This window comes from Deinococcus sp. Arct2-2 (assembly GCF_004801315.1).
Lineage (GTDB): Bacteria > Deinococcota > Deinococci > Deinococcales > Deinococcaceae > Deinococcus.
This window is the reverse complement of record NZ_SSNW01000019.1, coordinates 1-57,671: the sequence shown is the minus strand read 5'-3', so window position 1 is coordinate 57,671 and position 57,671 is coordinate 1. Positions and strand designations below refer to the sequence as shown.

49 protein-coding genes (1 of these 49 running past the window's edge) are annotated in these 57,671 nt (G+C 61.7%); 27 read left to right on the top strand and 22 right to left on the bottom strand.

Going from position 1 to position 57,671, the window contains the following annotated elements:
* The 6 genes from E7T06_RS10190 to E7T06_RS10165 all read left to right on the top strand — a co-directional run.
* Positions 1 to 190, top strand: partial view of a UDP-glucose/GDP-mannose dehydrogenase family protein gene (locus E7T06_RS10190; protein WP_136365691.1) — the end only. The gene continues 1,199 nt to the left of window position 1, outside the view; the window shows 190 of its 1,389 coding nt (coding positions 1,200-1,389); the start codon falls outside the window, past its left edge; the stop codon is at positions 188 to 190.
* Positions 187 to 1,152, top strand: a complete 966-nt coding sequence (locus E7T06_RS10185; RefSeq protein ID WP_136365690.1) for a UDP-glucuronic acid decarboxylase family protein — start codon at positions 187 to 189, stop codon at positions 1,150 to 1,152. Before E7T06_RS10190 ends, E7T06_RS10185 begins: the two co-directional genes overlap by 4 nt.
* A gap of 346 nt (positions 1,153 to 1,498) precedes the next feature.
* Positions 1,499 to 2,356, top strand: coding sequence for a glycosyltransferase (locus E7T06_RS10180; RefSeq protein ID WP_136365689.1), 858 nt, complete (start codon positions 1,499 to 1,501; stop codon positions 2,354 to 2,356).
* 78 nt (positions 2,357 to 2,434) lie between these two features.
* A complete protein-coding gene (locus tag E7T06_RS10175; protein ID WP_136365688.1) occupies positions 2,435 to 4,213 on the top strand; it encodes a WecB/TagA/CpsF family glycosyltransferase in 1,779 nt (592 codons plus the stop codon).
* A complete protein-coding gene (gene gmd / locus E7T06_RS10170; protein ID WP_136365687.1) occupies positions 4,210 to 5,256 on the top strand; it encodes a GDP-mannose 4,6-dehydratase in 1,047 nt (348 codons plus the stop codon). The genes E7T06_RS10175 and gmd overlap by 4 nt, the downstream gene beginning before the upstream one ends.
* Complete coding sequence (locus tag E7T06_RS10165) at positions 5,256 to 6,203, top strand: GDP-L-fucose synthase (RefSeq protein ID WP_136365686.1); 948 nt, start codon at positions 5,256 to 5,258, stop codon at positions 6,201 to 6,203. Before gmd ends, E7T06_RS10165 begins: the two co-directional genes overlap by 1 nt.
* Positions 6,204 to 6,280: 77 nt before the next feature.
* Here the strand turns inward: E7T06_RS10165 and E7T06_RS10160 are convergent, their stop codons facing one another.
* Together E7T06_RS10160 and E7T06_RS10155 are read right to left on the bottom strand one after the other, a co-directional pair.
* Positions 6,281 to 6,742 (bottom strand): carbohydrate-binding domain-containing protein, encoded by a 462-nt coding sequence (locus E7T06_RS10160; protein WP_136365685.1) that lies wholly within the window; start codon positions 6,740 to 6,742, stop codon positions 6,281 to 6,283.
* 10 nt (positions 6,743 to 6,752) lie between these two features.
* Positions 6,753 to 8,312: an O-antigen ligase family protein gene (locus E7T06_RS10155; RefSeq protein WP_168733468.1), complete on the bottom strand. Its 1,560-nt coding sequence runs from the start codon at positions 8,310 to 8,312 to the stop codon at positions 6,753 to 6,755.
* Positions 8,313 to 8,366: 54 nt separating this feature from the next.
* Between E7T06_RS10155 and E7T06_RS10150 the strand changes: the two genes are divergently transcribed.
* The 3 genes from E7T06_RS10150 (at position 8,367) to E7T06_RS10135 (ending at position 12,491) form a co-directional block, all read left to right on the top strand.
* A complete protein-coding gene (locus E7T06_RS10150; RefSeq protein WP_240740957.1) occupies positions 8,367 to 9,812 on the top strand; it encodes an exopolysaccharide biosynthesis polyprenyl glycosylphosphotransferase in 1,446 nt (481 codons plus the stop codon).
* 79 nt (positions 9,813 to 9,891) lie between these two features.
* Positions 9,892 to 11,517, top strand: a complete 1,626-nt coding sequence (locus E7T06_RS10145; protein WP_168733467.1) for a polysaccharide biosynthesis tyrosine autokinase — start codon at positions 9,892 to 9,894, stop codon at positions 11,515 to 11,517.
* Between the two features lie 755 nt (positions 11,518 to 12,272).
* Positions 12,273 to 12,491 carry a helix-turn-helix transcriptional regulator gene (locus E7T06_RS10135; protein WP_240740956.1) on the top strand — a complete coding sequence of 73 codons (219 nt, stop codon included), beginning with the start codon at positions 12,273 to 12,275 and terminating at the stop codon, positions 12,489 to 12,491.
* 402 nt (positions 12,492 to 12,893) lie between these two features.
* Here the strand turns inward: E7T06_RS10135 and E7T06_RS10130 are convergent, their stop codons facing one another.
* Positions 12,894 to 14,270: a replication initiator protein A gene (locus E7T06_RS10130; protein WP_136365680.1), complete on the bottom strand. Its 1,377-nt coding sequence runs from the start codon at positions 14,268 to 14,270 to the stop codon at positions 12,894 to 12,896.
* A gap of 971 nt (positions 14,271 to 15,241) precedes the next feature.
* Here E7T06_RS10130 and E7T06_RS10125 point away from each other — a divergent pair.
* Positions 15,242 to 16,240 (top strand): acetylxylan esterase, encoded by a 999-nt coding sequence (locus tag E7T06_RS10125; RefSeq protein ID WP_136365679.1) that lies wholly within the window; start codon positions 15,242 to 15,244, stop codon positions 16,238 to 16,240.
* A 95-nt stretch (positions 16,241 to 16,335) separates the two neighbouring features.
* On the opposite strand, the gene E7T06_RS10120 is transcribed toward E7T06_RS10125, so the two are convergent.
* The gene (locus E7T06_RS10120; protein ID WP_136365678.1) at positions 16,336 to 17,010 is read right to left on the bottom strand and encodes a helix-turn-helix domain-containing protein; all 675 of its coding nucleotides are present in this window, start codon (positions 17,008 to 17,010) and stop codon (positions 16,336 to 16,338) included.
* A 358-nt stretch (positions 17,011 to 17,368) separates the two neighbouring features.
* Between E7T06_RS10120 and E7T06_RS10115 the strand changes: the two genes are divergently transcribed.
* The 4 genes from E7T06_RS10115 (at position 17,369) to E7T06_RS10100 (ending at position 22,137) form a co-directional block, all read left to right on the top strand.
* Entirely contained in the window at positions 17,369 to 17,740 is a 372-nt protein-coding gene (locus E7T06_RS10115) for a VOC family protein (RefSeq protein WP_136365677.1), read from the top strand.
* Between the two features lie 27 nt (positions 17,741 to 17,767).
* Positions 17,768 to 19,219, top strand: a complete 1,452-nt coding sequence (locus tag E7T06_RS10110) for an MDR family MFS transporter (RefSeq protein WP_136365676.1) — start codon at positions 17,768 to 17,770, stop codon at positions 19,217 to 19,219.
* Positions 19,220 to 19,512: 293 nt separating this feature from the next.
* A complete protein-coding gene (locus tag E7T06_RS10105) occupies positions 19,513 to 21,012 on the top strand; it encodes a protein adenylyltransferase SelO (RefSeq protein ID WP_136365675.1) in 1,500 nt (499 codons plus the stop codon).
* A 606-nt stretch (positions 21,013 to 21,618) separates the two neighbouring features.
* The gene (locus E7T06_RS10100; protein WP_136365674.1) at positions 21,619 to 22,137 is read left to right on the top strand and encodes a hypothetical protein; all 519 of its coding nucleotides are present in this window, start codon (positions 21,619 to 21,621) and stop codon (positions 22,135 to 22,137) included.
* Positions 22,138 to 22,459: 322 nt separating this feature from the next.
* On the opposite strand, the gene E7T06_RS10095 is transcribed toward E7T06_RS10100, so the two are convergent.
* The 7 genes from E7T06_RS10095 to E7T06_RS10065 form a co-directional block, all read right to left on the bottom strand.
* Positions 22,460 to 23,137, bottom strand: a complete 678-nt coding sequence (locus E7T06_RS10095; protein ID WP_168733466.1) for a single-stranded DNA-binding protein — start codon at positions 23,135 to 23,137, stop codon at positions 22,460 to 22,462.
* Positions 23,138 to 23,226: 89 nt separating this feature from the next.
* Positions 23,227 to 24,135: a UvrD-helicase domain-containing protein gene (locus tag E7T06_RS10090; protein WP_136365672.1), complete on the bottom strand. Its 909-nt coding sequence runs from the start codon at positions 24,133 to 24,135 to the stop codon at positions 23,227 to 23,229.
* A 23-nt stretch (positions 24,136 to 24,158) separates the two neighbouring features.
* Complete coding sequence (locus E7T06_RS10085; RefSeq protein ID WP_136365671.1) at positions 24,159 to 24,800, bottom strand: AAA family ATPase; 642 nt, start codon at positions 24,798 to 24,800, stop codon at positions 24,159 to 24,161.
* An 82-nt stretch (positions 24,801 to 24,882) separates the two neighbouring features.
* Positions 24,883 to 25,131, bottom strand: coding sequence for a hypothetical protein (locus tag E7T06_RS10080; RefSeq protein WP_136365670.1), 249 nt, complete (start codon positions 25,129 to 25,131; stop codon positions 24,883 to 24,885).
* Between the two features lie 1,052 nt (positions 25,132 to 26,183).
* The gene (locus tag E7T06_RS10075) at positions 26,184 to 27,467 is read right to left on the bottom strand and encodes a hypothetical protein (RefSeq protein ID WP_136365669.1); all 1,284 of its coding nucleotides are present in this window, start codon (positions 27,465 to 27,467) and stop codon (positions 26,184 to 26,186) included.
* Positions 27,468 to 27,545: 78 nt separating this feature from the next.
* Positions 27,546 to 28,259: a hypothetical protein gene (locus E7T06_RS10070; RefSeq protein WP_136365668.1), complete on the bottom strand. Its 714-nt coding sequence runs from the start codon at positions 28,257 to 28,259 to the stop codon at positions 27,546 to 27,548.
* A gap of 597 nt (positions 28,260 to 28,856) precedes the next feature.
* Positions 28,857 to 29,096: a helix-turn-helix transcriptional regulator gene (locus tag E7T06_RS10065; protein WP_136365667.1), complete on the bottom strand. Its 240-nt coding sequence runs from the start codon at positions 29,094 to 29,096 to the stop codon at positions 28,857 to 28,859.
* Here E7T06_RS10065 and E7T06_RS10060 point away from each other — a divergent pair.
* The 8 genes from E7T06_RS10060 (at position 29,071) to E7T06_RS10025 (ending at position 39,612) form a co-directional block, all read left to right on the top strand.
* Positions 29,071 to 30,738 carry a hypothetical protein gene (locus tag E7T06_RS10060; RefSeq protein WP_136365666.1) on the top strand — a complete coding sequence of 556 codons (1,668 nt, stop codon included), beginning with the start codon at positions 29,071 to 29,073 and terminating at the stop codon, positions 30,736 to 30,738. The two genes, E7T06_RS10065 and E7T06_RS10060, sit on opposite strands and share 26 nt — an antisense overlap.
* Before the next feature lie 1,576 nt (positions 30,739 to 32,314).
* Complete coding sequence (locus E7T06_RS10055; RefSeq protein ID WP_136365665.1) at positions 32,315 to 33,607, top strand: replication initiator protein A; 1,293 nt, start codon at positions 32,315 to 32,317, stop codon at positions 33,605 to 33,607.
* Between the two features lie 467 nt (positions 33,608 to 34,074).
* On the top strand, positions 34,075 to 34,734 hold the full coding sequence (locus tag E7T06_RS10050) for a GntR family transcriptional regulator (RefSeq protein WP_136365664.1): 660 nt from the start codon (positions 34,075 to 34,077) through the stop codon (positions 34,732 to 34,734).
* Between the two features lie 36 nt (positions 34,735 to 34,770).
* Complete coding sequence (locus E7T06_RS10045; protein WP_136365663.1) at positions 34,771 to 35,940, top strand: ABC transporter substrate-binding protein; 1,170 nt, start codon at positions 34,771 to 34,773, stop codon at positions 35,938 to 35,940.
* A 143-nt stretch (positions 35,941 to 36,083) separates the two neighbouring features.
* On the top strand, positions 36,084 to 36,971 hold the full coding sequence (locus E7T06_RS10040) for a branched-chain amino acid ABC transporter permease (RefSeq protein ID WP_136365662.1): 888 nt from the start codon (positions 36,084 to 36,086) through the stop codon (positions 36,969 to 36,971).
* A 130-nt stretch (positions 36,972 to 37,101) separates the two neighbouring features.
* Positions 37,102 to 38,103: a branched-chain amino acid ABC transporter permease gene (locus E7T06_RS10035; protein WP_136365661.1), complete on the top strand. Its 1,002-nt coding sequence runs from the start codon at positions 37,102 to 37,104 to the stop codon at positions 38,101 to 38,103.
* Entirely contained in the window at positions 38,100 to 38,864 is a 765-nt protein-coding gene (locus E7T06_RS10030) for an ABC transporter ATP-binding protein (RefSeq protein WP_240740955.1), read from the top strand. Before E7T06_RS10035 ends, E7T06_RS10030 begins: the two co-directional genes overlap by 4 nt.
* Positions 38,857 to 39,612 carry an ABC transporter ATP-binding protein gene (locus tag E7T06_RS10025; protein ID WP_136365660.1) on the top strand — a complete coding sequence of 252 codons (756 nt, stop codon included), beginning with the start codon at positions 38,857 to 38,859 and terminating at the stop codon, positions 39,610 to 39,612. The genes E7T06_RS10030 and E7T06_RS10025 overlap by 8 nt, the downstream gene beginning before the upstream one ends.
* A gap of 421 nt (positions 39,613 to 40,033) precedes the next feature.
* On the opposite strand, the gene E7T06_RS21205 is transcribed toward E7T06_RS10025, so the two are convergent.
* From E7T06_RS21205 to E7T06_RS09980, 11 genes are all read right to left on the bottom strand, one after another.
* The gene (locus tag E7T06_RS21205; RefSeq protein ID WP_168733465.1) at positions 40,034 to 40,189 is read right to left on the bottom strand and encodes a helix-turn-helix domain-containing protein; all 156 of its coding nucleotides are present in this window, start codon (positions 40,187 to 40,189) and stop codon (positions 40,034 to 40,036) included.
* A 77-nt stretch (positions 40,190 to 40,266) separates the two neighbouring features.
* Complete coding sequence (locus tag E7T06_RS10020) at positions 40,267 to 40,638, bottom strand: DUF4397 domain-containing protein (protein ID WP_136365659.1); 372 nt, start codon at positions 40,636 to 40,638, stop codon at positions 40,267 to 40,269.
* Positions 40,639 to 40,777: 139 nt separating this feature from the next.
* Positions 40,778 to 40,936, bottom strand: a complete 159-nt coding sequence (locus E7T06_RS21200) for a hypothetical protein (protein ID WP_168733464.1) — start codon at positions 40,934 to 40,936, stop codon at positions 40,778 to 40,780.
* Positions 40,937 to 41,025: 89 nt separating this feature from the next.
* Positions 41,026 to 42,579: a glycerol-3-phosphate dehydrogenase/oxidase gene (locus E7T06_RS10015; RefSeq protein ID WP_136365658.1), complete on the bottom strand. Its 1,554-nt coding sequence runs from the start codon at positions 42,577 to 42,579 to the stop codon at positions 41,026 to 41,028.
* A gap of 461 nt (positions 42,580 to 43,040) precedes the next feature.
* The gene (locus E7T06_RS10010; RefSeq protein ID WP_205750877.1) at positions 43,041 to 44,807 is read right to left on the bottom strand and encodes an ABC transporter substrate-binding protein; all 1,767 of its coding nucleotides are present in this window, start codon (positions 44,805 to 44,807) and stop codon (positions 43,041 to 43,043) included.
* Between the two features lie 160 nt (positions 44,808 to 44,967).
* Positions 44,968 to 45,240: a DUF2160 family membrane protein gene (locus E7T06_RS10005; protein ID WP_136365657.1), complete on the bottom strand. Its 273-nt coding sequence runs from the start codon at positions 45,238 to 45,240 to the stop codon at positions 44,968 to 44,970.
* A 39-nt stretch (positions 45,241 to 45,279) separates the two neighbouring features.
* Positions 45,280 to 46,077, bottom strand: a complete 798-nt coding sequence (locus E7T06_RS10000) for a carbohydrate ABC transporter permease (protein ID WP_136365696.1) — start codon at positions 46,075 to 46,077, stop codon at positions 45,280 to 45,282.
* A gap of 53 nt (positions 46,078 to 46,130) precedes the next feature.
* Complete coding sequence (locus E7T06_RS09995; protein WP_136365656.1) at positions 46,131 to 47,015, bottom strand: sugar ABC transporter permease; 885 nt, start codon at positions 47,013 to 47,015, stop codon at positions 46,131 to 46,133.
* Between the two features lie 37 nt (positions 47,016 to 47,052).
* Entirely contained in the window at positions 47,053 to 48,159 is a 1,107-nt protein-coding gene (locus tag E7T06_RS09990) for an ABC transporter ATP-binding protein (protein WP_136365655.1), read from the bottom strand.
* Complete coding sequence (locus E7T06_RS09985) at positions 48,159 to 49,310, bottom strand: ABC transporter ATP-binding protein (RefSeq protein ID WP_136365654.1); 1,152 nt, start codon at positions 49,308 to 49,310, stop codon at positions 48,159 to 48,161. Before E7T06_RS09985 ends, E7T06_RS09990 begins: the two co-directional genes overlap by 1 nt.
* 624 nt (positions 49,311 to 49,934) lie before the next feature.
* Entirely contained in the window at positions 49,935 to 50,921 is a 987-nt protein-coding gene (locus tag E7T06_RS09980) for a sugar-binding domain-containing protein (protein WP_240740953.1), read from the bottom strand.
* Positions 50,922 to 51,343: 422 nt separating this feature from the next.
* On the opposite strand from E7T06_RS09980, the gene E7T06_RS09975 reads away from it, so the two are divergent.
* The 5 genes from E7T06_RS09975 (at position 51,344) to E7T06_RS09955 (ending at position 57,331) form a co-directional block, all read left to right on the top strand.
* Positions 51,344 to 53,020 carry a DNA repair helicase XPB gene (locus E7T06_RS09975; protein ID WP_136365652.1) on the top strand — a complete coding sequence of 559 codons (1,677 nt, stop codon included), beginning with the start codon at positions 51,344 to 51,346 and terminating at the stop codon, positions 53,018 to 53,020.
* A gap of 98 nt (positions 53,021 to 53,118) precedes the next feature.
* Positions 53,119 to 53,418 carry a hypothetical protein gene (locus E7T06_RS09970; RefSeq protein ID WP_136365651.1) on the top strand — a complete coding sequence of 100 codons (300 nt, stop codon included), beginning with the start codon at positions 53,119 to 53,121 and terminating at the stop codon, positions 53,416 to 53,418.
* A complete protein-coding gene (locus E7T06_RS09965) occupies positions 53,415 to 55,838 on the top strand; it encodes a helicase-associated domain-containing protein (protein WP_136365650.1) in 2,424 nt (807 codons plus the stop codon). The genes E7T06_RS09970 and E7T06_RS09965 overlap by 4 nt, the downstream gene beginning before the upstream one ends.
* A gap of 577 nt (positions 55,839 to 56,415) precedes the next feature.
* The gene (locus E7T06_RS09960; protein WP_136365649.1) at positions 56,416 to 56,748 is read left to right on the top strand and encodes a helix-turn-helix domain-containing protein; all 333 of its coding nucleotides are present in this window, start codon (positions 56,416 to 56,418) and stop codon (positions 56,746 to 56,748) included.
* Between the two features lie 4 nt (positions 56,749 to 56,752).
* Positions 56,753 to 57,331 carry an IS630 family transposase gene (locus E7T06_RS09955; protein WP_136365648.1) on the top strand — a complete coding sequence of 193 codons (579 nt, stop codon included), beginning with the start codon at positions 56,753 to 56,755 and terminating at the stop codon, positions 57,329 to 57,331.
* The last annotated feature ends 340 nt before the right edge of the window (positions 57,332 to 57,671 follow it).

Below are 57,671 nucleotides of genomic sequence, written 5' to 3'. Positions count from 1 at the left end.
CGCCGACGCCGTGATCATCGCCACCGAGTGGGACGAGTATGTGCAGCTGAACTGGGCCGAACTGGTGGGCACCATGCGCCGCCCACTGATCATCGATGCCCGCAATATTCTGCGCGAGGCCCTGCCCGCACAAGTGGAGCAGATGGGCCGTGAAGCCGCCCAGTACATACCAGAACAGGTTACTGAGTGAAGATTCTGATCACGGGGAGTGCGGGGTTTGTGGGGTCGCATCTGGTGGAGCGTTTCCTAAAGGAAGGCCACACGGTCATCGGCGTGGACAACTACATCAGCGGCCAGCACCAGAACACCGCCCTGTTCCGCGCCCATCCCCGCTTTCAGTTCCTCGAAGCCGATGTCAGTCTCGGTATCCCCTACCATGATGACGCCCTGGACTGGGTGCTCCACTTCGCTTCCCCGGCCAGCCCGCCCCACTATCAGGAATTTCCCATCGAAACCCTGATGGTGGGTGCCCAGGGCACCCAGCACGGTCTGGAGTTGGCCCTGAAACACGGCGCGAAATTCTTTCTCGCCAGCACCAGCGAAGTGTACGGCGATCCCCATGTTCACCCGCAGTCTGAGTCGTACTGGGGCCATGTCAATCCCAACGGGCTGAGAAGCTGTTATGACGAGGCTAAACGGTATGCCGAGGCGATCACGATGGCGTACCACCGGGCCAGGGGAGTGGATACCCGGATCATCCGGATTTTCAATACCTACGGCCCGCGCATGCGGGCCGACGATGGACGGGTGATCACCAATTTCGTGCATCAGGCGCTGCGGGGCGAGGCATTGACGATCTACGGCGACGGCCTGCAGACGCGCAGCTTTCAATATGTGGATGATCTGGTCGAGGGCATCGTACGCCTGATAGGCGTGACCTATCATGAGCCGGTAAATCTAGGCAATCCCACTGAATTTACGATGCTGGAGCTGGCGGCGGTGGTGCGGGAGGTCATTGATCCAGAGCTGACCCTAGTGTATCAGCCGGCACCCAGTGATGATCCCCAGCAGCGCAAACCCGACATCGCCCGCGCTCAGGGCCTGCTCGGCTGGACGCCACAGGTGAGTTTGAGAAACGGTCTTCAAAATTTGCTTAACTCAGTAAGTGAAAGTGAGACCACCTCTGATTTGAAGAGCTTTTTAACTGTTTAATTTCCTAGCTCTGACAAATAGGGCGAATCCATTATAACTGAGGCAGTATCCCATATTTTACCTGATTATTTTGATGTTACAATACAAGAAATTGAATTTTTGCTTAGCAAGGACTTCTACATAAATCACCACACACTCTAAACTCCCGAAGTCCTGTGACCGTCACTGCAAACACTCGTCTACTCTGTTGCGTCTTTGAAGACACAGGATCGTAAATGCCATACTCAGAAAACACAATCGTACTAGTCAAAAGGTGGAGTGATCCGTTGAAAACTGACGTTTCTGACCTTCCCTACTGGCTCGAAAAGCAAGCATTTTTACACTGTGTACTGCATAATTTAAGACCATGATTGATATCCAAGTTCTTCTGACAGTGTTTAACAGGCGTGAGAAAACGCTTGAAGCATTGCACCATCTATATAAGAATCAGAACCCAAACGTCAGACTGTTAGTTACGTTATTTGACGATGGCAGCCAGGACGGGACGGCCGCTGCGATTGCTGCCCAGTTCCCTGAAGTGCAGGTACTGACTGGAGACGGCTCAAATTATTGGAATGGTGGTATGCGGCGAGCCTGGGAAGTCGCAAAGCGCAGCCAGCCAGAGTTTTATCTTTGGCTCAATGACGACACTCTGTTGGATTCCTCTGCTATACGCAACTTGTTGGATACATCAGCTTTTTTTGCTGATCAGGCCATCATCGTTGGCTCGACAAGGGATCCTGAGACAGGAGCGTTAACCTACGGCGGGGTAGTCCGGAAAAGCCGCTGGAAACCCGTTCGTTTTCATATTGTATCTCCAGGTTCGACGCCCATAAGAGCGGATACCATGAATGGCAATTGCGTTTTAGTGCCTAGAGGAGTCGAACAAAAGTTAGGTATCCTCAGCCCCGCATATACCCATAGCATGGGAGATTTCGACTATGGCCTTCGGGCCAAAAAGCTCAACATAGAGATGTGGATTGCTCCTGAGTTTGTTGGTACCTGTGGACGCAACCAAATTTTTGGTACATGGCAGGACACCGCTCTGACTAAAAAAGCTCGGTGGTTCAAATTGATTGGTGTCAAGGGTCTACCGCCTAAGGAGTGGGCAGCATTTACCTATCGCCATGGTGGGGTTCTCTGGCCTATAACATGGTTAAGCCCATATATAAAGTGTTTGCTCGCTCCAACTGCATCAAGGGCTCAGACCGATTCTGGGAACTAACATTATGTATTCAAAACAATTCAACTACACCGTTGAGAGTTGACCTGTGCTTAGAGCATCTGGCATTAGAGGAATTATATGACAAGATTTAGTGTGATTTGTACAGTATACAACCATAGAGAATATATTGAAAAATGTATTGTTTCTGTTATAGATCAATCATTTGATGATTTTGAATGTATTATCGTTGATGACGGTTCAAATGATGGTAGCGGAGATATAATACAAAAGGTTATACAAAACACTAACCAGCCTAGCCGATTCTCTTTGATAAGAATTGAAAACAGTGGCCAGTCGGGAGCTTTTGAAGCAGGGCTAAAGCTTGCTACTGGAGACTATATTTCGATGATAGATTCCGACGATATTTGGCTGCCAAATAAACTCAAGGTGGTTGATGAATATATTCAAAAATTCCCACAGTATGGGATGTTCACTCATAAGGTTTTTATTATAGATGAGAAGGGCGCCCGAACATCAGTTATCCGACCACAGGGCGCTAAGTTGAGTCATGGTGATCGGCGTCAAGAGGTTTTGAATACGGCCAGAATCGTTTCACCTGCAACAAGTGCGCTTACTTTCAAGAGAGAAATATGCGAAGCCTTGATGCCAAGTCCGTTAGGGGCTTTTTCGGGATCATTAGATGCTTATTTGAGTCTGGGCGCGGCGAAGCTTGCTCCCATTTGTGGCATCGAAGAAATTCTGGCTGAGTACAGAATTCATAGAGATGGCCAGTATATCAAAAGGCTATCCAGTATTGAAGGGCTCTCGAAACAAATATCAATTCAAAGCTCCATCGTGAAGGGGTTAGATTTATCAGAAAAGGCAAAAAATCGCAACAGCTTTTTTGTGCGCAACGAGCTAGGGTACAAGAAGCTATCAGGTGAATCTACTCTTTCAACATATATTCTACTTATTAAAGCGTATGCTCTAGATAAAGATTTCAAAATGTCTAATAAGCTAGCTCTATCAATGTTTTGGCTCCTATTTATTTTTTCCCCTAAAGACTTAGCTAAATTTATGTGGATTTATTTCCAAGAACGCCAAACAGGTTTGTACAAAAAGAACAAGATTATTTCCAAAGAAGGTAGTAGCGCTATTCTAGATTCAAAGCTTAACGCTTTGAACTACACTCAAGCTACTTCCAAAATTTTAGATTGGAGCCGTCAAAAGGTTGTCCGTCGTGTCCATGCCGCTAATGTGCACATGGTCATGGAAGGCATTGACGATCCTGCATTCCGCGAAGTAGTTAATACTGCCGATCTAGTAACACCAGATGGAGTGCCGTTAGTGTGGGGGCTAAAGTTATTGGGTGTGCCCAATGCCGAGCGAGTGTATGGGCCAACGCTGACGCTAAATGTCTGTGAGGCTGCCGCAGCGCAGGGGGTTCCAGTTGGGTTGTATGGGGGCACACCTGAGAGCTTGGAAGAGTTCAAGGCATTCTTGCACCACGAATTCCCCGGCATTCGGATTGTCTGTGCCATTGCACCGCCCTTCCGTCTACCGACGCATGAGGAGGATGCTGCGGACACCCAGCAAATTTTGGATTCTGGGGCGCGGATATTGTTTGTGGGGATTGGCTGTCCCAAGCAGGAATGGTGGATGTACCGTCACCGTGACCGCTTGCCTTTGGTGATGCTAGGCGTGGGAGCAGCCTTTGACTTCCATTCCGGACGGGTAAAACAAGCTCCAGCAGCCCTGCAGGGTGTCGGGTTAGAGTGGTTATTTCGGCTGGTCATGGAGCCGAAGCGGCTCTGGAAGCGGTACGCTCGGCAAAATCCACGGTTTGTTTGGATGTTTGGGCAGCAACTCCTACGGGAGCGGGTGCTTAACAGGCCAAGCAGAGGAGTTCAAGAATGAAAAAGGCACTAGTAACCGGTATTACGGGTCAGGACGGGTCTTACTTGACGGAACTGCTCCTTTCTAAAGGCTACGAGGTACATGGCATGATTCGTCGCGCCAGCACCTTCAACACGGATCGGATCGATCATCTGTATCATGACCCCCACGAATCAGGCGCCAAAATGTTCCTACATTATGGTGACCTCGCCGATGCCTCAGGCCTGCGGATGTTGCTGGAAAAGGTACAGCCACAAGAGGTCTACAACCTCGGCGCACAGAGCCATGTCAAGGTCAGTTTCGATCAGGCCGAATACACCGCCGACGTGACCGGGCTGGGTACTCTACGGTTGCTGGAAGCCATCCGCGACTATCAAGACCGAACTGGACTGCAAGTGAAGTTTTATCAGGCCAGCAGTTCCGAGATGTTTGGCGCGGCCCCGCCACCGCAAGGGCTGCACACGCCGTTTCATCCGCGCAGCCCCTACGCGGTTGCCAAGGTGTACTCGTACTGGCAAACGGTCAATCACCGCGAGGCCTATGACCTGTATGCCTGCAACGGCATCCTGTTTAACCACGAGTCGCCCCGGCGCGGGGAAACCTTTGTGACGCGCAAAATTACGCGGGCGGTGGGCCGCATCAAGATGGGCCTGCAAGCCAAGCTGTATCTAGGCAACCTGGATGCCAAGCGCGACTGGGGCCATGCCCGTGATTACGTCGAAGCCATGTGGCTGATGCTTCAGCAAGACGTGCCGCGTGACTACTGCATTGCCACGGGCGAGGCCTACAGTGTGCGCGAATTCGCGGAGCGGGCCTTTGCCCAGGTGGGCCTGAACCACGAGGACTACGTGGAAATCGACCCCCGCTACTTCCGCCCCGCAGAGGTGGATTACCTGTTGGGCGACGCTGCCGAAACCCGCCGCGCCCTGGGCTGGGTGCCCAAGACCAGCTTTGAAGAACTGGTGCGCGAGATGGTGGAAGCCGATCTGGAATTGGCAAGCCAGGAAAAAACCCTGATCGCGGCTGGGCATCAGGTGGCCCTGAAGGGTGTAGGCAACACCTGATGCACACAGACGCCCGAATCTACGTGGCCGGACACAGGGGACTGGTGGGCAGCGCCCTCATGCGCCGCCTCGAAGCAGAGGGGTTCGGCAACCTGATCACCCGCACGAGCGCCGAGCTGGACCTGCGCGATCAGGCGGCAGTCCGGGCCTTTTTTGGGCAGGCGCAGCCCGAATACGTGTTTCTGGCAGCGGCGAAGGTGGGCGGCATTCTGGCGAACAGCACCTATCCGGCGCAGTTTTTGTACGACAACCTGATGATTGCGGCCAACGTGATTCACACGGCGCACGAAACAGGCGTCAAGAAGTTGCTGAATCTGGGATCGAGCTGCATCTACCCGCGCCTTGCCCCCCAACCCCTTCAGGAAGAGGCGCTGCTGACCGGGCCGCTGGAAGAAACCAACCGGGCTTATGCGGTGGCGAAGATCGCGGCCATCGAGCTGTGCGACCATTACCGCACCCAGTACGGCGCGGACTTCATCAGTGGCATGCCCACCAACCTCTACGGCCCCGGCGACAACTTCGACCTGAAAGGCTCTCATGTGCTGCCTGCGCTGATGCGGAAGATGGTTGAGGCTACTGAGAGCGGCGCGGCGCAGGTGGAAATCTGGGGATCGGGAACGCCGCTCCGGGAATTCCTGTATTCCGACGATCTGGCCGACGCCTGCCTGTTTCTGATGAAGCACGTCTCTGCTCCCGGCCCCATCAACATCGGCACCGGCCAGGATTTGAGCATCCGTGCCCTGGCCGAACTGATTGCAGGAGTGGTGGGCTTTGAGGGCGCCCTAGTGTTCGATGCGTCCAAGCCCGACGGCACGCCGCGCAAACTGATGGACGTGTCCAAGCTGCGTGACTTGGGCTGGCAGGCCAGGACTGGCCTCCGCGAAGGCGTAGAGCGCACGCTGGCCTGGTATCTGGCCCAGCGCGAAGCTGGACTTGTTCGCGGCTGACCAGGGCAAAACAGCTGCGGTAAGGGGCACGGAGAGAAATCTCGGTGCCCCACTTTTACATAATCAGGGCAGACTGGTCAGGGCATCGCCACGAACCGCACCGCACTTACGAACAAGTTGCGGTCCTGCGGCGGGACGGTATCGGGCAGGTAGGCATCGTCGTGGAAGGTGATGGTCAGCAGAGCTGCCTTAGGCACCTGCACCCGGTAGAGCCGTTCAGCGCTCACACGGGCCGTCAGAAGTCTTTGATCGTCCGCACTGACGCTCATCAGGGGTAGGAGCTTTTCAGCAGCCGTGCCCCGCGCCACAAAGGTCAACACGCCGGGCCGACAGACCTGCAAGACCACCATGCCGTTGGTCGCCAGCACGGCCTGGCCCTCCACCAGTGGCCCCGCCCGGTCGTTCATCCACTGGGCAGGCTCCTGGGGTACACACGAGGACAGCGGGGCGGCGGCCCAATCCGGCACCTGGGGCGTCGAAAGTGCCAGCACCCCCCACAACGAGGCAGGCAGCAACAACCACAGCAACCCCCGCAGCAACAGCCGGAGCCTACTCAACGTCGATCATTCGAACCAGTTCGGCCACGGGCCGCTCCACACTCAACCGCGCCCGCTGGTCGGACAGTTGCAGGCTCAGGCGGTAGCGCCCTGCGGGCAACCCTTTCAGGGTCAGGCGAGTCCAGCCTGAGGGCGAAGCCTTCAAGGCAGTTTGAACGACATTCTGGCAGGGGCCATTGATTGGGCAGGCCAGACCGCGTACCCTGAATTTACCCTGGGGGAGATCTGCTTTCAAGAACAGGGTTACGTTCTCGCCCGCCGTGAGCCGGGTCGGCAGGGTCAGTGCCCGCAGGATCGGCACCCCCGCCCTCACACTGGGCCGCACCCGCTCCAACCACAGCGGCAGCGTGAAATAAGTCAGCAGCGCCAGAGCCAGCAGCGGCGCAGCGGGAGACAGGCGGGGAGCCGGTTGGTCGGCCAGCAGATTCTTCTGCGCCAAGGCCACCCCCACGCCGCCCAGCAGCCAATACAGTTCGGCGTGGCCCACATTGGGCAAAAAGGTGGGTGTATCTACCAGACCCATCGCCAGGATCGCCCACGTCACGCCGTTGACCAACGGATCACGACACCTCCAGGCCGCGAGGGCCAGAGCTCCCATCAGGGCCAGCCAGCCTGACAGCCCGATAATCCCCGTCTCGCCCAACAAATGAAAGGCGGTGTTGTGGGCGATCAGCCACGCGCCGCGCAGGGCGTCCAGCGCAGGCGGACAGCCCCCCTCTAGGCCATAGGTCTGGACAGGCAACCACAGCTTGCAACTGGCGTCGCTGTACTGGGTACTGAAGGCTGGGCCGAGTTGATACGGCCCCGTGCCCCCCCAGGGATGCAGGCGGCCAGCACTCAGGGCGTCGGCCCAGAAGATGCCGCGTCCGTTCAAGGTGTTTTCCAAGAAGCGGCTGGTGACGCCACCCGGCACCGCAGTCTGAAGGCCCAAAACCAGCACGGCGGTTCCGGCGAGAGCCAGCAGGGACGCCTTCCACTGGCTGCGCAGGCCCACCACCAACGCCGCCGCCAAACCTGCCACCAGCGCGATCAATGGCCCCCGGCTGCCACTCCACAGGAACATGCCGAGGCTCAGGCCGCCGCCCACCACCCGCCACACCCACGGCCCGCCGCGCCACGTGACGGCCAGCAACAGCCCCAGCGTGCCGGCCAGCCCCAGGCTGACGCTGGTGTAGTACGGATGCACGAGGCGCGTGGTGAACACCGCAGCGGGATGCAGGACTACCGTGGTGGCAAAGGCCGTGAGGGCCACTACACTGTAGCCCAGCAGCACCGGACGCACAGCGCGGGTGTGGCCCAGCATATAGCCCGCCACGATCAGCGCCACCACCAGACCCCCCCTGATCAGGGCTAAAGGCAGCGACAGCAGAGGCTGCGGCGACAGCAAGGCCGCCAGCAGTTGTAGGGCCAGAAACGCCGCTAACAACGCCCTCCAACCTACGGGAAGCCTCCGAAAGCGGGGCAGGGCCAACAGGCTGAGCAGGCCCGCACCGGGGATCAGGGGCAAGACACCTAGCCACAGGGGGGGAATCGGTAACAGACGGAACTTCATTAGACGCTTATATTGCGTCACGTGGATGCCCATGTCTCTCCCCTACCCTCCCCCGTGACGGCGGAGGGCACGCCGGTAGAGGGAGCCCTCCGCGATCAGGTGCGGGCGCAGCGGGCCCACGCGTACCTCAAACGGCGCCTAGGCAACGGCGCCGTGCTGCTGGGAAGCGAACTGCTGGGCTGGGTGGGCGCGGCGGCCCTGACCAACGTGCTGCTGACCCACTGGGGCGCGCGCCCGGTGCCCTGGGCCTGGCTGCACCTGCTGCTGATCACCTACGCCGTCGTTGCGTCGCTGCGGGTGCAGCCGGGCTGGGGACTCGGGGCCGTGACCGAACTGGAGCGGATGGTCACGACGACCGCGCTGCTGGTGCTGGTGCTGACGCTGGGCCTAGCCCTGACCGAGCAAGGCTGGATCGCTGCCCAGTCAGGGGCGCTGCTGCTGGGCCTGGGCCTCCCCGCCGTGCTGCTGGCCCGCAACCTCGCCAAACGGGGGCTGACCAAAACAGGACACTGGGGCGTGCCGGTGGTGGTCTACGGCGCGGCCCTGACCGGGCAACGGGTCGTGGCGGCGCTGCAAGCCGAGGCGGGGCTGGGCTACCACCCCGTGGCGATCTTCGACGACAATCCCGCGCTGCACGGCACGTCCATTAGCGGCGTGCCGGTGCTGGGCCACACCGACCTCTGGACACAGGCCGCGCCGATTGCCATCGTGGCGATGCCCGGTGTGCCGCGCCCGCGCCTCGTGGAACTGCTGGACGGCCCACTCAGCGTGTACCGCAGCGTCATCCTGATTCCCGATCTGTTCGATATGCAGTCGCTGTGGGTGCAGGCGCGGGATTTGGGCGGACTGCTGGGCCTCGAGATCACGCACAACCTGGCCGATCCGTTGGCCCGCCACCTCAAGCGCGGCCTCGACCTGGTGGCCGTGACGCTGAGCCTCCCCTTCTGGCTGCCGCTGTGTATCGTCATCGCCCTGCTGATCTGGCTCGAAGACCGCGCCAAGCCGCTGTTCTTGCAGTCCCGCACCGGGCTGGGCGGCCAGACCTTCGACACCTGGAAATTCCGAACCATGCTGCCCGATGCCGAAGCAGTGCTGAAGCGCCGCTTGGCCGAAGACCCAGCCCTGAACGCCGAGTGGCAGGCGCACTTCAAGCTCAGAAACGATCCCCGCATCACCCGGATCGGCCGCCTGCTGCGCAAAACCAGCCTCGACGAGTTGCCGCAACTGGTCAACGTCTTGCGGGGCGAGATGGCCTTGGTGGGGCCGCGCCCGCTGCCGCTGTACCACCTCGAAGAACTGCCTTTGCCCGTGCAGCACCTGCGCCGGGAAGTGCGGCCGGGCATGACCGGACTGTGGCAGGTGTCGGGCCGCTCGGACGCGGGCAACGAAGGCATGATCCGGCTCGATCCCTACTATGTGAGGAATTGGTCAGTCTGGCTTGATATCGTGATCTTGCTGAGGACAGTGAAGGCCGTGCTGAGAAGCGCCGGAGCCTACTGAACTCTTTGCCGCGCTCCGCTTGTCGCCTCCCCCTGGCTGGTGGTCCTTCACTTCACCGGCCCATAAAGGACACCCCGCTTTGACCCAGTTCCCCTCACCGCCTGATTCCCGCTCCAAGTCCACCGACGACATCGATCTGGCCCAGGTGTTCGCGGTCCTGCGCCGTCAGGCCCTGCCGCTGCTGCTGGCCCCGGTGCTGGTGGGCGGGGCCACTTACGCCCTGTTCCAGCGTCAAGCGCCCACCTATGAAGCGGTGACCAGCGTGATGGCCGCCCAAAACGACAACAGCAACAGCGTGCTGAACAGCGCCTCGGTCACGGCGCCGCAGTTGCCGCAGGGCGCGGTGGAAGAAGTTGTCCACAGCCGCCAAAGCGTCGAGCGGATGATTGCCCTGCTCAAGACCGCCAAGATTCCAGACCAGGTCAAGGCCGCCATCAGTCAGCAGCTGAACAACGAACTGGCCTCCGACAAGTTCAGCCGCGTGACCGTGAAGGCCCGCTTGGACACCCAGCAGCGCGGCGTGTACGAGCTGCGGGCCAGCGCCGAATCGCCCGAAGCGGCGCGGGTGCTGGCCACGGCCGCCACGCAGGCCCTGCTGGACTGGGACATGGGCCGGGCCCGCACCGGCGTGGGCCGCGCGCGCAAAAACTTGCAGGAGCAACTCAAGAATATTTCCACCCGCCTGGCGGCGGTGCCCGCCGGAAGCGTGGAGGCCCAGAGCCTGATCGCGGCGCGGGGCCAGTTGATTCTCAATCTGTCGCAGGCCACCGTGTTCGAGGAAGGCGCGGTGGGCAACCTGACCCTCCTGGCCGAGGCCAACGCGCCGCGCTCGCCGGTGGCGCCCAAGCCGGCCCGCAACGCGGTCTTGGCCGCCCTGCTGACGCTGTTCGCGGGCGCGGGCCTGGCCCTGCTGCTCGATTCGCTGCGCCGCCGGGTACGCTCTACGGCCGACATCATTGCGCTGGACGTGCCCGCGATTGGTGAGTTGCCCCGCATGGCCAGGGGCCGACGCGCCGAAACTGCCACCGCCGCCACTGCTGGCGTGCTGTACGAACCCACCGGCTTCATCCGGGTCAACCTCAGTACGGCCGTGCCGCAGACGCCGGCCCTGTTCGCCGTGTCGAGCGCCCGCCCCGGCGAAGGCAAAAGCACGGTGGTTGCCGCTGTGGCCGAGTCGTATGCGCTGGCCGGCAAGCGGGTCTTGGTCATCGATCTGGACGTGCACCGCCCCACCCAGCAAGAATTCTGGACTGTGGGCGGACGCCCCTGGGTGCCGCTGCCCGGCGCCGAAGCGGGTCACCAGACCACGGTGGTTCAGGCCATCGAGCATCCGACGCTGGCCAGCGCCATCGATGTGGGGCGCGGCATCCATCTTTTGTTGGCCGGAGAGGTAGGCCGCCGCGCGGCCAGCCTGCTGAACACCCCCGGCCTACCAGAACTGCTGCGCCAGTGGGCCACCGGGTACGACGTGGTGCTCATTGATACCCCGCCCCTGCTGTCGGTGGCCGACGCCTTCGTGATCGCGCCCCATACCGACGGCCTAGTACTGGTGGTGGAAAGCAACGAAACCTCGGTGCCGGAAGTGCAGCGGGTCTTGCAGGGCGCCCGCACCTCGCAGGTCAAGCTGCTGGGCATCGTGGTCAACAAGGTACGCCGCGGCCAGCAGGGCTACGGGTACTCGTACAGCTACGCACAGGGGAACTGAGCCGGGCATTATTGGCAAGAGGACGGCTTGCGGGCTGAATACACGTTATGGCACCAATTCCAACTTCATCTCGAGCAGTTGGAGTTCACCTCAACAGGTCACCTCTTGGGTCATGGACTCCCTCGCCGACGGTTGAACAATCTATAGGCCGCTTGCCCTGAGGCCAAAAGAACAGGTGACATCCATCCGTTGGCCCTCCTCCCAACGGTAAGCCCGTCCCAGCAACTGTCCCTCCTGCATTCCGAGCACCAGGAGGGCGTGCCGCTCATCGAAAAGACCCTGACTCGCTCCCAACGCCAGCCAGCTCAGATCCGCACGCGCATCCGGCAGACGGCCGTCTGGGGCGGCGAGCCAATTGCCGTACCAATCCACAGCTTCGTCAGATCCCCTGGCGACACAGTCGCTCCACCCCAGCAAGTAAGGCAGGTGAGGAAACAAGGGATGGGTCGCCCCAGTGGGAGGGCCCAAGGGAGTGACAAGCTGAACAGTGAAGTGACCCGCAACCACTTCGCCAAAAAGTGTTCCACCTTGCCACCGGCCGAGCACATTCACTTGCCGCATCAAGTCCAAGTGGGCTGCATCCAAGAGACAAAGAGAGCTGATCGGCAAAGACTCATCATCGGAAGGGGACTGACGCGGAGCCGGAAGACCTAGAAACCGTTGTTGAGCACGCTTCATAATTCATATTACACCATATTTGGTGGAACTATATTTAGTCTGGCTTCAAAGCGTCGAGCTGCCACATCATGACGCTCATGACCAACGAGTTCCCATCTGTTCGCTTGCGGCTGGCCGACAACATGCGGCGACTGCGGCACGAGCGCGCATGGTCACAAGAAGATTTAGCAGCGAAGGCACACCTGCACCGCAACCAAATTGGCGCTATGGAACGTGGAAAAAATAGTGTCGGAATCGATATTATTGACAAAATTGCCCTGACTTTCGGCGTATCTATAGGCGAGTTGCTGGATTAGCTTTGAACGAAATTACTCCCCAGTCCTAGACAGGTTTTAGATTTACCCTGTAAACCGGCTGGCGGGAACCAATGAGGTCGAGGTCTCCGGGCTTGATCAGGGAGGCACTTCCACTCTTGGCCGCAGATTTAGGAGCTTGAGGCACGGTACGCGAAGTGCGCCGGAGACCAGCGCATGGGCCGTTGTGCTAGTACGGACTGGCCACAACTCGTCTGCTCCATCTTCGTACCGCTCGAGCGTCTCCGGAGCAAACCAGCAGTATCAACCGTCAAACAGAGCCGGCACTTTGGGCTCGCCCCAAGCTTCAGTGAGAGGCAAAAACCTGCCAGAAGTGCAGGGCAGACCTTGAAGTGGTCAGCCCTGAGCACGAGTTTGGTCACCTCTCTCTTCTGAGGGGTCAAATCATCTTGACTGCACTCCTGCGAGCAGCACCAATAGTTCACGGGCTGCCGTGTCTCGGTGCCCTCCAGCTAATGCCTGCGCGGCCGCCACCCGCAGACTGCTGGCATCTAGGGCTTCAACCTCCAGACTCTCCCGTAATGTCTCGTATTGCGCGCTGCTCAGACGGACGCCGTAGGCCACCTTCAGGGCACGGACGGTATCTTTGGCCCGCTCAATCACCGTCATAGCTTCCAGACGGCGCTGAATGACCTGATTGGGGTCTTCTTCAACCGGAGGCTCCAGCAGCCGAACGTGCTGCACCCGGGCCTGAGCAGCCGGGCTAAAACGGTGACGGTAACCTTCCGGAGTCCGAATAAAGCTCACGAAAAAGCCAGCGCCCGGCATTTTTTTGCCAGCAACCAGCCGCTCAGCCTCATCCAGCCGGTCACGCACCGTGTCCCGGCCAAAGGTGGAGAGCAGGTTGCGGGCCACCTTGGGAGCCATCCCGCGCACTGCCAAACGATCCAAAAGCGCCGGATCAACCTGTTCCAGTTCGTGGGCGAAAGTGTAGGTGATCGTTTGTGCCTGACCCCGGCCCTGGTACGCCACGCCGCTGAGGTACCGCACCCGGATCAGTTCGTCATGGGCCGCATCTAGCACGCGGCGGATCTTGTCTGGCCGCAGGTCCAGGATCCGGGCCTTGCGGCCCCAAGCCACCAGATTGACCTCCAGTTCCCCCAGACGAACCGAGGGATCGTGCAAATCATGGCGCTGACCATCCAGGAGGCGGTAGAGCGCCCGGGCAGGGGGTTGACGCAGCTCCCCCAACATCTGGCTGTTGAGCGGCTTGATAAAACCACGCCTCAAGCTTTCAGCAATCGCAGGCGGAAGAACGATGGTGATCTGGCTGTCCTGATCCACCGCGCCGCCCGACTCAGCGGTGTCAAAGACGATCTCATGGACGTGCCGGAAGATCACGGTGCGGAAACGGCCCCCGTCGTGCCAGCCACGTTCCACATGAAAATTGGTGTGCGAGAGCCGCATCAGTGACTCGTGCAAATTCTTGTGATACCGCCCCGAGGTGTCGAGGCCCGCCGCTCTGAGCAGTCGATTGGCGGTGCAGGTCACGGCATTATTTTCCGGATACCCCGCTGCAGCAAACAGGTACAGAATTCCGATGATCAGATCGTTGTCGATGCCGTGGGGCACCAGATACTGGGAGGTGCCGATGCATTTGACCGACACCGCTTGGCCATTGTCCTCAAAGTGGTCTTCCCAAGACGTGCTGGTGGGGCCCACCCGACTCTGCATTGAGATCAGGCTCAAGCGGGCCAGGTTGAGCTCATCGACATGCCGGGACAGTGGGCGCTTCGGTGCTGTCCGGTGCGGCAAGGTCATGCTTGATGTTATGTTTTTTTTGTTTAAAAAGAAAATGAAGGTTGTCAACAACAAGACATAGACAGAAAGAGCGTCCTAGACAGGGTTTTTAAACACTTTCCCCCAAACTGTCCGCAAGAAAGGCTCCCCAATCCCCCCAAGTGTCCGCGAGGAAATGAGCTTCTCCCCCCAAACTGTCCGCTCGCTGTATGAAATTCACACCCAAGTGTCCGTAAGGTAAATGCGCTCGCCCTCCAAACTGTCCGCTCCTGCCGTTTTAAGAGCGGTAACGACGGTATTGTCCACCTATTGCGGCAAAACGGCGCGTTGGCTCCCGAATCACCCAAAGTGTCCGCAAACCACTTCCCCCAAAGTGTCCGTGGCTTACAGGACTCAATCCCCCCAAGTGTCCGTGAGGAGCACCCCACCAAAAACAGTCTCCCACACAGATTTTTTCTCAATCCCCCCAAGTGTCCGTACCATGTCTGCCCCAAACTGTCCGGAGCTAGAGTCGACACTTTCTCCCGCTCAACGCCCCAGACTGTCCGTGCCCAAGAGGAGTCGAGCCGTCCGCCCACTTGACCCCCTGAAAAGTGAAGGTGGTGGCCCTGATCAAACTGACCTCAATCCAGACGCCCGCCGACTCTCAAGTAGCCCGCACACCTCCTCAACTGACATATGTTTTGGGCCAGGGACACCAACCGGACTGAGCCTTTTGAACAGATTTTCCGTCAGTGTTGACACCGGAGCATTGGGCCGACGCGCGGTCATGCTGCTTCAACAGCTGCATAAAATGCCGTATTTCACCCGTTGGTGGTGAATTCTGAAGCTCAACCACTTCCCTTCTGAAACACAGGCCCATCATCGGCTCTCCCGGTTAACCTAAGTGGTTGAGCAGCCGGCCAGCGAAGTCCAGAACCTAAACTTCGGACTCCCTCTCATCACAACTTCTCCCCCTCAGTTTGGCCCGGCCCGCTGTCCCTGGAGGTTTCATGCAGTTTGATCTGTCCTTGTCCGAGCTGGAACGCTATCACCCCGCCGAAGCCGCCCCCGCTGATTTTGACCCCTTTTGGGCGGACACGCTGGCCACCACCCGCACCTTTGACCTCAACCCCCGTTTTGAACCGGTGTTTCCGCTGCTGCGCCAAGTCGACGCCTATGACGTCACCTTCGCCGGATTTGGCGGCGCGCCGATCAAAGGCTGGTTGCTGATGCCCGCGGGGGCCAGCGAGCCCCTGCCCTGCGTGGTGGAATACATCGGCTACGGCGGAGGGCGCGGCTATCCCACCGATTGGCTTCTCTGGGCGTCTTTGGGCTACGCCCACCTGGTCATGGATACGCGCGGACAGGGCAGCGCGTGGCGTCAGGGCGAGACGCCGGATCCTCAGGCCGGCGGCGAACCGCATGTGCCGGGCTTCATGACCCAGGGCATTTTGAACCGCGACACGTACTACTACCGCCGCTTGTACACCGACGCGGTTCGTGCCGTTGAGGCGGCGCGGGCCCATCCGCTGGTCGATCCCACCCGGATGGCGGTCATGGGCGGCAGTCAGGGTGGAGGGCTGGCGTTGGCCGCGGCCGGACTGCTCCCCGATCTGAAGGTGTGCTTGACGGATGTGCCGTTCCTGTGCCACTTCAGCCGCGCGGTGACCCTGACCGATGACGCGCCGTTCAGCGAAATCGCGCGCTATCTGCGGACGCACCGCACCCGGACGGCGGCGGTGATGGAGACCCTGGGGTACTTTGATGGCCTGCATTTCGCGGCCCGCGCTCAGGCGCAGGCCCTGTTTTCAGTCGGTCTGATGGACACCGTCTGCCCACCGAGTACGGTCTACGCCGCGTACAACCATTACGCGGGGTCCAAAGAGATTCGCGTGTATCCCTTCAACGGCCATGAGGGGGGCGAGAACCTGCAGACGCTGGAGAAAATGGAGATCCTGACCCGCTGGTTGCCTTTGTCTCGTTCCAGCCCAGCGGGGGTCCGTTCTTAAGCGCCCGGGGAGACGTGAGGAAACACCTGCGATTGACAACAGATCGCTAACGGCTGGTCGGCCGCAGCTCAGGGGCACAGCGCCTCGCCTGGAGGTCAGACCCGGTTCACGACTTCAGGCATCTGAAAGAGGGTGAGGAAACGCTGCGCCTCCGCGCGGTCGCCTTCGACGACCAGTCCGCCCGCTTCGGCGTCCGCCAGAAGCAGACCACCAAAGCACAGGCCGCCCAGCAGCTGCACGTCGCCGGTCAGGCTCACGTCCGGGGACTCGGGAACGCCGCGCTGCACGTCCAAGCTCCCCTGATGCACCCGGACGAAGAAGCGGTCGCGGCCCATCTGCAGCGCCACGGTACTGCTCACCCCCTGCGCGGCAGGCGGGTGGAACATGGTCTTCATGGCGGTGACCAACGTGGCGAGGCTGATGGGGGCCTGCGGTTTGCTGGGCGACCGTGCCCCCCAGCGCCCCAGCTGCTGCAGGACAGGTTCCAGTTCGCGGCCCCACTCGCTCAGGACATACACCCAGCTCGCGGCCGGTGGCGGCAGCTGGTCGCGGCCGATCACGCCGATGTCTTCCAAATCTCTCAACCGCTGCGACAACACATTGGGACTGATGCCCGGCAGATCAGCACGCAGGTCGCTGAACCGTTTCGGCCCGAGCAGCAGTTCTCGCACGACCAGCAAGGCCCAGCGCTCACCCACCAGATCGAGGGCGTGCGCCGCCGCACAGCCATCGTCATAGCGGCGGGCAGGGGCAGAGCGCTGGACAGCCATTCTTTTCAGTCTAGGCCGATCCGGTACTTTAAACTAAGTCCAAAGTTGCAATTTCGTACTATTCTGTTATAGACTAAATAGGAAGGAAAATTATGAACAAGTCGACGCATCTTGCGGGACTGGAACGCGCTCCCTCTGGCCCGCCGTACCCCACAGGAGGACGTCATGCACAGACGGTATCCCAGGCAAGTTCGCTCATGAGCCGCTGCTCGCACTGGCCCGCCCGCTCAAGAGGCCTGTCGCCGGGCCAGACGAACGGAACAGCGAGATACCGCACGAGTGGATGCCTCAGCCCACCGAGGACGACCTGAGCCCCTTCCTCCTAGAACGCCTCGCCCCTGCACCGTCAAGGAGACCTATGTTCAAGCATTCCCCCGCCTTCAGTGGTTTCGCCGTGAACGACCTCACGGCGGCCAGAGCCTTTTACGCCGACGTGCTGGGCCTCCAAGTCAGCGAGCAACACGGCATGTTGCGCCTGCACATTACGGGCAGCCGACCCGTCTTGGTGTATCCCAAACCAGACCACGTGCCCGCTGCCTACACCATCCTGAACTTTCCGGTGGATGATGTGGACGCCGCCGTGGACGCCCTGGCCGCGAGCGGCGTGAACCTGCTGCGCTACGCGGGCATGAACCTGGACGAGAGAGGCGTCATGCGCGGTCAGGGGCCAACCATCGCGTGGTTCGCAGACCCGGCAGGCAACATCTTGTCGGTGCTCGAAAACACCTGAACGCCGCCTGAACCTGGAGGTTTACCGATGAGTCTGCCGACTGAATCCCTCTCTGCGCAGGGCCGCGCCGTGATCCTGATCCTGCTGATCGCCACCTTCGTCGTGATCCTCAACGAAACGATCATGAACGTCGCCCTCCCGCGCCTGATGGTCGACCTGAAGGTCACGGCCAGCACCGCCCAGTGGCTCTCGACCGCCTTCATGCTGACGATGGCGGTGGTCATTCCCGTCACCGGCTTCTTGCTCCAGCGCCTGAGCACCCGGACGGTGTTCCTGACGGCCATGACGCTGTTCTGCGTGGGCACCGGGCTCGCGGCGATCTCGCCCGGCTTCGTGCCGCTGCTGCTGGCGCGCATCGTGCAGGCCAGCGGCACGGCCATCATGCTGCCCCTGCTGATCACGACCGTCCTGACGGTGGTGTCTGAACGCGGGCGCGGCGCGGTGATGGGTAACATCAGCATCGTGATCTCGGTGGCCCCCGCCATCGGCCCGACCATTTCGGGGCTGATCTTGCAAACCTTCTCGTGGCGGGCGATGTTCCTGTTCGTGCTGCCGATTGCGCTGGGGATGCTGGCCTACGGCGCACGGACGCTGCAAAACGTGGGCACGCCGCGCCGCCTGAGCCTGGACGTGCTCTCGGTGCCGCTCTCGGCGCTTGGCTTCGGGGGCCTAGTCTACGCGCTGAGCCGCTTCGGTGAGGGTGGCCTCAGTGACCCGAGCGTAAGCGTGCCGCTGCTGGTCGGTGCGGCGGCCCTGACGGCCTTCCTGTGGCGGCAGACCCATCTGAGCCGGACGGGCGAACCGCTGCTCGACCTGCGCGCCTTCCGCTTCCCCGTGTTCACCTTGGGCGTCGGCCTGATGGTCATTGCCATGATGGCGCTGTTCGGCGGCCTGATCCTGCTGCCGCTGTACCTGCAAAACCTGCGTGGGCTGAGCACCTTGCAGACGGGCCTGTTGCTGCTGCCGGGCGGCCTGGTTATGGGCCTGTGTGCTCCCGCCGTCGGGCGGCTGTACGACCGCGTGGGACCGCGCCCTCTGGTGGTTCCAGGCAGCCTGCTGATGACCACGGTGCTGTTCGGTCTGGGCCGCATCGACGCGGGCACGCCGATCTGGGCCCTGCTGGCCCTGCACCTGACCCTGAGTGGGGGGCTGGCCCTGCTGTTCACGCCGGTCTTCACGTCGGCGCTCTCGCCGCTGCCGCCGCAGCTGTACTCACACGGCAGCGCCATCTTGAGCACGCTGCAACAGGTGGCGGGGGCGGCGGGCGTGGCCCTGCTGGTGACGCTGATGGCGGGCCGGGCCGCCCAGCTGAGCGCTCAGGGCAGCGCCCCGCTGGCGGCCCAGGTCGGTGGCCTGCAACTGGCTTTCACCGTATCGGGTGCCATTGGCGCGCTGGCTGTGGTCCTGGCCCTGTTCCTGAAGCGGACGGCTCAGCAGCAGGGTTCGTCCAGTGACCCTCTGCCGCAGCATGGTGACTGATCGCCACCCTCGACTTCACGGGGGTGCAGGATTCTGCGCCCTCCAGACTGTTGCGCCTGATCTTGAGGGCCCAGAGCCAGCCAAACTGTGTAGGACGGTCTTGAAAGATCACCCTTGCCAACAGGCTTTTCGGCTTGAGGGAGAGTGACAAACCAAGCGGTCCACGGCTTGGTTTAACAGATATTTCCGCCACAACCCTGCACCGTGCAGGACTAGGCAGCAACGATTTCTCAGAAAGCTGAGACTGTGACCTGACTCCGGCAAGATGTGGGGCAGCCGTCAGACTGTTGGCCATGGCCGCCTCCCCTTTCCAGTTCGACAACACCTATGCGCGTGACCTGCCGGGCTTCTACGCCCCCTGGAAACCAGCGTCCGTTCCTTCACCGAGTTTACTGTTCTTCAATCTCGAACTGGCACTCGAGCTGGGATTGGATCCTGACGTGCTGAACGGGCCTGAAGGCGCCGCCATCTTTGCGGGCAACCTGGTTCCTGAGGGGGCCGAACCGCTCGCCCAGGCCTACGCCGGCCACCAGTTCGGCGCGTTCTCGCCTCAACTGGGCGACGGGCGCGCCTTGCTGTTGGGTGAGGTCATCGACAGGCTCGGACGCCGCCGCGACATCATGCTCAAGGGCTCGGGCCGCACCCCCTTCTCGAGGGGGGGCGACGGCAAGGCGGCCCTTGGCCCCATGTTGCGTGAGGTGCTCATCGCCGAAGCCATGCATGCACTCGGGATCCCGACCACACGAGCCCTGGCCGTGGCGGGCACGGGCGAGCCGGTCTACCGCCAGCGTCCTCTGCCCGGTGCCGTGCTGACCCGCGTGGCAGCGAGCCATTTGCGCGTGGGCACCTTCGAATTCTTCAGCGCCCGCAGCGAAACGCAACGGGTTCGGCAGCTCGCCGACTACGCCCTGGCCCGGCATGACCCAGAGCTCGTGGGTACACCTGACCGGTATCTCGCCTTACTCCAGCGGGTGGCGCAGCGGCAAGCGGCCCTCATGGCCCAGTGGATGAACGTCGGCTTCATTCACGGCGTGATGAACACCGACAACGTGACGATTTCCGGCGAGACCATCGACTACGGACCGTGTGCCTTTCTGGAGGCGTACAACCCAGACGCGGTGTTCAGCTCTATTGACCATGGGGGGCGCTACGCCTACAGCAACCAGCCGCTGATCGCGCGCTGGGGCCTGGCCCGGCTCGCCGAGACCCTGCTGCCCCTGATCGCCGGAGACGAGGGCCAAGGCGCCCTGTCCAAAGCCATTGGCCAGGCGACCGAGGTGATCGATGCCTTCCCCGAGTGGTATGCCGCTGCGCTGTTGAGAGGCCAGAGAGAAAAGTTGGGCCTGCAAGCTGGGGATGATCAGGAAGACCGCGCGCTCGCGGCGGACTGGTTGACGTTGCTGCACCACCATAGAGTGGACTTCACCCTTGGGTGGCGCCGGCTGGCAGATGCGGCGGCGGGCGACGAACGGCCGCTTCGCTCCTTGTTCCCCCAGCCGCAGGCAGCTGACGCCTGGCTCGCCCGCTGGCGATCACGCGGAGAAGGCGGGCAGGCTCCGGAATCAGGCGAACGGGCCGAGCGCATGCGCCGCGTCAACCCGGCGGTCATCCCACGCAACCACCGGGTGGAGGAAGCCTTGTCAGCCGCGTCCGAACAAGGAGATCTCGCACCTTTCAGACGCCTGCTGACGGCGCTCCAACGGCCTTATGACGAGACGCAGGAGCAGGCCGAATACACCGAACCGGCGCGTGCGGAGGTCACGGCCGACTATCGCACGTTCTGCGGCACCTGACGATGCGCAGATGAGGCATACAGTTGGTCACCCACTGCCAAGGATCGAGACCCGTGGAACGAGAAGTTGCTCGACCCAGGACATCCTGTCTGCGTGGCACCCCTTCAACTCCGCTCGCGCTCAGATCCAAGAACGACGGCTGGCGGCCCGGTCCGGAGCCAGCTCCAGGCGTTGTAAAGGCGTCTTCAGCATCACTCGGTCGGCGCTTGACCAGACGCGCTGCTGAAACAGCACGAAGGCCAAGACGCCGGTCAGCGGCCCTTCTCCCCGCACTGAACACGCTCTCTAGGACGCTGTTGGCTGGACAACAGAGGTGGATGGGGTATTGCCCTCGTAGTCTCTGCCTCCGTGGCCTTGTTGGGAACTGCACACCACCAGGGTCCGCACCGTATTGGCGTGCTGAAAGGCAAAGGTTCGGTTGAGCACGTTGGGACAGACTACACACATATGTTCGCACTCGGGCGTTCGAACGAATCGCTGCTTTCCCCTGGCCTGCAGACTCCCAGCCCGTACAGGGCACGGAATCCGCTTGCGGGAAACGTGTTGTTCTTCAGCACGCAGATTGGCTTGAAGACGAGGGGCCTCGGAGCGCCCTGTGCGGGCCTGGTGAAGCTCACGGACGCGCTGCGCCACCAGCGCGTCCTGCTCAGCGAGTGGTGCGCTGGGCCTTCTGTGCCAGCTGTAAAACGCACTGGTGGAGACGTCCAGCACCCGACCTCACACCTTGGTGGACACAGTGAAGCCGAGCAGGCCCGCATCAATGTCGCGCTGAACCGCACCCTCCGGCGAGAAGGGCTCGCAGGCGGCATCGTCTTCGCTTGGCTGGACGAATGGTTCAAGCGCAACTGGCTGTTTCTGAACCTCGAGTGTCCTGCCGACCTTGATCCGCGTTGGCTGAACACCTTAGACGCTGAAGAACACTACGGCCTCATCACCACCGATCCCGAGGGTGAGAGCCGGCGCTGTGCAGTCCCCAGCGCCGGACCTTGCCCCCCGTGCCGGATGCGCCGGGCCTGCACGCCCAGGCCACTCCCGCTGCGCTGCATCTCGCGTGGCGCACCCAGTCTGGCCTGGTGGATCTGCGCCTGGACACCCATCCGGCCGCAGGCAACGAACTCCAAGTAGATCTCAGTGGCGAGGGGGCGTCCTGCGGGTTAACCGCGACTACGCAGCGTTCAAGCTCCGCCAAGTCAGGGAGCAGGTTTACCGCTTGTACGACGTCTCCGCCGCATCGGCCGGGACGGCACGGTGTATCCCGCACAGACCGACAAACCTGGCCGCCTGCGCGGTGGACCGCCGGAGAATCCGGCCAGCCGCGACCTGACCCAGGACTTTTGTTCCGCTTCGGGCTCGACGCATCTGCGGCTGCCGTGGACACAGCTGAATGTCACCGATCCTTCTGGACTGCTGGTACAGGGCGGTAAGTCGCAGACGCGTACGGTGAAGATCAGCGGCGTCGGGCTGCACTTGCGCGCCGGTCCAGCGAGGAACGCTTGTTGCCGTCCTTGTCCATCCACGAATCCGACACTGATGCGCCGATGACTGTCAGGGGGTGCCTTTGGACAGCGTAGCGACCTTCAGGGCCAGTTCTTTTTCTTTCCATACCTTGATTTCCACGGACGACGTGCGCTCGACAACTTAACCCTTGCGGTTGGTGAACTTCTCGCTCAGGGCCAGCGAGAAGTTCACCAACCGGATCGCCGCTAGAGGTGTAGCGGAGTTCAGGCGTGGCGACCAGATTGCCGCCCAGGAGTGCGGTGCTGATACCTTCGGTCAGACGCCGCCCGCCGTTCTTATCGGCGATGGTCGTGAAGTCGCCTTCGAGCACTTCATGACACAAGGCCTGCAAGCGCACTTTGGAACGCTTCTGCCCGTCAGGGGTCGTCCACTTTCCTTGGCGCACGGTCGCCTGCACGGAGACGGTGGTTCCGGCCTTGATGCGCTCGCCCACCGAAGTGGCTGCGCCGCCAACGAAGGTCAGGGGCAGGTAGTTGGTGATTTTGCGTTCGTTGAGCATGGAGTCCAGCGCGAGGGTGGCTTCGGCAAAGTCGGTGCCGGAGATGGTACGGGTAGCGGGGTCACAGACGACAGTGCCGATGAGGTTCAGGTTGGCGATACTTTTCATGATGGGTCTCCTGGCAGGGTGCCGTCCGTTCCGGTTTCCGGTGGAGGCTATTCTTCCCTGCATACTTTTCAGTGACCGCCGTCAGGCGGTCAAAGCTGTTGATCGTTGGGGTGTGGAGAGTGATCTAACATCACCGCAGACCGGACGCTGTTCAGGGCCGTGGTGGGGAGACAGCGTTTCCCCGGTCCGTCCGCCGCCTGATGTGTGCTCTCGGCCTCCCGATTTGTTCTTGTGCGTTCCAACACAAAACGGGAGGTTCCGTCTCCAGTCCTCCCGCCGCCTTCAGTCTCCGAATTGCCGTTCAATCTCCCGCCGGGTGCGCTGCTTGCCGCGCTTGTCCCGCGAGTCGGCAAAGCGCGGGTGGCCACCTCGGCAGCGAGGGCGGCGATGCACACGAGCAGGTCGACGTCTTGCTGCATCGCTCGGCGCAGCCGCTTGCCGCGTACCCCTTGTTCGTAGTGGTCTTGGAGCAGCGCCATCCCGTACTCCTGCAGGCGGGGTTCGATGTCGGCCACCTCGAACGGATACGCGAAGCAGCGCGTGACGTGCCCCTCCAGTTTCGCCACGAGGTCATGGCCCATCACTTCCACAGTCAGGCCCTGCTGGGCACACCGCAGCGCGAAACTGATCATCGGCGCGTTCGTCCGGGCCATGACCAAGTCTTCGGGTTGCAACTCGCTCAGCACCTCATCTTCGCTGACGCTGGACACCTCACCCTCTGCCGCATGGGGAGCCGCCACGATCAGGTCGCTGAACTCACTTGCCAATGCGACGTGGCTCTTGGGACACCGGAAGGTCACGGTGAGCCGGAGCGGCAGGGCGTTGAACGTTTCCTGTGCTCGGTCAAGACCTCCCGCGTCCGCTCCGGTGAATTCGGAGATGGCCTGCGCCCGGTCTCCGACCAAGACCACCCGTCCGCGCCGCCCGATGACATGCTTAACCAAGCGGTGTTGCAAGCGGGAGAAGTCCTGCGTCTCATCCACCAACACCACGTCCATGCTCTCGAACCCGGAGCCCAGTTTCAGGGGAGGTAGAGCATGTCGTCGTAGTCATAGTGACCGCGCTCTAGAAAATCAGACAAGGCCCGGTCTTGCACCAGGCGCACCAGTTCCACGGGGCTAAGACCCGCAGGCCATTCCATCTCCTGCTCACTCACCAAGCCTTCGATGGCCGCTCCGGTGTTGGCGATGTGCACCATCGACAGCTTGACCAGAGCGAGTGCGGTCTTCGCCACCCCCTTGGAGTACAGGCCCCGTTCTTTGAGCAGCGAGTCCACCAGATGTTTGCGCTTCCACTCCGAGAAGGTGGCCTTGCGCGGCGAACACTCTTCCACCATCGTCTTGCCGAACGCGTGGAAGGTACTCACCTGCACGTCACTCGGCAGGGCGTCTTTGAGACTGCGGGCGATGGATTTGTTCAGGGCGAACGCGCCGATGCGCAGACCCGCAGGAAGAACTTGCGCGACGGTTCTGAGCACCGTGGACTTGCCGCTGCCTGCCGTGGACTGGACGGTGAGACTCCACCCGGTTTCATGCACCGCCTGAATCACGGCCAACTGTTCGGGGGTCATGCGGGCGAGGGCTTGCTGCACTTCGGTCTTGGGCACCCCGGCCCGCAGGGTGATGGTGTCTTGCCACGGGGTCTGGGTCTGGACGTCGCTCATGGAGACCGCCGCCCCCCGCCGATCAAGGCGGGGGAACAGGCGGGTGCGGTGCGTCGGCCCTGCTCGCTTCTTCCCGTGACCTTTACTCCTCGGCTTGGGTGCTGGTCTGCCGCAACAGGTCAGGCTCCCACAAGTAGATGCCCTCCACGTCCCAGAGTCGCCACTCGCGGATGTACGGTTTCATTCCGCCGTCGAGGTAGGCCCGCACTTCGGCCAAGCTCCCGAAGTCGATCTCGGAGGTCGCGTCCGGATGATCGTCGTGGGTGGAGAACTGCAGCGTGAACGAGGGGCGATGCACGTAGGGTGGCTGAGGGACATGAATGAGGTTCATGCCTGCCGCTTGCCCCCACCGGGGAGACGTGCGGGGGTGCAGGGACTCGCGCTGGTGATGCGGTGACGGGATTCTGCCGTGTGGGCAGGTCGGGCGACTTCGGTGCGGCCGTCTGGGCAGTTTGGGCGGTGGGGCGGTGGTGCCGGGTGGGCTGGAGCAAGGGCAGAGGCCGGGCGTCGTGGGCAGGGGAGGAAGGCGGGGCGTGGGAGGCTTCGGGGCGGCGAGGCTCGGAGAGCGGGACTTCTTCCTAATAGATTAAGGGCAACCCCCTTGTGCCTTACCCATTCGGGGATTTTGCTCCCCCTGAGTGTCAAAAACGCCTTAATCGTTCGGGGTCTTGTCACGAACGCCGCGTTCCTCCGGGTGTAAAAACGCCTTAACCGTGCGGGGTCTTCGCGTGTGACTCCCGTGACAACCCTCCCTCCTGACCCGCCGTTCACTCCTCCCAGTTGAACTCCACCGTAGGCGTGAACTCTTCCAGTCCCGTCTTCCCATGTCGTCGTTGACTGTCTGTTTGTGGCCCCCGTTGACCCGCGAATCACCGTTCATTCTGGCAACGTCAAGGGTGGGCAAGGACGTGGATTTCTTGGTGGCCGTGTTCTTCGGTCGCCCTTCTTGGGGCCTGCGATTCGACTCGCGGTGCCCTCTTTGGCTGAGGTCAGAAACCTTCAATGGACACCTGGGTGCTGTCCGGTGTTCGCTGCATTGCCTGTCCCGTTGTTTAAGTTGCGTTGGTGGTTTGGGTCACGCAAGTTGAGCAAAATTGTCCTGCGTTCCTGCTGTTGTGTCTCCATTACAGTGCGCCCGTTACCCTCTGACCAGACCAAACCTTAACCTCACGTCGCAGGCATGTCGAACGCGGAAGTCAGCCGCAGAGGGATTCATCGTAGTTGCTTTTCGTGTTTTGCTCTCCTTGTGAATGACCGGAAAACCAAGCCTGCCGCCCCTCGGTGTGGTGCATTTTGACGCGTGCCCACCTGTTCACCTGGCAAGGCGACAGCGCCCGGTGTGGGGCGCTGTGAGACAGAACAGAGGTAAGAAGAGGAGACAGATTACGGGCGGGGAAGGTCACTCCACCAGTCGGCCAGCAGAATATCGCGTTTCAGTTGGGAGCCAATTTCTTCCCGGAGATGGCGCTGCCGATTGATGGACGTCACGCCCCACACCGTTTCTAAAAAGGCCCGGTCACTGAAGGCTCCCAGCTTTTTCTGGATGGTCGTCATGGTGTAGGTGCCCGTGTCAAACTCCACGGCCACCTCCCCGTGGGGGCTGCGGAACACCGCATCAGGTTCTTCGGAAGCGCGGACGTGACGTGGGTTGACCCGCCAGTGGTCTCCGGTGCGAACCCCCAGAATCCGGCGCATCTCGCCTGTTCCGGCGAAGTGCATGAGGCTGTGGTCGGACATCGATTGCAAACTTTTTTGGCCGAGGAAAAAGCGCGTTTTGACTTCCAGTGCCTTGCGCATATGCGTGGGCTGCAAGACGGTTTCCACATACGGCACCCGGTCGAGGTCGTGTTCATCCAGTCCGTAATGCCGCCGCAGTTGGCCGTAACTGATGACGCGGTCTGCCGCGAGGTCAGCGAAAAATCGTTCGCGGCGTTCGCTCTTGTCCAGCAGGAGAAGGTCAACGGTGGGGATCGGGAGGCCCGGATCGGGAGAATCATACAGGGCGAGCGCATGGTAGCGGGAGAGGAACGGGCCATCTCCGGTGCGGTCTTGTTGGGCGTCCAACTGGGTGAGCAGCAGGCGGGAACCTTGAGCCTGGGCATGTCCGGGCACCCGTGTTTCGAGGGTGAGGAACTGCCGAAATTGGGCGGCTTTGGCCTGACCCAATTTTGGTTGCGGGGTAAAGACATGGACGTGAAAGCCGTAAGCGAGGGCGGACGATCTGAGTCGCACGGCCATGTTGTCCAGCCCATTGGGCGTGATGCCACCGCTGCTCATGGTGCCCCCGGCGAGGGCCACACCCCGCTCGGTCATCACTTCAACAAGGCGCATTCGCCCGGCGTAGAGGTTCAGGTTCCGGGTCGTTTCAGGGGTTGTGGCGACGTAGCCTTTTTCTTTCAGGCACAGGCGCAGGTAGGCATTGTCCAACTGGCGCTGCAAGCTGACGGCCCCTTCGGTGGTCTCAAAAACCGCCTTGCGGCCAGCGCTGCCGAGCAAGGTGAGGGTGCCCATGACCGTGTGCATCTGTACGAGAAATTCTGCCTTCAGAAGTTCAGCAGGGCGGGTGAGGTGCTGCTTTAATTCGCTATCAGTCCATGCGCCATCGTTCAGGTACTGCCGGGTCAGGGCGGCATGTTCGGCGGGCGTGAGTGTGATTGGGGGGGGCATAGGGAGTCCTTGGGAAGGAGAGGGCGTGCGCCCAGCCAGAGCCGGAGGGCTGGCTCATGGGGCGCATGGGACAGGGGGTCAGGACGCAGGCGCTTCAGCTTTTTGGTGATCGCGCTTGGGGGCGCTCTTGTTTTTGGTTGAGGCCGCAGGGGTGATTTTGCTTCCTGATTTGCCTGCTCCGCCGCCCGTGGGTTTAGTTGCAGGCTTGGTGACGGAAGCGTCTTTGCCTTGCCGCATCTTCACCAACCGCTTGAAATCCAGTTCACCGGACGCAAGCTGATCAAAGTCCACGCGCAGCCTGCCTTGCTCGGCCAAGAGTTCGTACACATGCTCTTTGACGTGGTGGACCATCCACTTCTGAATCTCAGCGGTGTACCAGATCGCCTCGTCAGGAACCGTGTGGGTTTCGGGTTGACCGTCCTTGTTCTGGTACTCGTGGGTGAGTTCTGTGTTGAGACTGACGGCCTGTATCTCGCCCCGCGCAACCGCTTCCGGCAACTCGCGCAGCAGCTTGATGCGGTGAACGGGGGGCACAGTTTCAAGGAGGACACTCCAGCGCTGAACGGTGCCGTAGGGCAACCCGGCTGGGGATGGCGGCGCAGCAGAGGCGTCTGCCTGCCCCGGTTCGCAGGTGGATTGATCCGACTGAGAAGCTGCGTTCGCTGGACATGCGGCGGTGTTCTGTTTGCCCTCCAACTGATCAAGGGCGGTTTCGATGTCGCTGTCCACACTGGCGTCATTCAGGAGAGTCTGGGTGAGATGGTTGGGGGTCGGCGGGTCGGGTCGAATCATGGTCAAGGCTCCTGGGTGACGAGAGGCGGGGCACCGGTTAGCGCAAGGTTGGGTCTCATCCCTGTTGTCCGGCGGGACGATGACACCCACGACCAGTGTGTGGTTGCTTTGGGTTTCGGCATCCAGCTATCTCCACTGACTGCGCTCGGCTTTACCGACGATGGTCTCTCCACATGCATCCAACGCCGCACTGCTGGGGTCTCAGGTCATGTCGTAACACGAGGGTCATCTGCCATCAGAAGCCCATCAGCTTAAGCGTAGGTGTGATTTTGTTCTCTAAACAATCCTCTCTCCGCTGGTTTATGACATCCGTAAATCGGCGCAAGCTAAGGATGAAGTTCGTGGTCATACAGCGAGTCAGTCAGCCTGAGGGGTTTCCCTCTCAGGTTCACCGTCATTTCTGATGCTCATCTGTTAAATACTCCTGAGCACTTGCTACTGGCTGAGCAGCAGTCGATTGACGCTGAGGATTATTCCACTCTTGGTACTGGTGGCAAATTCCAGAGCGCTGCTGTTCATAACTCGCTGCCGGTGATCAAGTTGCAAAAAACGCTGTTCGCGGCACCAAGCATCTGAAGTTGCCACCAGTACCACTCTTTATTCTTTTACCGGAAGCAAGACACTCACTTCCACTCCCAAGACCTCAGCGACCCGGCGGAGGGTGGAGAGCCGGGGATCCAGTAGGCCGTTTTCCAACTTGGTGGGATGGGTGCGGTGCATGCCTGCCCGAGCCGCGAATTCATCCTGACTCCAGCCCTGAGCTTGGCGTAACTGGCGGATCTGTGCTCCTAAGGCCACTAAATAAGGGTCTTTGGCCGGATGGGAGAGAGCAGACATAGAGCCTGAGCATCCGCAAGCTTGGAACGTTATGCGACTGCTTTCCATGAAACAGCTTAGAATCAGTTTCATGGAAATCAGAGAGCAACTTTATGACGATCCCCAGTCGCCGCCTGCATTTGTCAAGACACGGGCATTTGCATTGTTCCAGCGCGTCATCGCACCGACGTTGCGAGCCGTCGAGATTTGGAACGCCTCGCCCGTTGTAACGCCCGAGCAGGGCACAGATCGCCACCGGGTCACCCAGTTACTGCGCGTGGCGAGCAATCGCTGGGCGGGCAGTGATATCCGGAAGCCAAGTGACCTGGAGGCGGCAGCCCGACACTTGCTGGCCGAGCCAACGATGGGAAGCCTGCCCTGCGAGTGCCGGATCACGACCTTGCTCTGCCAGGCCGTGCACCTGGCCCATCTCCAGCAACCCGGTGTGGCGGCCCGCTGTTTCGCTGCGGCCCTCGTCCTTGAGTCTTGGATCCCGGAAGGCACGCCGCCATCCTGCGAGATTTTTCCTTCGATTTACGAGAAGCGTCGGCCCTCTGAGCGGCCATCAGATTTTCTAGTCTGCTGTGTGATGGGTGAGCTCTCAGATTTGCCCGCCGTCGTTGATCCACTCAACTTGATTGACCGGATCGAAAATGCAAAATCCGCAGTGGCAGAAGCCAATTCTCTGGTTGATCCTTTGAGAGAGATTTCGGCTGGGCTGCCAGAGGGCGACGCCTACGGCGTTTGGGGGGCCAATCTCTACCGGACGCAGTACCTACTGCACAAGCGGCTTTCCTCCCACGCTGAGCTTGACTTTAACCTCTTTACCGCCCGATTCTTTGACACTGAATTGTACCAAAGCTTGGACTGGTCAGCGGAAACGCTGAGGAATTGGTCAGTGGCCCCGAACCAGACCGTTTGGTCGCCGGATGACTTGGGGCCACGCATCTTGAGGACGATGCAACTGGAAGCCGCGTTAGTGGAAGGCATCCGGTTGGCGCAGAGGCTAGAACGCACCCCTCGGACAGTTCGGCCCAGCGAGCTCGCCGGTGTAGCACGTCATTTACAGTCAATCTGCCTAGAAGAGATGAAACAAGTGGATTTGATCCCGCAACCACTGCAGGGCTGGGAGCTTAAGCAGGCGGCCACCCCCTTGGCGGCCCTGATGATGGCCGTCCGGGTGTTGGAGGCTGATACGGCGTTGGCTCTCAACTTTGTGTTGGCCGCCGCTCATATTTGGGCGGAATTGACTCCGGGAATACAAGAAGAACACGAGCTTTCTTGGCCACGTCCGCAGTGGGCTATCCTGCGTGATCTCGCGCTGTACCGCTGCCTGCACGTCCTGTTGGCGGTGCAGTTTTCGTACCGCTTGACCCCTCATTTTGCGCCCCGCCCGAGCGTGTTGGCAATCCCTTCTGCGGCCGAAATCCGCGAGGTGGCCCGCGAGGTGATGGCGCAGTCAGAACAGTTTGCACCAGTCACCCTCACCCGCGGTGATCCATCACGCTCGCCCGCCTCTTGGTGGCATTCGGCACAGGACGCACTTTGGGCTGCGCTACTGTGTCCTTTAGCTTTAGCCGCCCAACCTGAATGTTTGCGAGCTGATTGCTTGCTGGGCCAGGCGCTGGAGGGTCTCGCAGACTTTTTGGAACAGCAGCATTGATGCCGGGGTCGCTGGGGTGACTTTAAAGTGAGCACGCCCAACTCCGCCCGAACCCTGATGATTCCCGGAAGCTGGTCTCAGTGGGAGCCGCCCTGCGCAGCAGGCTGGTGCTGGAATGATGGGGCGGCCGCTCTCAATTCAAGGCGCTGACAGAGCACAGGGGAAGATTGTTCTGAGTGCAAGGCGCTTCACGAGAAGTCTCCCCCAAAGGATGGAATGCATGACGACCATCCCAAAGGCACTACAGGAGAAAACGAAAGCACCCAGACAGCAATTCCGGGTGCAAAAAGGAGGTGATGCGCTCACGGGACAGCAACATGAGGATACACCTCAGCGCGCTCGCAGGCCAGGGAAGCCAACTGAGACGGGGGAGAAACTACCTTCACCGCAGGTCCCACCCCAGAAGTGAGCTCCAGCGACAAAGCGTATATTTTCTTCCAACATCAGTTGGCGGCGAGCGGCACCTACTGCAGCAGTTTTGTCTTTAGCTTGCGTGATTCTAAGAGCCTTTATATCGGTGCTGCAGGCGGCTACTTAACAAGGCCGCCTAAAGAACAGATTTTGCCGCAAGAGAGCGGTTGTCTGTCAGGGTGGACAGATGCGCTACGCGTAGCCCCACCTCTCAAACTAGAGTGAATCGGCCAGTGACTCAGCTTGCCATCAGTGAAAAGGCACCCCAGCCACCTCATCCGGACGACTCGCGAGCAACCTGACTACATGAAGTCATCCCCCGTAAGGACGTGGGCACCAGCTATGCCCATGACCACCTGACATGACGCAGTCTCCTCCCCACCATAAATGAGTACGTCGCGCCGTCATTCGTCGAGTCCATTGTGGAGCCACGAAACACTATTTCGGTGAACGACGCCCAAATGCTGGCCCTGCTGCTGGCCTCCTTGGTGCCCGTACGGAATCTGCTGAACAATCGCGCGTCTATCTGACGTGCGTACGCTCTGCAATTGGATACGGCCACCAGCCGCGCGTCTGCGCTGCAGAAAGGGAGTCGCTGTTCAGCCCAAGACGGCGCCCATAGGGGCAGGCGCAAGCTGTCCGTCCCTCTGAAGACGCCTAACTTCTACAGCGTATTGTCCGTGCTTGCTCCTGTTCCCTCCCGTCGGGTTGACAGCCCTATGACTTGGTCTGAAATGGGGTCTTAGTCTCGGCTTTGAAACGGCGAAAACACAGCTTTCTTACCCTTCCCACACCCGCAAATCCCTCACTTTGAACGCCTGAATCCCTCACTCCAGACGACCTTTATCCTCACTTTGAGCGGTGAAATCCCTCACTCTGAGCGATAGTGTTCCTCACTCTGAACGATTGAGCACAGCCAAGATCGCCTAAGCCAGTGGAGTCTCGCCGATAATGCTCGTCTAAAGTGAGGAGTTGCGTCGTCTCAGTTGAGGAACCGAACCGTCTAGAGTGAGGGATTGCATCGTCTTAACTGAGGGATTGCATCGTCCAAAATGAGGTATATCATCAGCCAACTGTGCGCCCAGCCAATGCATAAAGGCTGCATATCCGCGTCCTGATTGATCAAATCAATTCTTTTTTAAGGGCTTTGATAGACTCAACCCAAGTGGATATCCGGATCAACGAACTCGATTTGACGCGGGCGGGCATTGTGAGCGTGCAGCGAGACATGCCTGCAGAAAACACCAATTGGGAAGTGGAGTACACCATTGACGGCGTCGCGTACCGGGTAATCGGCAACGCGCTGTATGGACGGCCCCACGGCACTGATGCAGACGTGTTGCTGGCTCTCCAAACCCTGTTTTTCCGGGCGGGCTGTCCCGAGAACAACCGCATCGAAGTGCTCCCAGCCGCAGTTCTGGAATTGTCTGGCTCGTCCAAAGGGGGAGCCGCCTACGCCCGGTTACGGGAATCGATCCTCCGAATTTCCGGGGTGCAGTGGAGTATCGTCCGGAGCCGTTGGGACAGCAAGAAGGGCTTACACCGAGGCGTCACGGAGATCACCGGCTTGGTTTCGGATCTGCGTCTGGTAGATCACAGTTCTGGACAGACCCGGCCCTTCCAAGACCGCGAGATGAGTGAGAGCGTGCCGATCCGCCTCACGTTTACGGAGACGTTTGCTGCCTCGATTCGGGCTGGATTTTTTCAGATGTTGGACGGTGAACTGATGGCCCGCTTTGGCCAGCCTCCTGCCCGGAGTCTCTACCGGATCTTGCAGGCCCACCGCATTCAGCAGGACGGCTCTTTGGTCAATTCCCTTTCCCTGCCGCTGCGGGACTGGTTGGCCGCCTGCGGGCTGGAGTCAGAACGGGTCGACAATGCGAAACGCACCTTGGATCTCTCGCACCACCGCCTGATCGACGAAGGTTACCTACACTCGGCTGAAATCATAGGCCGGGGCCGCGCTGGACAGGTACAGTACGTGTTTCAAGCTGCTCCTGAGCCGGAACTGGTCGAGCTGTTGATGGCGCGGGGCGTCACCCGGCCCGTCGCGGAGGCGTTGGCCGCCGACCATCCCACCCGGATCTGGCCCGCGCTGCAAACCATCGATCAACGGCTTGGCGGTGGGTGGCGGCCCCGCTCCTTGGCCGCTGCCGTGGTGGACGCGGTTCGCAATCCAGACAAATGGGGCTTCGCGGCCACCGAACCACCCAAGCAACCCGTTAAGAAGGCTGCCAAGCTGCCGGTCTCGCCGCCCATGCCGGAGCCTGATCTGCGTGCGTCAGTGACCATGCTGCTCAAGGTACGTCTGACCCCCGGACAACCGCTGTCGGCACAGGTGACGTCGGCCTTGACTGGGCTGCCAGACGAGCGCTTACCGCTCCTCCGTGACGCCTTGAGCCGGCCGGGCACCGAAGCCCTGCCACTGGCGGCGGCGCTGCTCGGTATTTCCTTGTAGCTCAAAGTCAGGGTCACTTGGAAAGCTGAGAGGGCGAAGACGAAATGCAGGCGGGCATCAGCTGGCCACTTTGATCAGTCCGGGCTGGACGAACGGGAATTGGACTAGGGCCGGATCAAGCGGACTCCACGCCCTGCCTCCACAAGTTTGAAAGACACTGCTTCCGGCTCCAGAACGCGGAATCCGCGGTTTTCTGACTTGCTCCGCTTGGACTAAAGGCAGGAATGCACGGCTTTCGATCGGAACGCCGCTCCAACCTCTACCCAGATTGAGCCAGAGCAGCGGGCCGTTCCAGCAGACTGGTTCTGTGGTCTGCACAAGACCTTTTAACGGGCGAAAATCACTGCACGCTTGCTCCCCCCTTCGCCCGCTTGTGTTTTTACCTGTTGCATGTAACACTCAAGCTCGTTCCACAACTTAACAAGTTCTAAGCACCTGTAGCCTGGTCTACGCGGTGAAAGGGAGGGTTGACATTGCTCAAACCAGTCGCCAGCGCACGGGTCGTGGATATCGTCCGCGAGCAGTTGCGCGGCGCAATCCTGAGCGGGGAACTTGCGCCGGGCAGCCGCCTGAGCGTGCCGGAACTCGCCCGGCAACTGGAGGTCAGCCGCTCTCCGGTGCGCGAAGCCGTGCTGCTGCTGGTGGGCGAAGGGCTGGCCATCGAACACTCGCGGCGCGGCGTGGAAGTCGTCAACCTCACGCTGGCCGATCTGCTGGAACTGTACGAATTGCGGGCCAGCATGGACAGCCTCGCCGCCCGGCTGGCCGCCGCCCGCATGAGCAGCACCGACCTGACTGCGCTGCGGGGCGTCCTGGACGCCCAGGGCGCCGCCGCCATCGGCGACTGGCGGGGATTCCGGGAACTCGACGCCCGCTTTCATCAGATCATCGTGCAGACCAGCGGCAACCGGCGGCTGGCACGGCACGCCGAACTGCTGTCGCGCGAAATGCGGCTGGCGGGGCCGCTGCACATCAACGAGAGCTGGCACCTCAAACAAAGCCACGAGGAACACCGCGAGATCGAGCGCGCCCTCCGTCAACGTGACGGCCCCGCCGCCGAACTCGCTATGCACGCCCACCTCACCCGCGTGGCCGGAACCGTCGCCGCCCACCACCGCCCCCAATGACGCCGCCCTCTCATCCCTTTCCTCTAGGAGCCTGCCATGCGTAAAGTTACCTTCCTCACCCTCGCCCTGACGCCCCTGCTGGCCCTCCCCGCCAGCGCCCAGAGCAGCACTGGGACAATCAAAATTGGAGCCATCACCTCGGTCACGGGCCGCTTCGCCGAATTCGGCAAGATGCAGTTGGCCGGGTTCAAGGTGGGGGTGGCCGAAGTCAACCGCAAAGGCGGCATCAACGGGCGCAAAATCGAGCTGCTGATCGAAGACAATGCCAGCGACGTGAACAAGGGCCTGGCCGCCGCCGAGCGCCTCGTGAATGCGGGCGTGCCGCTGGTCATCAACGAGTATTCCAGCAGCCTCGTGAAGGCGCAGGCGCAGTATTTGGCCCGCCAGAAGGTGCCCAACCTGATCGTGACCAGCAGCGGCGACGACATCACCAAGCCCGGCAGCGACTATATTTTCCGGCTGAACCAGCCGGCCACCGAGTACGCCCGCGTGATTTTCAATATCTTCCGCGACAACAAATTCAAGAGCGTGGCGATCATCGCCGGCACCGGAGCCTTTGAGAAGAGCGTGGCCGACGCCGCGCAGGACTTTGCCAAGCTGTACAACATCACCATCGTGGAAGACCAGCGCTACGACAAAGGCCTGACCGATTTCCGGCCTGTGCTGAACCGCATCAAGGCCAAAAACCCCGACGGCATCTTGATGGTCAGCTACGCCGAAGACAGCGTGGCCCTGATGCGGCAGGCGCGGGAAGTGGGCGTCAAACCCCGGCTGTTTGCGGGCGGCGCGGCGGGCTTTGCGCTGCCCGACTTTATTAAAGACAGCGGCAGCGCGGGCGAGAGCGTCATCACGGCCACCGCGTGGGTGCCGCAGCTGCGCTACGCGGGCGTGCAGAAACTGAATGTGGACCTGAAAACCGCGCTGGGCGGCCAAGAGCCCAGCTATCACGCGGCGCAGGCCTACGCGGGCGTGATCGTGGCGGCCGAAGCCATTCGCAAGGCAGGCAGCACCGACCGCGAGAAAGTCAAGGCCGCGCTGAACGCCCTCAACATGACCACCGCGTTTGGCCCGGTGCAGTTTAAAGACTACGACGGCTTCCGCAACCAAAACCCGCTGGCGATGGTGGCCCAGCAGGTGCAGGGCGGCGCGTTCGTGCCGATCTACCCCAAGAGCGTCGTGCCCCGCCCCATCAAGTTTGAACGCTGAAGAGCCTCAGTCCTGAAGCCTGACTGACCTGCTCCACGTGCCCGGCGCGGCCCCGCAGCAGCCCCGCTGCGCCGCGCCGCAGGGCCACTCTTGCCCGCTGTGCTCTTTTCTCCGCCCCTCTCCCCTGTTTGCAAGGAGCCTGCATGGACTCAGCCTCAGTCACCGCCTTCTTTCAAACGCTGGTTCAGGGCCTGCTGACGGGCGGCCTCTACGCCCTGATCGGCACGGGCCTGAGCCTGATCTTCGGCGTCATGAAAGTCATCAACTTCGCGCACGGCGACTTTCTGGCCATCGGCATGTTCATTACGCTGGCGCTGTTCAAGGCGTTCAACATCGATCCGTACCTCAGCTTGCTGGTGGTCGCGCCCGCCGGATTCGCCCTCGGGTTCCTGATTCAGCGCTTCGTGCTGGCGCGCTTGGGCGACCGACTGGGCGAAGGCTCGATGCTGGCAACGCTAGGGCTAGGCCTGATCGTGAGCAACACGCTGCTGCTGACCTTCGGGGCGCAGCCGCAGAGCATCAACGTGCCGTATGCCACCACCACCTTCCAGTTTGCGGGCGTGCAGATCAGCATTCCGCTCTTGGTGGCGGGACTGGGCACCCTGGTGGCCATCGTGGGGCTCAATCTGCTGCTCTACCGCACCGAACTGGGCCGCGCCATCCGGGCCACTGCCCAAAACCCGCTGGGGGCCGAGCTGCAGGGCGTCAAAACCACCCAGATTCAGGCGATCGTGTTCGGGCTGGGCGTGGCGTTCGCAGCCATCGCGGGCGTGCTGCTGATGCCGCTGCTGTACACCTTTCCCACAGTAGGCGAAAATTACACCACCAAAGCTTTTATCGTGACCGTGCTGGGCGGCCTCGGCAACCTGCCAGGCGCGGTGGCGGGCGGGCTGGTGCTGGGCGTGATCGAGTCGCTGGGGGCGTTTTATATCAGCAACAATTACCGCGACGCCTACGGCTTGATCGCCTTCCTCCTGGTGTTGCTGCTGCGTCCTGAAGGGCTGTTTGGCAAGACGGTGAAACGGGTATGAAGCGCCTTCCGGCCCCTCCGTTCGTGCGGCAGAACATCACCGCCGCAAGAACTTCATTCTGGACGGCACTGTTCTTCCTTCTCGCTCCGCCCGCACTGAACAGCCCATGCACTGCTCAACGGGACCTCCTATGACAACCGCCGCAACCCTTCCCCGCCCCCGCGCCCTGACGTTCGGCAACCTGTGGCTCTCGGGGGCGCTGCTGCTCGTCATGGCGCTGTATCCCCTCGTGTTCGGCAAGGCCATGAACTTTGGCGTGTCCACCCTGATTTTTGCGGGACTGGCCATGAGCTGGAATATTCTGGGCGGCTGGGCCGGGCAAACCAGCCTCGGACACGCCGCGCTGCTGGGCATCGGCGCGTACACCATGACGCTGCTGGCCACGCCCGAACGCCTGCCCGCCTTCCTCCCCGCCCCCCTGGCTCCGTGGTGGGGCGCACTGATCGGCATGGTGGTGGCGGTGGCGCTGGCCGCAGTCTGGGGCGGCCTCACCTTCCGGCTGCGGGGCAGTTATTTCACCCTGTCGACCATCGCCGTGGCGCTGGTGCTGCGGCTGGTGGCCATCAATTCGGAATGGACGGGCAGTTCCGAAGGGCTGTTCATGCCCGAACTGCCGACCCTGTTTGGCCTTGATCTGTTTGACCGCAAAGTGGAATACGGCCTCGCGTTCGCCTTCGTGCTGCTGACCCTCGTGGTCACGCACCTGATTCGGCGCTCGCGGCTGGGGTACGGCCTCCAAGCTGTGCGCGAGGATGAAGACGGCGCGCGGGCACTCGGCATCGATCCCACCCGCATGAAACTGATCGCCTTTATGATCAGCGCCGCCTTGACCGCGCTGGGCGGCAGCATTTACGCCATCTACCTGCAAGCCTTCGAGCCGCACACCCTGCTGGAACTCCCGATCAGCGTGCAGATCGCGCTGATGGCGATCATCGGCGGGCGCACCTCGATTCAGGGGCCCCTGATCGGCGCGTTGCTGCTCAGCATTTTTGGCGAAGTCTTCCGTACGGTGTTCAGCAACGCCAACCTGCTGATCTACGGCGTGCTGATCCTCGTGGTCACCATCTACGCGCCCAACGGCCTGATGGGCCTGTTCCGGCGCGGCGGCCTGAAGCTGGGCGTGAACAGGTGACGGGCCTGACTGCTTCCAGCCTGTCGGCGGCGGGGGTCAAGGCCGCGCCGCTCCTGACCGCTCAGGGCGTCACCATTCGGTTTGGGGGCGTCACCGCTGTCAAAAACATCAACCTCAGCGTGCGCCCCGGCGAGATTCTGGGCCTGATCGGCCCCAACGGTGCAGGCAAAACCACGCTGTTCAACGGCCTGACCGGGTTCGTGCGCCTCAGTGAAGGCCGGGTCACGCTGGCTGGGCGCGACATTACGCACTTGCAGCCGCAGGCCCGCTCGCGGCTGGGCATGGCCCGCACCTTTCAGGTCGAGCGCCCTTTTGAGGACCTGAGCGTGCTGGAAAACGTGCTGGTGGCGGCCTTCCTGCGGCACCGGGGCCGCGCCGCCGAAGACCACGCCTACGCTGTGCTGGAGCGCGTGGGCCTGGCCGACCGCGCCGCGCAGCCCGCCGCCGAACTGAATCTGGCCCGCCGCCGCCGCCTCGAACTCGCCAAAGCGCTGGCGCTGGAACCCCGCCTCTTGTTCCTCGATGAAAGCATCGCGGGCCTGAATCCGCCGGCCCAGCAGGAAATGGTGGCCCTGATCCGCGAACTCGCGCAGTCGGGCCTCGGCATCGTGATGGTGGAACACATCATGCACGTGATCATGACCTTGTCGGATCACGTGATCTGCATGGCCTTCGGCGAGCTGCTGGCCGAAGGCACCCCAGCAGCGGTGGCGGCCCATCCAGACGTGATTCGCGCTTACCTCGGAGACGACCATGACTAGCCTTGCCCCCAGCCCAGCCTCGTTCGTGAATGCCCAAGACCGCGTGCTGAACGTAGAAAACTTGGAAGTGGCCTACGGAGAAGTGCAGGTGGTGTTCGGCGTGGGCCTGCACGTCTCTAAGGGGGAATTGGTGGGGTTGGTGGGCGGCAACGGCAGCGGCAAAAGCACCATTTTGCGCGTGCTGTCGGGGATGCTGAGGGCGCGGGCGGGCACAGCGACGTACCGCCAGCACAACCTGAACGGCGTGCCCCCCCACAAAATCACCGATTTGGGCGTGGCGCACGTGCCGATGGGCCGCCAACTGTTTGGGCAAATGACCGTAGAAGAAAACCTGTTGATGGGCGCGTATCTGCCGCGCACCCGCGCAGGCCGCACTCAGAACCTGCAAAAGGTCTACGACTTTTTCCCCCGGCTGGTGGACAAACGCAGCACGCCCGCCGCCGCCTTGTCAGGCGGAGAACAGCAGATGGTCGCCATTGGCCGCGCCCTGATGAGTGAACCCGAAGTGCTGCTGATGGACGAACCCTCGCTCGGCCTCGCGCCGCTGGTGGTGTCGGAAGTGATGCGAGTGATCGGCTCTCTCCGGGAACTGGGCCTGACCGTGCTGCTGGTCGAACAAAACGTGCGCCAGGTGCTGAAGGTCACGGACCGGACCTATGTGTTGGAACTGGGCAAACTGGTGAAAGTCGGTCCCAGCCGCGACCTGATGGGTGACCCCGACATCATCAAGGCGTATTTAGGGGTGTAGTGGGGCCTGCGGAACCGTCGCTCAGGTCAGCAGAGGACAGCCTTACCGCTGGTGGCGCACCACCAGGCGGCGCAGGGATCGAAGCGCCACCGAGGTGCCCGGGCTGCGGTGGAGTAGGGGCGTGCCTGGGCTACCGCGCTTTGGATGGCCCCGTGACGAGACCGAAAGTCTGGCCGGATTGGGGCATGTGAGCGAGAACCGTATGGTTCTCGCTTGTTCCCCAGGTGCGTCGCCAAGCGCTTCTCCCCGAATTGGCTGCCCTCAATGCCGTTCAGCACGCGTAAACCCATCTCAAGATTTAAAGTACACGATGTCAGTTGAGAAACCGCTTGAGGAGTTCCCGCTGTTCTTTGGACAGGGCTTGAGGTCGGCCGGTCGTCACGGTGGCCCGGAGGGTGTCTGATCCCTGGTGACGCAGGCGCTAGTTCCAGTGGCGGGTGGTACCCATGGAGACACCCAGGAACTCAGCGAGTTCCTGGGTCGTGTGCTGATCCGCTTCAAGCAGGTGGAGAAAAGGCAGTCGACGTTCTTCGAGTTGAGGTCGGGTGAAGTGCGGCGGGAGCCAGCGGTCCGTCACGGACCCAGTCTAACGTTGCCCACTTCAGCCGAGATCAATACAACTGAAGGATGACGGTAGGAGTTGTCAGGGGGCGCTCAGAATCCGCTTTCGAACGACAGGGCGTAGTTGCCGCTCGACGGACCTGCCGCCAAAGCCACCGTGTACCAGTTGCCGCCGCTGACATTGATGGTGCTGGTGCTCAGGATGTTGCCGCCATAACTACTTTTGACCACGATGTCGTGCTGACCAGGTGTCAAAGTGGTCACGCCGATGTCGTCGCCCGTGCGGGCATTGGCTACCGTGAGGGCACCGTCAATGTAGAAATCGACCATGTTCGCGCTGCCCGCGTCGATATCAAAGTACACGCTGGCGTCGTCCTGACTCACGACCTGAGCGTGGGCAGCGGTGAAGGTAGCGGCGGTCAGCAAAAGGGCGGCGGTCAGGGCAGGCAGTTTCAGGTTCTTCATGGTGTTCCTCCGGGTGTTCAGGGAGCGTGTGGCTTCCCTGTTGCCCAGAGATTAGGCGGAGTGTTCGTAGGTCTCGCGCACCGTTTTCGAAGAATTGTCAGGGTTTTTGAAGAAATGGTGCAGAAGCGTGTCGGAACTCCTAAGAATCTACGTTCCGAACAAAATTTTTAGGACATACAGCTTCCGCCTGTTGGCCCGCACTCCAAGCCCGCGTGTCCTGTGCGCTGGTGGCCGGATCGGTGAGGGCCAAAAGTGCGCTCCAGACAGCCTTTTTAAAACTCGCAAAGATCTCAGTCAAGCGAACTTCAGCGGCTGGCCTGCCGGAGGGCTCCGGCGTCTGCGAACCTCGTGGCCGCCGACAACGGGCTCCGGGATCGGCAGCCCCAGTCACGGGCGGGGGGGGAGTTGGTACTGCTGCGCGAGCGCTGCGTATTCTCCGATCTGTTCAGCCTGCCACCCTTCCGCGCGTCCCAGTTCTTCAGCCAGCAGGCCCGCGACGCGGGGAGCGGCCTCAGCACTCGCCTGCGCGTCCAGCAGCAGGGCCCGCAGCCGGCGGCTCAGCACGTCCTCCACCGTCCTGGCCTGCTCACAGCGCGCCGCCCAGCGTACTTCCGCCTCGGTATAGGGCAGTCGGGGATGCAGCAGCGTGTCAGCGCCCTCTAGGGCACGAATGCGGGCCGCGTCCGAACCGTAGACCTTCCAGTGGCCGCTCGGGGCATCGGCCGTCCAACCATGCAGGTGGAGGGCGGGCGTGCCGCTCATCCGGGCCGGCAAGTTCGCCTGCGCCGCCGCACGGTTGATGGTGTCTTCTCCCATTCGGCGGTAGGTGGTCCATTTGCCGCCGGTCAGGGTAATCAGGCCGCTGCCTGAAATCCGGATCACATGATCGCGGGACAAAGACTTGGTGTCCCGTCCCTGCGCCGCCTTGACCAGCGGACGCAGCCCGGCGTAGACACTCTGAACGTCCGCCCGAGTCGGCGCCGGTGTCAGGTACTGCGCCGCTGTCTGGAGAATAAAATCCACTTCGGCAGGCAGCGCCCGAGGTTCGAGACTGGCCTGCGGCACTGGGGTATCGGTGGTGCCGATGACCACGTGGCCGTGCCACGGCACGGCAAAGAGCACGCGTCCATCGTCTGTACGCGGCACCATGACGGCGCTCTGTCCAGGGAGGAAGGTGCGGTCTACCACCAGGTGCACGCCTTGACTGAGGGACAGCATGTCCTGCGCGTCCGGATCGTCCAGGCGCCGAACCGCGTCAACAAACACTCCGGTCGCGTTGACGACCACCTTGGCCGTCACGCCGTGGTGCTGCCCCGTTTCCCGGTCGAGCAGGGTAGCGCCCACGACTTTGCCTGCGCTGTCCTTGCGCAAGGACGTGACCGGCGCGTGGTTGAGCGCCACCCCGCCCAAGTCTTTCAGCGTGTGCACCAAGGTGATGGCCAGCCGGGCGTCATCGAACTGGCCGTCGAAATACAAGACGCCGCCCTTGAGGCCTGCTGGCTTAAGGGAGGGGGCCAAGGCCAGCGCTTCGGCGGCCCCGATCAGGCGGCTGCGCTGCAGGTTCAGTGTTCCGGCCAGCAGGTCGTAGAGCTTGAGGCCGATCCCGTACAAGGGGCCTGCCCACCAGTCGTAAGCCGGAACGATGAATCCCAGCTCGTGAACCAAGTGCGGCGCATTCCGTTTCAAGAGGCCGCGCTCGTAAAGCGCCTCGCGTACGAGCGGGACGTTGCCCTGGGCCAGATAGCGCACGCCGCCGTGCACCAGCTTGGTGCTGCGGCTGCTGGTGCCCTTGGCGTAATCGTGGGCCTCGGTCAACAGTGTCCGGTAGCCCCGGCTGGCCGCTTCAACGGCAGTGCCCAGGCCGCTGGCCCCGCCCCCGATCACCAGCACATCCCACGAGGGGGTGCTTTCAATCTCGTTCAATATTGCCGCACGTTTCATGGTGGGTTCCTTTGCCGTTCTGGACACGGGGAAATGAGGAGCAGACAGGCAGCATCAACCCTGCTGCTCTGCCTTGAATAAAAACCATGTGGTCAAGGACTGCTGCGCCACTCGGGGAGCGGGAGCAGTCCGACCCTTCAGCCTCTCGTCCGGTTGCGCTGCCGAACAGCGCTGCAGGGCCATGCTTTAGCTGCCCACCGATCGGCTCAGGTGGCCCGGAGGGCAGCTTGATTCGTTCCGCTCTGGCGCGGCGGTTTCAGACTGAGCATAAACGGCGGGCTCGGCACCGATTTGGGCACGGCGGCTGGCGTTCAAAGTGTGGTGCTGACTGCCACACAGTTGGAAGGTTTCTGCACGGCCATGACCCAATGGCACAGGAGGAACGGCCCAGGCGTTCCTCCCGTTGTGGCCCATGCCCTCGCGGCCAAGGCGTGTGATGGCCGTGGCCGCTTTCCGCCTGCTTAGCGCACGCGGCCAGCTTTCCAAGCGTCAAGCAAGGTGTTGTACGCGATTGTTTGGCCCTTCTCCTTCTCGTTGGCCAGCTTGGGATAAGGGGCGCCAGGCTGATCGAACCAGTACTGGGCGGTTTTTTCGGGATTCATGATCGGGGCGCAGCGCTTCATGCCTGCACGCTGCAGCCGGGCCAGCACCTTGTCCTGGGCCTCCGCCAACCCGTCCATCGCTTGCTGCGGCGTCACTTCACCGGCCGCGGCGGGGGCGATGGCCTGCCACCACAGCTGCGCCATCTTGGGATAATCGGGAATGTTGGTGCCGGTCGGAGACCACGACACCCGGGCCGGCGAGCGGTAAAATTCGATCAACCCGCCGTATTTGTTGGCATTGTCGGTGAAGTACTTGCTGCGAATATCACTGTCACGCACAAACGTCAGGCCCACGATGCTTTTCTTAAGGCTGGTGGTCTTGGCGGTCACGAACTGGGCGTAGAGCCACGCGGCGGCGGTTTTGTTGGCGGGCGTATTTTTCAGGAACGTCCACGCCCCCACGTCCTGATAGCCCAGCTTGGTGCCTTCCCGCCAGTACGAGCCGTGCGGACTGGGCGCCATCCGCCATTTCGGGGTGCCGTCGGCATTCACCACCGGCAGGCCCTTTTTGACCATGTCGGCGGTAAAGGCGGTGTACCAGAAGATCTGCTGGGCGATGTTGCCCTGCGCGGGCACCGGACCCGACTCCGAGAAGGTCATGCCTCCGGCTTCCGGCGGCGCATACTTTTTGAGCCAGTCCACGTATTTGGTCAGGGCGTACACGGCGGCGGGGCCGTTGGTATCGCCCCCACGGGTGACGCTGGAACCAACAGGATGGCAGTCCTGTACCCGTACCCCCCACTCGTCGACGGGCAACCCGTTGGGCGTGCCTTTGTCTCCGTTGCCGGCCATGCTCAGCCACGCGTCCGTAAAGCGCCAGCCCAAGCTCGGATCTTTTTTGCCGTAGTCCATGTGACCGTAGACTTTTTTGCCGTCAATCGTTTTGACGTCGTTGGTAAAGAAGTTCGCAATGTCCTCGTAGGCGCTCCAGTTGACGGGAACCCCCAACTCATAGCCGTACTTGGCCTTGAATTTGGCCTTCAGATCCGGGCGTGCAAACCAATCGGCCCGGAACCAGTACAGGTTGGCAAACTGCTGGTCAGGCAGTTGATACAGCTTTTTGTCTGGGCCCGTGGTGAAGCTGATCCCGATGAAATCTTTGAGGTCGAGCGTCGGGGACGTGACCGCTTTTCCCGCGCCTTTGATGTAATCACTGATCGGCAGGACGTAATCGTTGCGGAAGTGCGTGCCGATCAGATCTGAATCGTTGATATACGCGTCATAAATGGTGCGTCCCGATTGAAACTGGGTTTGCAGTTTCTCGATCACGTCGCCTTCTTGAATCAGGTCGTGTTTGACCTTGATGCCCGTGATCTCCGTGAAGGCTTTGGCCAGCACCTCAGACTCGTATTTGTGCGTGGTCAGGGTTTCGGAGGCCACTGTGATGGTCATGCCCCGGTAGGGCTTGGCTGCAGTGATAAACCACTGCATTTCTTTCATCTGCTGGGCTTTGGTGAGGGTGGAGGGCTGAAACTCCGCGTTGATCCACTTGGTGGCTGCCGCTGTATTGGCTGTACTCGAAGCTGTGCCCTGAGCGTTCACCATCATGGTGGCCACCGCAGCGACCGCCAAAGCCCCACTGACCAGCACACTCTTCCGGATAAAACCCTGTTGACGTTTGTTCATACTTCCTCCACAGCTGGCGCCCCAAGAGAGCGTTTCTGCCTGGTGGTGACAGAGACACGCTCACCACAGTCTCGAAACGGTTCGGGCCTTCACCGGCTTCCGGGCAGATCGTCGCGGAGGGAAGGTTCGCCCGCGTACCCACGGAAAGTGTTCGGGTGAACTAGCCCCAGCGCATGGTCACGGCCAACCACAGCAGTGACAGGCCCAGCCCGATCAGCGGACTGGCGTCCGTCACCCCCCACCACGTCAGGTTGATGGCCAGCAGACCGAGCATGGCGATGTAGAACCGGTCGCCCCGGTCGGTTTCGATGGGCAAAAATCCCTTGCGGGTCACGGGCGGTGACCGGAGATCCATGACCGTCAGCACGGCGATGGCACCGATGATCAGGGCGATAAACACGGCGGTGGGCCAAGTCCAAGCCATCCAAGCCATCTCAGTTCCTCCTCTGTGCACGGCGCAGGGCCAGGCGCATCAAACCCGTCCTAAGGCAAAGCCTTTAGCGATGTAATTGCGAACGAACCAGATCACCAGCGCCCCTGGAACGATGGTCAAGACGCCCGCTGCGGCCAGCAGGCCCCAGTCCATGCCGGACGCGCTGACGGTACGGGTCATGACGGCCGCAATGGGTTTGGCGTCCACACTGGTCAGGGTACGGGCCAGCAACAACTCGATCCAGCTGAACATGAAGCAGAAAAAGGCCGTGACGCCGATACCGCTGCGCACCAAGGGGATAAACACCCGGAAGAAAAACCGCCCGAAGCTGTAGCCATCGATATAGGCAGTTTCATCGATCTCGCGGGGCACGCCGCTCATAAACCCTTCCAAAATCCAGACGGCCAGCGGCACATTGAACAGCAAGTGGGCCAGAGCCACCCCAATATGGGTGTCGAAGAGGCCCACGGTCTGGTAGAGCTGGAAAAACGGCAGCAAGAAGACAGCCGGCGGGGCCATCCGGTTGGTCAGCAGCCAAAAGAACAGGTGTTTGTCACCCTGAAAGCTGTAGCGGGAAAAGGCGTAGGCGGCGGGCAACGCGATGACCAAAGAGATCACCGTGTTGAGCGCCACATAGGTCAGGGAATTGAGGTAGCCGGAGTACCAGGCAGGATTCGTAAAAATCTCCCGGTAGTGTTCGAAGGTCACCGCCCTGGGCCAAAGGCTAAACCCTGCCAGAATCTCCTCGTTGGTCTTCAGGCTCATGGTGATCATCCAGTAGATCGGCAGCATCAGCAAGATGAAATAGACCGGCAACAACACGCTTCCGGGCCGCATCCGGGGACGCAGGTGCGGCGTCTTCAGGGCCGTGGCACGGGGCAGGGCCGCCTTCATGGGGTGTCCTGCCGGGGAGCAGCGGGGTTGGTGGTGCGCTGAATAACGGTGTACAGCACAAAACTGACCACCTGAATAATCAGGAAGTAGACCAGACTGAACGCCGCCGCTGGCCCGAGGTCAAACTGCCCGACAGCCAATTTGGTGAGGTAGATGGACAAGAAGGTGGTGGCATTGCCCGGCCCGCCGCCCGTGAGGACGAACGGCTCGGTGTAGATCATAAAGCTGTCCATAAAGCGCAGCAGCAACGCGATCAGCAGCACGCCGCTCAGCTTGGGCAGTTGGATGAACCGGAACACGGCCCAGGCCCGCGCGCCATCGATTTTGGCAGCCTGATAATAGCCTTCGGGAATGGCCCGCAGACCGGCGTAGCACAGCAGGGCCACCAGCGGCGTCCAGTGCCAGACGTCCATCAAAATCACGGTGAGCCACGCGTGGAGTGGATTGGTGGCGTAGTTGTAATTGAGGCCCAAACTGGCCAACAAGTGCCCCCCCAGCCCGATATCGGCGCGGCCAAAAATCTGCCAGATCGTGCCCACCACATTGAAGGGCACCAGCAAGGGCAGGGCGATCAGCACCAGCGACAGCGACGCCTTCCAGCCGCGTGCAGGCAAGGACAGGGCGATCAGGATGCCCAGCGGAATCTCGATGGCCAGCACCACCAGCGTGTAGATCAGTTGACGCAGGAAGGCCCCATGCAGGTCTGGATCGCGCAGCACCTCTTTAAACCATTCCAACCCCACGAACACCTTTTGGTCTGGCCCGATGATGTCCTGCACTGAATAATTGATGACGGTCATCAGCGGAACAACGGCGCTGAAGGCCACGGACAGCACCACTGGAAGCACCAGAAACCAAGCTTTGTTGTTGCGTGTCTTCATCTGTTTCTCCTGCCGCTGCTGGACTGGCGCCGCTGTGTCAGCGGACGATGATGGAGTCGGCGTACAGCTTGGTCTTCTCGGGGGGAAAGCTCAGCCAACCTGCGCCGGGCACCACAGCGGCGTCTTCAGGCAATTTGGCGCGGAGGGTCTGGCCGCCGAGGGTAGCGGTGGCCATCTTGTAATTGCCGAGGTCGTCCACCCGCTCGATCACTGCAGGCACGGCGCCCGGCCGCGGCGCATTGTCACACCCCAAAAATTCAGGCCGAATCCCGAGGGTCAGCGCCCCACGGTCACGCGCCCGCTCCAAGTGCTGCGCCGCGACCGGAAGCTGCACCGGTGCACTGGAGGCGCCGCCGATTTGGATCAGGCCCGCTGCGCCCTCAGCCAAGGTGCACGGCAGCAGGTTCATGCCCGGACTGCCAATGAAGTAGCCGACGAAGACATGCTCCGGCTCCTCGAACAAAGCCTGAGGGGTGCCCGCCTGCACCACGGCGCCCTCATACATCAGCACGACCTGATCTGCAAAGGTGAGGGCCTCGACCTGATCGTGGGTCACGTAGATCAAGCTGAGTTTCAGTTCGTGGTGAATTTGCTTGAGCTTGCTGCGCAGCTGCCATTTCAGGTGCGGGTCGATCACGGTGAGCGGTTCGTCGAACAAGATGGCGGCCACGTCTTTGCGCACCAGTCCCCGGCCCAACGAAATCTTTTGTTTCATGTCGGCCGACAGTCCGCTGGCCCGGTTCTTGAGGTCACCTGTGAGCTCGAGGAGTTCGGCCACCTGTCCTACCCGGCGGCGCACCTCCGTTTCCGGTATTCGGCGGTTGCGCAGCGGGAAGGCCAGATTGTCGTGCACGTTCATGGTGTCGTAAATCACCGGAAACTGAAACACTTGAGCGATGTTGCGCGCTTCCGTCGGTAGCTCCGTCACATCCCGTCCATCAAACAAGACCCGGCCCTGAGTGGGACGCACGAGCCCAGAAATAATGTTGAGCAGGGTCGTCTTGCCGCACCCGGACGGGCCGAGCAGCGCGTAGGCGCCGCCGTCTTGCCAGGTCATGGTCATGGGCCGCAACGCGTAATCTTCGGGCTGCTGTGGACGGGGGCCGTAGGCATGGGCCAAGCCGTCCAGCTCTATGCGGGCCATCAGCGGCTTCCCAGAGGGTGCTGCGCCGCCGCCACAGGCAGACGCTGCGGGGCAGCGACCAACTGGCCCTGTGCATCAAAGGCGAACATCCGCCGCAGGTCAACAAACAAAGTGGCCTGCTCGCCGGGAGTGACCGAGTGAATCCCGGGCAACTGCGCAACCAGATGGGCAGCATGGGGCGGCACCCCCTGAGCTGTCCCGCTTAACTCTGCGCCGCTGAGGGTGGTATGCAGGTACGTCTCTGAGCCCGACAACTCGGCCAAATCCACCCGGACAGCCAACTGCAGATTATCCGGGCCGCTGGGCTGCAGACCGGCATGATTGGCCCGAACCCCCAACCGGTAGAGGCCGTCGAGTCCCGCCATGTGAGCGGGCAACGCGAATTCCAATCCGCTGAGCAGGGTGGCCCGGCCTGCTGTGAGCCGAGCTTCAAGCAGGTTCATCGGGGGGTCGCTGTAGACCTGCCCTACCCGCACCGTCTCGGGGTGATGGTAGACCTCCAGGGCGCTGCCTTGCTGGAGCAACCGGCCTTCACTCAGCACGGCGACCTGGCCGCCCAGCGTCAGCGCTTCAAAGGGTTCGGTGGTGCTGTACACGACCACCGCCTCCCGGCGAGCAAAAATCTCGCTCATCTCCGCCCGAAGTTCCTCGCGCAACTTGTAATCCAAGTTGACCAGCGGCTCATCGAACAGCAACAGACTGGCCTCCTTGACCAACGCGCGGGCAATGGCCACCCGCTGTTGCTGGCCCCCCGAGAGCTCCGCGGGCAGGCGTTTGAGCACCGGCTCCAGGTGCATCAATGTGGCCACCGACTGCACCCGGTCACGAATCAGGTGAGGAGCCAGACCAGCAAGTTTCAGCGGCGAGGCGATGTTGTCATAGACGCTGAAATTGGGATAATTGACGAACTGCTGGTACACGAAGGCCACTGACCGCTGCTGTACGCTGAGGTGCGTCACCTCCTGACCATCCACCACAATGCGCCCACTTGACGGCCGATCCAGCCCGGCCATGAGGCGCATCAGCGAGGTTTTTCCAGCCAGTGTGGGGCCCAGCAGCACGTTCAAACCCGGCTGCAGGGTGAGCGACATCCGGTACAAGTGGGTCTGTGTCCCCACTTGCTTGACAATATTGTCTAACGTCAGGGTCATCGGGGAGGCCACAACACAGCCAGCAGTGAGAGCATGGTTCTCCTTGAACGGGAGTCAAGCAGCTGAAGTCCGTTCCTGAGCAGGCTTCAAACGACGACGGTCAAGCGGGCGAAAGCTGCTGCTAGGCCATTGCAATGGTGATGTAGGTTGCGTGAACAGAGAGTACCCCCTCGTGAACGTATGTTCAAGAGGGGAAGTTGGCCCGGGGGTCACCCGGCAAGTCTGGGCCGTATCACGCCGCTCCGGAGCGCAGCTGAACAGCACTGCCCCGCTTGCCCGGGAGCGTGCACGGATAAGGATCGAGAGGGAGGGAGTCAGCCGTGAACTCGGCCCACACGGACTGGGGAGATCCAGCCGGAGGCCCTGGACCCGTCAAGGAGCCGGCTCATCTCAGGTCTCCGCACAGCAGGTCACTGCGGGAAACGTCGACTGCCTGTTGAGGTGATCGGCGCCCGCATCACGCTCGGCGCGCCCAGAGAAACCCACATCATCCCCATGCAGTTTGACCTGTGCGGCCAACGTGGAGTACAGACTCTCGGCTCAACCGTTAGCCCAGTCCTCTCCTGGGTACAGCTTCAGGCCGCCTTCGACGTCAAGCCCTGCAGGCCGAGCGTCCCGCTTCTCTTAGGCCGGTTGATCTAGGTTGAGCACCGCCTGAGCGGTCATCTCGTCCACGATCAGGCGGCGCATCAATTCTCCCTGCAAGGCCGCATGCAGGGCGGCGGCTTTGCCGAGGCCGCTGACCACACAGACCGATTCCTTGGCGCGCTGAAGCAGCGACAAATCGGGACCGCTGGCCCGGGCATTGAGCGAGAGTCCGTGGTGGCTGCCGTCGGCACGAAAGAACACTGTGGCCACATCACCGACCGCGCCCTCAGCACTCAGCGCGTGGAGGTCACCGGCATCCAGGTACCCGGCGCTGTACACATGGCTGGGGGTGCTGGCGGTATGGCTTCCCACCGAATACATCAAAATATCGGCCCGCTCCTGAAGCGCCAAGACGTGCTGCACACTGCGCTCCCGCCACATGGCTTGTTTGGTGGCCGGGTCATCGAAAAAGGTGGGGACAGGAAACAGCTGCGCGCCGGCCGAAAAGTTGCGGGCAAAGCGCAAGATGGTATCGGTGACAAATCCGTCCATAAAGTCGGCCGCACTGGCCGATCCGTTGAGTTGCACGAACAGCACGTCTGAGACGATTCGGGGAGTCAAGGCGTGGCTCACAGCACTCATGGTGTTGCCCCACGCCAGTCCAACGCGCATCCCAGGTTGCAGCAGATCATTGAGGAGCCTCGCCGCAGTGGTGACGGTGCGTTCGGCCCAGACTTCCTCACTGCTGCCCGGCGGCACACCCACCACTTGAACCTGGAGAAAGGGATACCGCAGCTGCAGTTGTGCTTGCAGGCCTTGGGCTTTGCCTTCCGGGTCGTGAATACGGATCTCAACCAGCCCGCTTCGCCGTGCATGAGCCAGCAGCCGCGACACCTTGGGGCGTGAGAGGCCCAGCTCCTTGGCAATGGCGCCAGTCGTTAGCCCCTGAACGTAATACAGACGGGCCACTTGAACAGCCTGAACAGACAAGGCACTGAACCGAAGCGGGGAATGATCGTTCATGCGTTGGGCCAGCATACGGCGCGCTTCCCCCAAGGAACAAAGGCCCCCGTCTGGGGTCCTGCGCCCTGCTGAGCACGGCACACCGTCCAAGTTGGCTTTGGTCCGTGGAGGGCAGTGAGGTCGGCTTGCTGCAGAGAAGCACCCAGAAGTTTGCCCGGCTTGCGTTAGGCCTCCCAGCACTGCTCGAGACCTGCGTTGGAGAGGGTGTACGACACTGGACTGATTCCCCCTGCGGGGTGCGCCCTGCGAGAAAGGACACCACGGCAGGCACCAGAATTTCTTCCCGCCCAGAGACACGCCCAGAGAACAGAGGCTTGCGCCCCTTCAGCAGGCCCCTCACCGGTCACGCCTGTCCAGTCCGCCGCATCACGCCAGCCTGTCCGAACCACTCCTAAGGCAGCGCAACCTGTCAAACTTCCCCCATGTCGTTCGACCCGTCGAATCCACTCATTGTGCAGGCCGACCGCAGTGTGTTCCTAGAAGCGTTCAACCCGCGGGCAGAAGCGGCGCGGATGGACATCGCGCCGTTTGCAGAGCTGGTCAGCAGCCCCGAGCATCTCCACACCTACCGGGTCACGCCGCTGTCCCTGTGGAATGCGGCCAGCGCGGGCGTCACGGCAGAGGCGATGGTGGACGCCCTCGCCCGGCACGCCAAATTTCCGCTGCCCGACAACGTGGCCACCGATATTCGCGAACTGGCGGGCCGCTGGGGGCGCTTGAGACTGGAGCAGTACGATTCCATGTTGCTGCTGATCGTCATGGCCGGAGACGAAGCCCTCCTGACCGAACTGACGCGCCACAAAGGCATCAAGCCGCTGTTGGGTGAGGTGATGTCACCAACAGTCGTGACTGTTCCGGCGGCGCACCGGGGCGTGCTGAAACAAGAACTGATCGAAGTCGGCTGGCCGGTGGACGATCAGGCCGGGTACACCGACGGCAACGCCCTCGCCGTGCAGCTCACGGCCACGCTTCAGGTGCGCGGGTACCAGTGGGAAGCCGCCCAGGCCTTTTACCGCGCGGGCAGCGACCAGGGCGGTTCGGGGGTGGTGGTCTTGGCCCCCGGTTCGGGGAAAACAGTGGTGGGCCTGGTCGCCATGAGTCTGGTGGGGCAGCGCACCCTGATCTTGACCACCAACCGCACCAGCGTGAACCAGTGGCACCGCGAACTGCTGGGCAAAACGGAGCTGATGCCCGACGAAGTCAGCGAGTACGCCGCAGGCAAACCGCTGACCCCGGTCACGCTGTGCACCTACCAGATGCTCACCCACCGCAAGCGGGGCAGCCTGAGTGAAGATGTGGGCGCTTATCCGCACCTGGCGCTGATCGGCGCGTCCGAGTGGGGCCTGATTATTTATGATGAAGTGCATCTGCTGCCCGCCCCGGTGTTTCGCCTGACGGCCGAAGTGCAGGCCCGCAGGCGTCTGGGCCTCACCGCCACCCTCGTGCGCGAAGACGGGCGGGAGAGCGACGTGTTCGCGCTGATCGGGCCTAAACGCTACGACCAGCCGTGGAAAACTTTGGAAGAACAGGGCTGGATCGCGCAGGCCCACTGCCTAGAGGTGCGCCTGCGCTTGCCGCCCGCCGAACGCCTGACCTATGCGGTGGCCCCGGACGCCGACAAGCACCGCATCGCCGCCGAGAACCCCGCCAAACGCACGGTGTTGCCGCAGGTCATGGCGCGGCACGCGGGACTGCCCACGCTGATTATCGGGCAATTTCTGAACCAACTGGACCTGATCGGTGCTGATCTGGAGGCCCCCGTGATTACGGGAAAGACACCACAGCGCACGCGGGAAGACTTGTTTCAGGCCTTTCGGGAAGGCCGCCTGAAGACCCTGATCCTGTCTAAGGTCGGCAACTTTGCCCTCGATCTGCCCGACGCCGAGGTGCTGATTCAGGTTTCGGGTGCCTTTGGCTCGCGGCAGGAAGAAGCCCAGCGGTTGGGGCGGCTCTTGAGGCCCAAAGCCGATGGCCGCGCCGCTTACTTTTATTCGCTCGTGACCCGCGAAACCAGCGAAGAAGATTTTGCCCACCACCGCCAATTGTTCTTGGCGGCGCAGGGGTATTCTTACGGCATTCTGGATGAGCATGAGGTTTGACCCTGATTCAGGAGAACTACTCTTTTGCCTTCAGCACTCGTTTGCATTTAGCGTCTCTCCCTGACCCCCTCTCCTCTTGTTCTCGCCCCGGAGCCTGCATGACCGACGCCCCAAAAAAACGCACCGCACCGCCCAAGCGTGCCAAAACGCCGCTCACCGCTGCCCCGTCCCAGCCGCTGCTGTCCGGCGTGCAAACGGTGGTGGCGCACCGCCCGCTGAGTGTGCTGGAAGTGCAGGATAGCGCCGATTTGGACGCGCTGCTGCTGGACGCCCGCCTTGCAGGGCAACTCGTTTCGCGGCTTGGCCCCACCTTTGCCCTGCTGATCCCCGGCAGTGAAAAAGCAGTGCTGGACGCCCTCCGCAAGGCGGGCCACTTGCCGAGGGTGGTGGGTGGATGACCGCAAGGGAAACAGCGACATTGATTTCCCCGCTGCGAGTGGAGCAGCTGGCCGACATGTTGGGAACAAGTCACTTCAACCGGGTGGCCAAACGCTACAGCGGCGAAAAAGGACTGAACGGCAAGGTCGCCAGCCGGGACGCGCTGAACATGACTTTTGCCAATCCCGGACGGCTGGAGGCGCTGGCCGCCCGCCTGCATCCCACCGAGCTGCAACTGCTGAGCGAGGTACGGCGTCACGGCGGAGTGATGGACGGCTGGGCGCTGTACAGCTTTGCGCGGCTGCGCGGCCTTCCTGCGCCGCCGATCAAGCTCGATCCCTATTCGTCGAATCTATTCGAGGGGTACAAGGGGGCGGAGTTTGCAGGGGCCGATCTGCTCTGGACACTGTTCGCCGATGGCCTGTTGGTTCCGGCGTCGGTGCCGAATCCTTGGTTGCGCGACGCCTATGCCTACTACCGGCACCGGCCTTTTCCAGACTTGCCGCCCTCGTGGGTGCTGGCCGACCCGCGCTTGCTGTCGCGGTTGCCGGAAGTGGGGGCCGCGCCCCTGACCGTCACACTTAAAAAAGCCGACCCGGCCCAAGCGCCCAGCCCTCCGCAGGCGGCGGCGCGGCTGGCGCTGCACCTTCAGGAACTCCTGCGCGGCCTGCGGCTGTTGGGCGGCTTAGGCGTGACCCAAGCGGGCACCTTCAACAAATCGGCGCTGGGCAAACTGAGCAAACTGCTGCCCGCCCTAGAGGACACCGGCAGTTGGTTGGTGACGGCGCAGCAGCTCGGCGTGGTGCAGTTGGACGCGGCGGGCAAGCAACTGGAGGTGCGGGCAGAGCAGGCGCGGGCGTTTGCTGAGGCTGGCCCGCTAGCCCTTCAGAGCCGCCTCGCGCAGTTGGTGGGCGTGTTGCAGCGGCCCGAAGACGAAGAATACCGAATGCCGCAGGGTGGGGCGCTGCGTTCCTGCATGGCCGCCTTGCTGCGGGATCTGCCCCACGCCACCACCGAAGCCGAGTTGCTGCGGGTCATGAGCGCGGTCATTCCGGCAGAACTGCGCGTTCAGACCTACGACTACAGCCGGTTGATTCACCGGCCCGCGACGACCCCGCAAGTTTGGCCCCTGTGGTTCGGCGCGACCCTGCGCGGCACCCTGACCGAGTTCGGCTTGGTCAGGGTGGAGCAACGGAACGGCGTTGCGGTGGTGGTGCCGACTGCTCCTCTGAAACACAGCAGCACGCCCGAACTGACGCCCGCCGTGCCCGCGCCGCCCGCTTGGATTTTGCAACCCAATTTCGAGTTGCTGGTCTATCCGGCCCAGCTTCAGCCGCCCCAATTTGCGCTGTTGCAAGCGGCAGAGGCGGTGCGCTTTGATGCCCAAACTGCCACCTACCGCCTGACCCGCGAAAGCGTGTACGCCGCGCTGGAACACGGCCTGAGCCTCGCTGACCTGCTGGGCGGCTTGCAGGCAGGTTCGGCCACGCCGCTGGCCCCGAGCATGCAGCGCACCATTCAGGACTGGGCGGCGCGGCGGGAGCGCCTGACGCTGCATCAGGGCGTCACGCTGCTGGAATATCCCACCCGCGCCGAACGGGACGCCGCGCTCGCGTCCGGCGGAACGGCAGTAGGCGAGACCCTGCGGATGCTGGGGCCAGAGCAGCAGATTCAAGCAGGCGTCAATATCCTGAATTACGACCAAGCGCCCGCAAAAACCTTGAAATTCGGCGCGGACGGCTCATTTAGTCTCACGGGCGAACAAGATTTCTTGACCCGCCAGTTGTTGGAAGGGCGCGTCGTGCCCGCTGGACAAGACAAGTACACTGTCCGGCCCACCCCTCCCGGCGGCCTCCCCACTTCGTTTCTCACCGATCTGGAGGCCCGCAGTGTCGGGCGGTTGCCCGCTCCCCTGCGCCTGCAACTCGGCGTCTGGAGCGGCTCGGTGCCGCCGCCCAGCGTCGCTGCGGTCACGCTGATTCAGCACCCACAGGCGCAGGCCCTCGCGCAGCATCCGGCCCTGAAAGACTTCATCGGCCCCAGCCTCGGCCCCACTCTGTTTACCGTGCAGGCGGGCAAAGAAGCCGCCCTAGAGGCCGCGCTGAACATCCTGGGCCTCGCCCCGAACCGCAAGATTGTCGCCCCGCAGGGCACAGCTTCTGACCTGCTGATGATCACGGACACCCGCAAGAAGCGCGAGTTTTTAGAAGAAGCCATTCGCAACGGCCACAACCTCTTGATCCAGTACAACGAAGAAAAATCTGTCGGCTCGGGCTGGTACGGCAGCCGGATCACGGCGGGCAAACGCCGCTTAGAAGAATTCCGGCCCCTCCGGGTGGACCGCGCTGGTTCCACGCCTTACCTCGAAGCCCGCGAACTGAAATCCGGCGAGGACGAGCGCATCCGGATTCAGTACATCTTGGGGCTGGCGATCCGTTAGGCGGGGCAAGATGTCCTGAGCAGCAAGGGTGCAGGGGCGGCAATATGCAGTTAACACTTGGTGGGGCCGTGACCCCCTCCAGCCGATCCCTCCAGGCTCCGCATGTATGCGGCGCAGCGGTTGTGTTGCCTGAACCGGTTCAGGGGCGGCGGACCCGCCGTAACCGGTGCCAAGCCCTCCCGCCACCGCTTTTCGATGACGATCATTCAGCACGCCCAGACAGCTGCAGCACTGGTTTCCCCTCTGTGACCGAGCTGTTCAGGCAGTGCTCCATCACCGCGGCCCAATAGGTCAGCCAGGAGACGCTGCGCGCATGATCAGGTTCAGCCCCCTCCTGGCCGAGAAACTGCGTCAGCGGGAACCCCGGCGGGGTTTAGGGTGGCGTCCGATTGATCTCTGCACGACGGTGGAGGGCGTCCGGCACTGGTGATGGCGGAGGGCATCTCGAAGGACGCCGAGAACAGTTGGATCATGCCCTTCAGAACGCCGTGCAACACGATTTGAAGTCCCAAGTCACGTACACCGTGTTGACGTCGGCCCCAGGGGTCGGTCCGGTCATGGCACTTATGTTGCACTTATGTTGCTCGCCTTACAAGAAAGCGACCTTCAGAGTGTGGCACGGACGTTCCAGGTCGGGCTGCAAACGGTTCAGTTGTACCTCAAGAAGCACGCCGCCGGGACACTGGATCAAGTTAAGTCACCCAGTGGACGTCGACGGACGGTACAAACGGAACACGAACAGATCCTCCTCCAGTTGCTGGAGGAGGACGCGGACGCCTCCCTGGAAGAACATGCCCGCCTGTTGGAGGAGAAGACCGGGTTGAAGATCAGCTACCGCACCGTGGACCGGGTGTTCGCCCGGCACGGCATCACCTACAAAAAAAACGCGGGTCGCGTCCGAGCGGAATGAGGAACTGCGCACGCAGTTCCTGAACGATCTGAAACCTTACCTTCAAGCGCCTGCACGATTGGTGTTCGTTGACGAGAGTGGCTTCAACACGGCGATGACCCGTCCCTACGGACGGGCACACCGGACCCAGCGCGCCCACTGCGCAGTGCCGCGCAACTGGGGCCGCAACCACACGCTGATCTGTGCGGTGCAGGCCGCCGGCCCGTGTGCGCCAATGATCATTGAGGGGGCCGTCAACGGAACCATTTTTGAGTGGTATGTGCAGGAGGTGTTGTGTCCTGCACTCAGTCCAGGACAGGTCGTGGTGCTGGATAACCTCTCGGCACACCACCGCGCGTCCGTTCGGACGCGCATCGAAGCTCACGGCTGTTCGGTCCTGTTCCTGCCGCCCTACAGCCCGGATTTCAATCCCATCGAGATGCTTTTTTCCAAGGTCAAAGCCCTCGTGCGTGCTGGAGACCCGCGAGACTTGACGACGCTGTTCTCGAGTATTTGGGCCGCCCTGGATGCCGTCTCCTTGCGGGACGTCTTCGGCTGGTTCACGCATGCCTTCCCTGATATCTTCTTATGTCAAATGCTCTAGCACCCGAGGTTCTGAGCAATCTCTGCGCAACTCTTCTTGTTGCTGATCACCAAGCGGACAGCTTCCTCTTTGAACTTGGCGGTGTACGTATGTTTGCTGGCACTCATGTCAGTCTCCATTGTTCTTCAGACTGAACCCCTCCTCCACAACACCGGAGCAAGTTCACCTTTGGTTTCAGCCAGGACAGGAAGGAGCTGCTCGGTACTGACCTGAGCGCTGGCATGTTCGAGGACGCGTGAGACGAGCGGTACGGCTCGTCCCCGGGACAGCACGGCGATCCGGATGATACGGGATTAAACTGAGTCGCGAATATGAGACCTGCCTCGCTGTTCCCGCATCA

Coding starts and splice junctions, on each gene's coding strand:
- E7T06_RS10025 (WP_136365660.1), top strand. CDS start 38,857: ATGACTAGCCTTGCCCCCAGCCCAGCCTCGTTCGTGAATGCCCAAGAC.
- E7T06_RS10065 (WP_136365667.1), bottom strand. CDS start 29,096: ATGTCTGCTCTCTCCCATCCGGCCAAAGACCCTTATTTAGTGGCCTTA.
- E7T06_RS10015 (WP_136365658.1), bottom strand. CDS start 42,579: ATGAAACGTGCGGCAATATTGAACGAGATTGAAAGCACCCCCTCGTGG.
- E7T06_RS10095 (WP_168733466.1), bottom strand. CDS start 23,137: ATGAAAAGTATCGCCAACCTGAACCTCATCGGCACTGTCGTCTGTGAC.
- E7T06_RS10080 (WP_136365670.1), bottom strand. CDS start 25,131: ATGAACCTCATTCATGTCCCTCAGCCACCCTACGTGCATCGCCCCTCG.
- E7T06_RS09990 (WP_136365655.1), bottom strand. CDS start 48,159: ATGGCCCGCATAGAGCTGGACGGCTTGGCCCATGCCTACGGCCCCCGT.
- E7T06_RS10020 (WP_136365659.1), bottom strand. CDS start 40,638: ATGAAGAACCTGAAACTGCCTGCCCTGACCGCCGCCCTTTTGCTGACC.
- E7T06_RS10120 (WP_136365678.1), bottom strand. CDS start 17,010: ATGGCTGTCCAGCGCTCTGCCCCTGCCCGCCGCTATGACGATGGCTGT.
- E7T06_RS09980 (WP_240740953.1), bottom strand. CDS start 50,921: ATGAACGATCATTCCCCGCTTCGGTTCAGTGCCTTGTCTGTTCAGGCT.
- E7T06_RS10040 (WP_136365662.1), top strand. CDS start 36,084: ATGGACTCAGCCTCAGTCACCGCCTTCTTTCAAACGCTGGTTCAGGGC.
- E7T06_RS09995 (WP_136365656.1), bottom strand. CDS start 47,015: ATGAAGACACGCAACAACAAAGCTTGGTTTCTGGTGCTTCCAGTGGTG.
- E7T06_RS10005 (WP_136365657.1), bottom strand. CDS start 45,240: ATGGCTTGGATGGCTTGGACTTGGCCCACCGCCGTGTTTATCGCCCTG.
- E7T06_RS09985 (WP_136365654.1), bottom strand. CDS start 49,310: ATGACCCTGACGTTAGACAATATTGTCAAGCAAGTGGGGACACAGACC.
- E7T06_RS10000 (WP_136365696.1), bottom strand. CDS start 46,077: ATGCGGCCCGGAAGCGTGTTGTTGCCGGTCTATTTCATCTTGCTGATG.
- gmd (WP_136365687.1), top strand. CDS start 4,210: ATGAAAAAGGCACTAGTAACCGGTATTACGGGTCAGGACGGGTCTTAC.
- E7T06_RS10035 (WP_136365661.1), top strand. CDS start 37,102: ATGACAACCGCCGCAACCCTTCCCCGCCCCCGCGCCCTGACGTTCGGC.
- E7T06_RS10130 (WP_136365680.1), bottom strand. CDS start 14,270: ATGACCTTGCCGCACCGGACAGCACCGAAGCGCCCACTGTCCCGGCAT.
- E7T06_RS10115 (WP_136365677.1), top strand. CDS start 17,369: ATGTTCAAGCATTCCCCCGCCTTCAGTGGTTTCGCCGTGAACGACCTC.
- E7T06_RS10085 (WP_136365671.1), bottom strand. CDS start 24,800: ATGAGCGACGTCCAGACCCAGACCCCGTGGCAAGACACCATCACCCTG.
- E7T06_RS10090 (WP_136365672.1), bottom strand. CDS start 24,135: ATGGACGTGGTGTTGGTGGATGAGACGCAGGACTTCTCCCGCTTGCAA.
- E7T06_RS10135 (WP_240740956.1), top strand. CDS start 12,273: ATGACCAACGAGTTCCCATCTGTTCGCTTGCGGCTGGCCGACAACATG.
- E7T06_RS10010 (WP_205750877.1), bottom strand. CDS start 44,807: ATGAACAAACGTCAACAGGGTTTTATCCGGAAGAGTGTGCTGGTCAGT.
- E7T06_RS10175 (WP_136365688.1), top strand. CDS start 2,435: ATGACAAGATTTAGTGTGATTTGTACAGTATACAACCATAGAGAATAT.
- E7T06_RS10165 (WP_136365686.1), top strand. CDS start 5,256: ATGCACACAGACGCCCGAATCTACGTGGCCGGACACAGGGGACTGGTG.
- E7T06_RS09960 (WP_136365649.1), top strand. CDS start 56,416: ATGTTGCTCGCCTTACAAGAAAGCGACCTTCAGAGTGTGGCACGGACG.
- E7T06_RS10075 (WP_136365669.1), bottom strand. CDS start 27,467: ATGCCCCCCCCAATCACACTCACGCCCGCCGAACATGCCGCCCTGACC.
- E7T06_RS10155 (WP_168733468.1), bottom strand. CDS start 8,312: ATGAAGTTCCGTCTGTTACCGATTCCCCCCCTGTGGCTAGGTGTCTTG.
- E7T06_RS10105 (WP_136365675.1), top strand. CDS start 19,513: ATGGCCGCCTCCCCTTTCCAGTTCGACAACACCTATGCGCGTGACCTG.
- E7T06_RS09970 (WP_136365651.1), top strand. CDS start 53,119: ATGACCGACGCCCCAAAAAAACGCACCGCACCGCCCAAGCGTGCCAAA.
- E7T06_RS10110 (WP_136365676.1), top strand. CDS start 17,768: ATGAGTCTGCCGACTGAATCCCTCTCTGCGCAGGGCCGCGCCGTGATC.
- E7T06_RS10045 (WP_136365663.1), top strand. CDS start 34,771: ATGCGTAAAGTTACCTTCCTCACCCTCGCCCTGACGCCCCTGCTGGCC.
- E7T06_RS10070 (WP_136365668.1), bottom strand. CDS start 28,259: ATGATTCGACCCGACCCGCCGACCCCCAACCATCTCACCCAGACTCTC.
- E7T06_RS09965 (WP_136365650.1), top strand. CDS start 53,415: ATGACCGCAAGGGAAACAGCGACATTGATTTCCCCGCTGCGAGTGGAG.
- E7T06_RS10180 (WP_136365689.1), top strand. CDS start 1,499: ATGATTGATATCCAAGTTCTTCTGACAGTGTTTAACAGGCGTGAGAAA.
- E7T06_RS10125 (WP_136365679.1), top strand. CDS start 15,242: ATGCAGTTTGATCTGTCCTTGTCCGAGCTGGAACGCTATCACCCCGCC.
- E7T06_RS09975 (WP_136365652.1), top strand. CDS start 51,344: ATGTCGTTCGACCCGTCGAATCCACTCATTGTGCAGGCCGACCGCAGT.